Below are 55989 nucleotides of genomic sequence, written 5' to 3' on the forward strand. Positions count from 1 at the left end.
AATCCGCAAGTACATCAAGCGCGAGCGAGGCCATGCACTGCCGGCCGGCGCCGATTTCTGGGACTTCGATTGCCGCTTCGGCAGCAGCGCCGACAACGCCCAGACGATCCACCTGTCGGCCATCACCGCCAGCATCGACCACGTGGTGGCCGAGGGCGGCAAGCAGTTCTACCTCGAGATCCTCGCGCGGCCCGCGACGCGCAAGCCGCGGCCCGCGGGCGAGGCCGCCCCGTCCGACGAGGACGGCGACGACCAGGACAACTGATCAGGCCAGCGCCTGCGCCAGCCGCAGGCCGTGCCGCTGCTCCACTTCCTGGAGCGAACGCGCGATCGACGGGTGCAGCCGCACCCCGTCCCTCGATTGCGCCTCCCGACGCTTCAATCCGCCTTCGCCCGGCAGCCGCACCGGCTTCGCCGGGTCGATGGGCGCATTGCCGCGGCAGCGTTCGGCGACCTCGTCCATCTGCCGCAGGAAGGCCGCCTTGCCGCCGAAGGCATGCAGGTCGTGCAGCGTGACGTGCACGGTCGCGCCCCAGCCCTCGGGCGGGTCGGCGCGGCCATGGCCCGCGAGGCCGCCGGTCAGCGCCTCCACCAGCAGCGCCATGCCGTAGCCCTTGTGGCCATGGCTCAGGCCGCCCACCGGCAGCAGGGTGCCGGGCGGGCTGTCGAACAGCACCTGCGGGTCGTTCGAGGGCCGGCCCTGCGCATCGATCAGCCACTGCTCGGCGAAGGTCTCGCCGGCCGCGCGCTTGCGGTTGCTCATGCCGTTGGTGGTGATCGAGGCCGAGATGTCGACCATCACGCCGCCCTGCGAGAGCCCGAAGCCCAGCGCCAGCGGGTTGGGCGTGAACACCGCCTGCGTGCCGCCGAAGGGCGCGACGCTCGCGGTGTTGGGGTCGGAGCAGGCCAGCAGCATCAGCATGTCCTCCCTCAGCGCGCGCAGCATGTAGACCGCGAGGCAGGCGATGTGGTGGCTGCGGCGGATCACCAGCGAGGCGGTGCCGAGTTCGCGGGCGCGCGGGACCAGCAGGTCGAGGCCCTGTTCCATGAGCCAGGGGCCGGGCAGGCGCCGGGCGTCCCACAGCACGGCGGCGGGGCGGTCCGACAGCACCTCGGGCGCGCCCTCGCGCGCCATGCCGCCCGCCTCGAGCTCCTTCGCATAGCCGGCGAGCAGCGCGAGGCCGTGGGTGTCGTGGCCCAGCAGGTCGCCCTCGACCAGCGTGCGCGCCACGCTCGCGGCCATCGGCGCGGCGAGGCCGCACTTCTGCAGCAGGGCATCGGCATAGGCGACCAGCGCCGGCGCGTTGTAGAGGGGGGCTTCGGACGAGGAGGCGGCTTGGTTCATGCCGCCATTCTGGGTCACTCGGGCTTGATGTTGGCGATGGCCGCGATCTTGCGGAAGCGCGCGATCTCCTCGAGGTGGAAGCGCTGCATCTTCTCGGGCGGATAGGGCATGAGCTCGGCGCCCGACTTGCGCACGAAGGCGCGCGCGTCCTCGGTGGCCAGCGTCTTCTGCAGCGCCTCGGCGAGTTTCGCGGTGACGTCGTCGGGCGTCTGCGAGCGCACGTAGAACGACACCCAGCTGTACTGCACGTACTCGTTGAAGCCCTTCTCGCGGATCGTCGGCACGCTCGGCAGGTCGGGATTGCGCGCCTCGCCCGAGACCGCGAGCGCGCGCAGCTTGCCGCCCTTGATCAGCGGCATCGCTCCGCCGAGGTCGACCAACGCGAAGTCGAGCTGGTTGCCGATCACGTCGGTCATGATCGGCGCCTGTCCCTTGTAGGGCACGTTGGTGAAGTCGCCGCCGGCCACGTTGGCGAGCCAGGCCGCCGCGAGCTGGTAGCCCGCGGAGTAGGTGCCGACGGTGAGCGACTTGCTCTTGCTGGCGGCCAGCAGCGCCTCGATGCTCGCGAACGGCGAATCGTTCGAGACCACCACCACGTTCATGCCGCGCGTCAGGCCCGACACCGGCTTGTAGTCCTTCACCGAGTCGTAGCCCAGGTCCTTGATGGTCAGCGGGTTCACGGCCATCGGCGAGTTGCTCGCCAGCAGCAGCATGTAGCCGTCGGCCGGCGCGTTCTTCACCTGCTGCAGCGCGATGATGCCGTTGGCGCCGGGCTTGTTCTCGACCACCACCGCCTGGCCGAGCTGCGCGGCGAGCTGGTCGCCGAAGTAGCGTGCCGAGTTGTCCGAGCCGCTGCCGGGCGTGAACGGCACCACGATCTTGATCGGCCGCGTCGGAAAGGCCGTGCCCTGCGCGAGGGCCGGTCCCGCCACCGCCGCGCCCGCCGTACCCGCCAATGCCAGCAACAGCCGGCGCCTGCTTGTCTCCATCTTTTTTGCTCCTGAGTTCGTGACTGAACCGGTCGTTCGCCGACCTGCCCGGGCTTCGGGCTGGCCAAATAATAATACATATGTGCTTTTAAAAAACATGTATCTGTTATATCGTTGAAAAAGAACAGCCAGACAGGAGTCCCATGAGCACCGCAGCGAATCCGTCCGACCTCTCGATCCACCGCACCGGCCACACGGCCACGGTGGAGATGTGCCGGCCGCCCCACAACTTCTTCGACCTCGCGCTGATCTCGGCGCTGGCCGAAGCCTTCGAATCGCTGCAGGCCGACCCGGCATGCCGCGCCATCGTGCTGGCGGCGCAGGGGCGCTCCTTCTGCGCGGGCGTCGATTTCTCGTCGCCCACACCCGCCGCCGGCGAGCGGCGCGACCCGGGCGAGCTCTACCGGCAGGCGATCCGGCTGTTCGCCGTGACCAAGCCGGTGATCGCGGCGGTGCAGGGCCCGGCGGTGGGTGGTGGGCTGGGCCTTGCGCTGGTGGCCGATTTCCGCGTCGCCTGCGCCGAGGCGCGCTTCAGCGCCAACTTCGCGCGCCTGGGCTTCCACCCGGGCTTCGCGCTGAGCCACACGCTGCCGCGCCTGGTCGGCGCGCAGCAGGCCGCGCTGCTGCTCTACACCGGCCGCCGCATCGATGGCGCCGAGGCGCTGCGCATCGGCCTGGTCGACGAGCTGGCGCCGCAGGACCAGGTGCGCGAGCGCGCCCAGGCATTGGCCGAGGAGATCGCGATCTCGGCGCCGATCGCGGTCGAATCGACGCGCGCGAGCCTGCGCGCCGGGCTGGTCGAGGCGGTGCGCGCCGCGGTCGAGCGCGAGGCCGGCGAGCAGCGCCAGCACTTCCAGACCCAGGACTTCCGCGAGGGCGTGGCCGCGATGGCGCAGCGCCGCGATCCCGTCTTCGGACGCCACTGAGCGCGGAGCACGCCATGATCGATTTCGCACTCGATGAGGAACTCGCGCTGGTGGCCGAGACGGCCCAGCGTTTCTCCGACGAACAGTTGCTGCCCTCGCAGCGCGCCTTCGAAGCGCAGCGCGCGCTGCCCGAGGCCCTGCGGCGCGAGGCGGCCCAGATCGGCTTCGATCGCATCGACTGGCCCGAGTCCGCGGGCGGTGCCGGCCTCGGCGCGCTCGCGCGGGTGCTGGTGACCGAGCGGCTCGCGGCCGGCTGCCCCGGCGCGGCGCTGGCGCTGCAGCCGATCGGCGCGGTCGCGCAGGCGCTGCGGGCCTTCGGCGGCGAGGCGGCGCTGCAGCGCCATCTGCAGCCGCTGCTGGCGCGGCCCGATGCGCGCGCGGCGCTGGTGTTCGATGCGCGCGGCCAATGGACGAGCGATGGCGATGCGCTGAGCGGCCAGGCGGCCTGGCTGCCGACCGACCGCGTCGACCTGCTGGCGGTGCTGAGCCGCGACGGGCTGCGCCTGGTCACGCAGGGCATCGCGCTCGCCGAACTGCCCGGTGCCGGCCTGCGCGCCGCGGGCGCGAGCGAGTTGCGCGTGGACCGCGCGCCGGTCGAGGCCGCGTGGACCGACCCCGCGGCCGCCGCGCTCGCGCTGGCCCATGCGCGCGTGCAGCTCGCGGCGCTGCTGGTCGGCCAGATGCATGCGGCGGCCGACTATTCGCGCCGCTACGCGCTCGAGCGCGTCGCCTTCGGCAAGCCGATCGCGCACCACCAGGCGCTGGCCTTCCTGATCGTCGACATGCACAGCGCGGTCGATGCCGCGCGCCAGCTGCTGCACGAGGCTGCCTGGCGGCTCGATGCCGGCCGGCCCGCGCGCGAGGCCGCGGCCACGGCGCTGATCGAGGCGATCGAGAACGCGGTCTTCATCGGCGCCAACGCGGTGCAGATCCTCGGCGGCGCGGGCTTCATGCGCGACTACCCGGTCGAGAAGCAGCTGCGCGAGCTGCGCGCGCTGGGCCTGCTGCTCGGCGGCGCCGATGCCGCGCGCGACGACGCGCTGCCGGCCGCGATCGCCGCGCCGATCGACTTTCTTGCCACCACCGACGCAACGACCCAGGGAGCCTGAGATGGATTTTTCGATCAGCGCGGACGACCAGGCCCGCCTGCAGACCCTGCGCCGCCTCGGGCGCGACGAGATGCGGCCCGCGGGCTGGCGCGCCGACCGCGCGGGCGCGCCGCTGCCGGTGGACGACCCCTTCTTCGTGCGCATGCTGGCCGAGGGCTTCGGCCGCACGCGCTGGCGCGCGGCCGACGCGGCACCCGACGGCGCGGACGCGCCCGCGCCCAACAAGGCCGGCTCGGCCGTGGCCCAGGTGCTGTTGGCCGAGGAGGGCGCCTACTGGGACCGCGGCATCGGCGTCGCGCTGCCGGGCCCGGGCCTGGGCGAGCCGCCGATCCTCTCGATGGGCACGCCCGAGCAGAAGCAGCGCTTTCTCTCGCCCTTCGTGAATCCGCGGCGCCCGATCTGGGGCGCCTTCGCGATGACCGAGCCCTCGGGCGGTTCCGACGTGGCCAACATCAAGACCCGCGCGCGGCGCGACGGCGACCACTGGGTGCTCGACGGCGCCAAGTCCTTCTCGGGCAACTCGGGTCGCGCCGAATGGACCGTGGTGTTCGCCACCATCGATCCGGCGCTGGGCCGCGCGGGCCACCGCGCCTTCGTGGTCGAGCGCGGCACGCCGGGCTTCGGCGACTTCCGCATCGAGAAGAAGATGGGCCTGAAGGCCTACGAGTCGACCTCCTTCTTCCTCTCGGGCTGCCGCGTGCCCGCGGCCAACCTGCTCGGCGGCGAGGCCTACTACGAGCAGCGCTCGGGTGGCTTCAAGGGCGCGATGAACACCTTCAACGCGGGCCGTCCGGCCATCGCCGGCATGGCGGTGGGCATCGGCCGCGCCGCGCTCGACGAGGCCGCGGCCTTCATGCAGGCCGAGGGCCTGGCCTCCGACATGCGGCTGCGCGACCGGCTCGAGCGTTCGCGCCGCAAGCTCAAGGCCGCGCTGCTGATGGCGCTGCGCGCGGCCTGGCTGGCCGACCGGCGCCAGCCCAACATGCTCGAGGCCTCGGCCTCGAAGGCGCTCGCGCCGCCGGCCGCCTTCGAGGCCACGAGCTTCGCGATGGAGGTGCTGGGCCTCGCGGGCGGCCGCGGCGACCACCTGATCGAGAAACTGTTCCGCGACGTGAAGGCGCTCGACATCGTCGAGGGCACCGGCCAGATCCAGCGCGTGGTGATGGCGCGGCATCTCGTGGGCCTGCCCAACTGAATCCCTCTTCTTTTTTCCCTATGACCGATACGACTTCCAACGCGCCCTCGGGCCCCCTCAAGGGCATCCGCGTGCTCGACCTCACGGCCGTGGTGCTCGGCCCGCTGGCCACCCAGATGCTGGCCGACTACGGCGCCGACGTGATCAAGGTCGAGCCGCCCGAGGGCGACATGATGCGTGCCAACGGCATCTCGCAGCACCCGGGCATGAGCTCGATCTTCCTGGCCGTGAACCGCAACAAGCGCTCGCTCGCGGTCGACCTCAAGTCGCCCGAGGGCGTGGCCGCGCTGCGCGCGCTGATCCCGCAGGTGGACGTGGTGGTGCACAACATGCGCGTGGCCGCGGTCGAGCGCCTCGGGCTCGGCTACGAGGCGGTGGCGAAGCTCAATCCCAAGGTGGTGTATTGCGCCGCCACCGGCTTCGGCCAGGACGGCCCGCACCGCGACAAGCCGGCCTTCGACGACATCATCCAGGCCGCCTGCGGGCTGGTGGGCGTGGGCTCGGTGGGACGCGAGCAGCCCGACTACACGCCCAGCCTGATCGCCGACAAGACCACCGGCCTCGCGGTCTGCAACGCGGTGCTGGCGGCGCTGCTGCACCGCGAGCGCAGCGGGCAGGGCCAGTACGTCGAAGTGCCGATGCTGGAGACCATGGCGGCCTTCGTGCTGGCCGAGCACATGGGCGGCATGACCTTCCAGGGCTCGGCGGTGAAGGCCGGCTATCCGCGGCTGCTCGAGGGCGGGCGCAAGCCGGCGCGCACGCGCGACGGCTGGATCAGCATGCTGCCCTACACGGAACGCCACTGGCAGGCCTTCTTCGTCGAGGTCGGCCAGCCCGAGCTGGCCGAGCGCTACAGCATCGCCAACCGGCAGGAGCGCAACGCGCAGGTGCGCGCGCTCTACGGCCACCTGCGCGAGCTGTCGCCGCTGAAGACCACGGCCGAGTGGATGGCGCTGTGCGAGAAGCTCGACATCCCGGCCACGCCGATCTATGCGCTCGACGACCTGCCCGCGCATCCGCACCTGAAGGCCGTGGGCCTGTTCGAGGACGCGCAGCATCCGACCGAAGGACCGATCCGCCAGCTGCGGCCGACGGCGCGCTTCTCGGCCACGCCGACCCGCGTGTACCGCCAGGCGCCCACGGTGGGGCAGCACACCAGCGAGATCCTGCGCGAGGCCGGCCTCGGCGAGGAAGCCATCGCGCGGCTCAAGGCCGGCCGTGCGGTGGCCGGCGAGTGAGGGAGCGGGGCATGAACTTCGAACTCGACGACGAGCACCGCATGCTCAAGGACCTGGTCGCGCGCTTCGTGCGCGACGAACTGCTGCCGCTGGAGCCGGCGGTGCTGAAACGCGAAGCCGAGGGCGGGCAGCTGATGCTCATGCCCGAGGAGCACGAGCGGCTCGATGCGCTCTCGCGCGAACTCGGCCTCTGGGGGCTCGATGCGCCGGCCGAACTCGGCGGCTCCGACCTGCCGGTGACGGCGATGGTGGGCGTCAACGAGGAGCTCGGCAAGACCGTCGTGCCCTACGACCTGCCGCCCGATTCGCCGAACCTGCGCATGCTGCTGAAGACGGCCGACGCTGCGCAGACCGAGCGCTACCTCGCGCCCTATGCACGCGGCGAGACGGTCTCGGCGATCGCCATCTCCGAGCCCGGCGCGGGCGCCGATCCGTCGGCGATGGGCACGCGCGCCGAGCGCGACGCGCAGGGCAACTGGGTGCTCAACGGCCGCAAGATCTGGATCAGCCGCGCCGCGCGCGCCGACTGGACCATCGTGATGGCCGTGACCGACAAGGCGCTCGGTTCGCGCGGCGGCATCTCGGCCTTCATCGTCGACAAGGACACGCCGGGCTTCATCGTCGAGCGCCGCATCCCGATGCTCGGCGGCGTGTCGACCTACGAGGTGGTGCTGCAGGACTGCCGCGTCGGCGCCGGCCAGCTGCTGGGCAAGGAAGGGCAGGGCTTCGCGCCGATGCAGGCGCGGCTGTCGAGCCGGCGCGTGCAGATGGCGGCCTGGTGCATCGGCCGCGCCCAGCGCGCGCTCGACATGGTCTGCGAGTACGCGCCGATGCGAAAGACCTTCGGCGCGCTGCTGTCCGACCGCCAGAGCGTGCAGTGGGGCGTGGCCGATGCCGCCACGCGCATCCATGCCTGCCGCCTCATGACCTACGAGGCCGCCGCGCGCATCGACCGCGGCGAGGAGGCGCGTTCGCAGGTCTCGATGATCAAGGTCTACGCCACCGAGATGGCCTGGGACGTGATCGACATGGCGATGCAGGTCTTCGGCGCCATGGGCATGACCAAGGAAATGCCGCTGCAGCAGATGGCCAACGAGACCCGGCTGATGCGCATCTACGAAGGACCCAGCGAGGTGCACCGCTGGGTGGTGGCGCGCGAGCTCTTGGGCTCGCGGCGCTGAAGACAGGAAACCAGGAGACGACCCCATGAGTGATTTCTCTCGCGACCGCCGCCGGCTGCTGCTCGGCACCGGCGCGGCGCTGGCCGGTGCCGCGAGCTTGCCCGGCCTCGCGCAGGCGCAGGCCTTTCCCTCGCACGCCATGCGCTTCATCGTGCCGTTCCCGCCCGGCAGCGGCACCGACATCACGGCGCGCCTGTTCGCCAAGAGCATCGGCGACCTGTCGGGCCAGGCGGTGACGGTGGAGAACAAGCCCGGCGGCAACGGCTTCATCGGCGTGCAGACGGCGCTGAATCCGCCGCACGACGGCCACACGGTGTTCATCGGCAGCAACTCGACGCTGACCACCAATGCCGCCACCTTCCGCAAGCTGCCCTACGACCCGATCGCCGACTTCGCGCCGATCACGCTGCTGTCGCGCGGCGCCTGCCTGGTCATCGTGCCGGCGGCCTCGGCCCACCGTTCGCTGGCCGACCTCGTGGCCGATGCGCGCAAGCGGCCGGGCAAGCTCAACTACGCGAGCGGCTCCATGTCGTACACGCTCTACTCCGAGTGGTTCAACGAGATGGCGAAGATCAAGACGGCCGGCATCAACTACAAGGGCGCGGGCGAGGCCGTCAACGCGGTGCTCACGGGCGAGGTCGATTTCGCGGTGGTCGACGCCACCGGCGCCAACGAGCTCGCGCGCTCGGGTCGCGTGCGGCCGCTGGCCTTCACCGCGCCCAAGCGCTCGATCGTGCTGCCCGAGGTGCCCACCGTCGGGGAGGCCGGCTATCCCGACTACCTCGCGTTCAACTGGGTCGCGGCCGCCGTGAGTTCGAAGGCGCCGCCGGCCGCGCTCGAGCAGCTCGGCGCGCTGTTCGCGAAGGCCGCGCAGACGCCCGAGATCCAGGCCTACTACCGCAAGCAGGGCACCGAACTGATCATGTCCTCGGCGCCCGAACTGCGCCGCTACCAGGCCGAGGAGATCGAGCGCTGGAAGCGGCTGATGGGCATCACCGGCATCGAGTTGCAGTAGCATCGCGCGCGGTCCGGCCCGGGCGGTCGAGCGCGCAACATGCCGGCTGGGACCGCGGAGAACATGAAGTGGAGCAATCGGTCATCAAGACGGCGGGGCGGGTGTTTCAGGTGCTCGAGTACCTGCGGGAGGTGCGGCGGCCGGTGACGGTGCGCGAGATCTCCGAGCGGCTCGGCTACCCGCTGTCGAGCGCGCAGGTGCTGCTCAAGAGCGTCGCCACGCTGGGCTACCTGCGCTACGACTCCTCGCTGCGCGCCTACCTCGCCACGCCGCGCCTGGCCTCGATCGGCGACTGGGTGATGGACTCGATGTTCCAGGGCGGGCAGTTGCTCACCGTGCTCGGCGACATCGCGCGCGAGACCGGCTTCACCGCCATCCTCGCGGTCGAGAACGACATCTACGCGCAGTACGTGCACGTGATCTTCGGCAGCCGCGCGATCCAGTTCAACGTGCAGCCCGGCACGCGCCGGCTGCTGTGCATGTCGGGCACGGGCTGGGCGCTGCTCGCGGCCAGCAGCGACGACCACGTGGCGCGCACCATCCATCGCAGCAATGCGCGCCTCAAGCCCGGCGGGCAGGACGTCGATGCCGACTACGTGAAGGCGCGCGTGCAGGAGACGCGCGAGCGCGGCTATGCGTTCTCGCGCGGCGTGGTCACCGAGGGCATCGGCATCATCGCGCTGGGCTCGGCCTCGAGCGCCTCGGGCGCGCGCTTCGCGGTCGGCGTGGGCGGCCTGGTGGAGCAGCTCGAGCGCGCGGCCGACACCGTGGTGCCGTCGATGCGCGAGCGGCTGCTGGGCACCGCGGCCAGGTCGCCGGCGGCCGGCAGCCCGGCCTGACCGGTCAGGGCCGGACGACCTCGAGCAGGCGGTCGAGCCCGCCTTCGTTGATCGCCACCATCGCCTGCTCGCGCACCTTGGGCTTGGCGTGATAGGCCACCGACAGCCCGGCCTCGCCCATCATCGGCAGGTCGTTGGCGCCGTCGCCCACCGCGATGCATTCCTGCGCCGAGATGCCCATCAGCGAGGCCACCTCGAGCAGGGTGCGGCGCTTCTCGGCGCCGTCGCAGATGTCGCCCCAGTTCTGCATCGCGACCTGGCCCGTGAGCTGGCCGTCGGCTTCGTCGAGCAGGTTCGAGCGCGCGAAGTCGATGCCCAGGCGCTCCTTCACGCGGTTGGCAAAGAAGGTGAAGCCGCCCGAGACCAGCAGCACTTTGAGTCCCGCCGCCTTGCAGGCCGCCACCAGTTCGGCCGCGCCGGGGTTGAGCCTGAGCCGCTCGTCGTAGACCTGCTGCAGCGCGCCGACCGGCACGCCCTTCAGCAGCGCGACGCGGCGGCGCAGGCTCTCCTTGAAGTCCTTGATCTCGCCACGCATCGTGGCCTCGGTGATCGCGGCCACCTCTGCCTTCTTGCCGACGGCATCGGCGATCTCGTCGATGCACTCGATGCTGATCAGCGTCGAGTCCATGTCGAAGGCGATGAGCTTGAAGTCGGCGAGGGCGAGCGGCGGCGTGAAGCGCTGAAGGACGAGGCCGGGGGAGGAGGGAGCAAGGGTCATTCAGTGGTACCAGTTCTCGACGCGCAGGCCGGGCACGCGCGAGAACTCGCTGACGTTGCGGCTGACGACGATCAGGTTGTGCGCCATCGCGATGCCCGCGATGAGCAGGTCATAGGGGCCGATCGGCGTGCCGGCCTGTTGCAAGTGGGCCTTGATCTGTCCGGCCGATTCCGCGCTCGCGCTGTCCAGCGGCAGCACGCGCAGGCGCTGCACCAGCTCATCGAGCAGCGCACGCTGCGGGCCCGGGTTGGCGGATTTGGCGAAACCGAATTCGAGTTCGAACAGGTTGACCGCGCACAGATTCATGTCCGCATCGGGCGTGCCATTCATCCGCACGCGCACGCCGCCCGTGCCGCGAAAGGCGTAGATCAGGGTGTTGGTGTCCAGCAGGTACTTCACAAGGACTCGCGCGGCGTATCGGGGGGCAGGTCCTTGTGCATGTCCTCGGTCAGGGGGAACTCGTCCCAGGCGGCTTTCTGCTTGTCTGCTTCGGCAAAGAAGCTCTGCCAACCGGTCTTCTTGCCGCGCTGACCTTCACGCGCCACCAGCAGGGCGAACCAGCGGCTCAAGGGCAGGTTCGCCGCCGCCGCCGCCGCGCGTGCTGTTTTCTCGGACTCTTCGTCTAGGTAGATCGTGATCTGGGACATGGCGGATCTCCCGAAAAATTACATTGCCAATTATAAGTGCCTGGCACTTATACGACGGCCGCGGGGCTTTCCTTGACCAGCGGCTGCCCCAGGCTGCGCAACACATCGCGCACCATCTGCGCACGCTCCTTCGGCTCCTTGAGCTCGCGCTCGATGCGCAGCTTCTCGTTGCCGGCCAGCTTGATGTGCTTGTTCTTCTGGATCAGGTGGATGATCGCCATCGAATCGACCGGCGGATCCTTCTTGAAGGTGATGTTGATGACGCCCGGCGCCGCATCGACCTTGACCACGCCGTAGGGCCGCGCGAGCACGCGCAGGCGGTGGGTGTCGATCAGGGTCTGGGCCTGCGGCGGCAGCTTGCCGAAGCGGTCGACGATCTCCTCCAGCAGGGTGTCGATCTGGTCGGGGTTCTTCGCGGTGGCGAGCTTCTTGTAGAACGACAGCCGCAGGTGCACGTCGCCGCAGTAGTCGTCGGGCAGCAGGGCGGGGGCGTGCAGGTTGATCTCGGTCGTGACCGACAGCGGCGACAGCAGGTCGGGCTCCTGCCCGGCCTTGAGCGAGCGCACGGCCTCGCTGAGCATCTCGTTGTAGAGCTGAAAGCCGATCTCCATCATGTTGCCGCTCTGGTTCTCGCCGAGCACCTCGCCGGTGCCGCGGATCTCGAGGTCGTGCATCGCGAGGTAGAAGCCCGAGCCCAGCTCCTCCATCTGCTGGATCGCGTCGAGCCGCTGCGCCGCCTGCTTGGTCAGGCCCTCGGTGTCGGGCACCATCAGGTAGGCATAGGCTTGGTGATGCGAGCGGCCGACGCGGCCGCGCAGCTGGTGCAGCTGCGCCAGGCCGAACTTGTCGGCGCGGCTCATCACGATGGTGTTGGCGGTCGGCACGTCGATGCCGGTCTCGATGATGGTCGAGCACAGCAGCAGGTTGTAGCGCTGGGCCACGAAGTCGCGCATCACGCGCTCGAGCTCGCGCTCGGGCATCTGGCCGTGGGCGACGGCGATGCGCGCCTCGGGCAGGATCTCCTCGAGCTTCTGGCGCCGGTTCTCGATGGTCTCGACCTCGTTGTGCAGGAAGTAGACCTGGCCGCCGCGCTTGAGCTCGCGCAGCACCGCCTCGCGGATCACGCCGGTGCCCTCGTTGCGAACGAAGGTCTTGATCGCGAGCCGGCGCTGCGGCGCGGTGGCGATCACGCTGAGGTCGCGCAGGCCCTCGAGCGCCATGCCCAGCGTGCGCGGAATCGGCGTGGCGGTGAGCGTGAGCACGTCGACCTCGGCGCGCAGCGCCTTCATGGCCTCTTTATGGCGCACGCCGAAGCGGTGCTCCTCGTCGATGATCAAGAGCCCGAGGTTCTTGAACTTGACCGACTCCGAGAGCAGCTTGTGGGTGCCGACCACGATGTCGACGGTGCCCTCGGCCAGGCCCTTGGCGGCGGTCGAGACTTCCTTGGCCGAGCGGAAGCGGCTCATCTCGGCCACCTTCACCGGCCACTTGGCGAAGCGGTCGACCAGGGTCTGGTAGTGCTGCTCGGCCAGCAGCGTGGTGGGCGCGAGGAAGGCCACCTGCTTGCCGCCGGTGACGGCGATGAATGCCGCGCGCAGCGCGACCTCGGTCTTGCCGAAACCGACGTCGCCGCAGACCAGGCGGTCCATCGGCTGCGGCGAGATCATGTCCTGCACCACGGCATGGATCGCGGCCTTCTGGTCGGCGGTTTCCTGGAAGCCGAAGTCGTTGGCGAACACCTCGTAGTCGGCCGGCGAATAGCGGAAGGCATGGCCCTCGCGCGCGGCGCGGCGCGCGTAGATGTTGAGCAGCTCGGCGGCCGAGTCGCGCACCTGCTCGGCCGCCTTGCGCTTGGCCTTGTCCCACTGGCCCGAGCCCAGCTTGTGCAGCGGCGCCTCGTCGGCGCTGACGCCGGTGTAGCGGCTCACCAGGTGCAGCTGGCTCACGGGCACGTAGAGCGTGGCCTTGTCGGCGTACTCCAGGTGCAGCATTTCCTGCAGCAGCGGCTTGCCCTCGGCATCGGTGCCCTGGCCCAGGTCCATGTGGATCAGGCCGCGGTAGCGGCCGATGCCGTGCGCGGAGTGCACCACCGGGTCGCCCACGTTGAGCTCCGACAGGTCCTTGATCAGCGCCTCGACGTCGCTGACCTGCTCCTGCTTCTTGTTGCGGCGCCGGCCGGTGCTGCCGGTGGCGAACAGCTCGGTCTCGGTGACGAAGTCGATGCCCTGTTCGCGCCAGGCGAAGCCGGCCGCCAGCGCGGCGGTGGCGATGCCGATCTTCTCGTCGGCCGCGGCCTCGAACTCGGCCAGCGAATCGAAGGCCGGCGGGCTCACGCCGCTGGCGCGCAGGAAGTCGAGCAGGCTCTCGCGCCGGCCGTCGCTCTCCGCGATCATCAGCACGCGGTGCGGCGTGGCGGCGATGTGGGCCTTGAGCCGCACCAGCGGATCGTCGGCGCCGCGCACCACCGAGAAGGCGGGCAGGGCGTCGAACTCGGCGAAGGGCGCGGCGTCGGCGGTCGAGCGGATCGAGAGCTGCGCATGCGGCTTCACGCGTTGGTAGAACTGCTCGGCGTTGAGGAACAGCGCCTCGGGCGGCAGCGCCGGGCGCTCGGGATCGCCGCGCACCAGGCGGTAGCGCTCGCCGGTGTCCTGCCAGAAGTGCTGGAACGCGGGCTCGAGCTCGCCGTGCAGCACGACGGTGGTGTCCTCGCCCAGGTAATCGAACACGGTCGCCGTCTCGTCGAAGAACAGCGGCAGGTAGTACTCGATGCCGGCGGTGGCCACGCCGTTGCCCATGTCCTTGTAGATGCGACTCTTGGTCGGGTCGCCCTCGAGCAGCTCGCGCCAGCGGCCGCGAAAGCGCGCGCGCGCGTCGTCGTCCATCGGGAACTCGCGGCCCGGCAGCAGCCGTACCTCGGGCACCGGATAGAGGCTGCGCTGGGTGTCGGGGTCGAAGGTGCGGATCGAATCGATCTCGTCGTCGAACAGGTCGACGCGGTAGGGCACCGGCGAGCCCATCGGGAACAGGTCGATCAGGCCGCCGCGCACCGCGTACTCGCCCGGACTCACCACCTGCGTGACGTGGGTGTAGCCGGCCAGCGTGAGCTGCGCCTTGAGCTTGGCGTCCTGCAGCTTCTGCCTGGTCTTGAAATGGAAGGTGTAGCCCGCGAGGAAGGACGGCGGCGCCAGCCGGTAGAGCGCGGTGGTGGCGGGCACCAGCACCACGTCGGCTTCCTTCTGGCTGATGCGCCACAGCGTGGCCAGGCGCTCGCTGATCAGGTCCTGGTGCGGCGAGAAGCTGTCGTAGGGCAGCGTCTCCCAGTCGGGAAACAGGGCGCAGCGCAGCTCGGGCGCGAAGAAGGCGATCTCGTCGATCAGGCGCTGGGCATCGTTGGCGTCGGCCGTGAACATGGCCGTGGCGCGGCCGGCGGCCTTTTCGCGCCGCGCGAGCTGGGCCAGCAGCAGCGCGTCGGCCGACAGCGGGGGGCGCGGCAGCGTGAAGCGCTTGCCCGCCGTGAGGTGGGGGAGGTCCATGAAAGGCTTGCTGGAAATGCACAACACCCCGCGCCGGCTGGCGAGGGGTGTGCAATGGGGTCGATTCTAGAATGGCGGCCCTTCTTCTGCTTGTCGGCGCACCGGCCGACCGTCCGCTTCGCCATGTCTTCCTCCCGCCTCTTCGTGCTGATCCCGTGCGCCGGTTCCGGCCACCGTGCCGGCCATGCGCAGTCCCCGCAGCCGAAGCAGTACCGGCGGCTGGCCGGGGCGCCGATGGTGGCGCACACGCTGGAGGCCTTCCGCGCGCTGAACGGGCGCTTCGCCGGTATCGCGCTGGTGGTGGCGCCCGAGGACCGCGACGTGGACGCCGCGCTGCCGCTCTTCCCGCAGCAGGCCGAGCACCTGCTGCGCGTGGGCGGCGTGACGCGCGCGGCCTCGGTGCGCAACGGCCTGCTGGCGCTGCGGCAGAAGGGCGCGGGCGCGCACGACTGGGTGCTGGTGCACGACGCGGCGCGCTGCCTCGTGACGCCGAGCCAGATCGAGGCGCTGGTCGCGGCCTGCGAGCACGATGCCGTCGGCGGCCTGCTGGCGCACCGGCTGGCCGACACGCTCAAGGTGTCGACGGCCGACAGCCGCGTGGCGCAGACCCTGCCGCGCGCCGACAAGTGGCTTGCGCAGACGCCGCAGATGTTCCGCATCGGCATGCTGCTCGATGCGCTCGAGCGCGTCGGCGACGCGGTGACCGACGAGGCTGGCGCGATCGAGGCGGTGGGGCTGGCGCCATTGCTGGTGCCGGGCAGCGCGCAGAACTTCAAGGTCACCTATCCCGAGGACTTCGCGCTGGCCGAGGCGCTGCTGCTGGCGCGCAAGAAGGCGGTCGCATGAGCGCCGCGCCGGGCCGCCCCAAGCAAGCTCGCACCGCAGTGCGAAGCACGAAGGTACTTCAATGAGCGGTGCCTTCAACATCCGCGTCGGCGAGGGCTGGGACGTCCATCAACTGGTGGCGGGGCGCAGGCTGATCCTCGGCGGCGTCGAGGTGCCGCACGTCACGGGCCTGCTCGGCCATTCCGATGCCGACGTGCTGCTGCATGCGATCACCGACGCGCTGCTCGGCGGCGCGGGCCTGGGCGACATCGGCCGGCATTTTCCGGACACCGACGCGCAGTTCCGTGGCGCCGACTCGGCCGTGCTGCTGGCCGAAGCGGCGCGCCGCGTGCGCGCCGAGGGCTGGCAGATCGGCAACGTCGACAGCACCGTGATCGCGCAGGCGCCGAAGCTGGCGCCGCACATCCCGGCCATGCGCGAGCGCATCGCGCAGACGCTGGGCATCGCGGGCGAGCAGGTCAACGTGAAGGCCAAGACGGCCGAGAAGCTGGGCCCGGTGGGCGAGGGCCGCGCGATGGAAGCGCGCGCCGTGGTGCTGCTGCACCGCTGAGCGCGCGGTTCTTTTCTTTCAGATCTTGCGGACCGGCGGCTGTGCGGGCCGCGGCGGCGCCGGCATCGCGCGCGGCATGCGGATGTGCGCCGCGAGGCCGCGTCCCGGCGTGCTGGTGAGCGCGAAGGTGCCGCCCATGCGCTCGATGTTCTTCGCCACGATCGACAGGCCCAGGCCCGCGCCGGCGGCCGAGGTGCGCGCCGCGTCGCCGCGGAAGAAGGGCTTGGTGAGCTGCGCGAGCTGGGCCGGCTCCACGCCGGCGCCGCGGTCGCGCACCTTGATCAGCACCGCGTCGTTGCTCGCCTGTGCCTGGATCACCACGTCGGCGATGCCGGTGGCGGGCGTCTTGCCGTAGCGGCGCGCGTTCTCGACCAGGTTGGAGATCACGCGCGTGAGCTCGACCTCGTCGCCCATCACACGCAGGTCGGGCGGCACGTCGACCGTGATGCTCATCTCCTCGTAGTCCTGCACGGCGTAGGTGCAGGAATCGACCACGTCGCGCAGCAGGATCGGCTTGGGGTCGACATGGTCGGGCCGCGCATAGTCGAGGAACTTGTCGATGATCGCGTCGAGCTGCGCGATGTCGGCCGCCATGTGGTCGCGTGCGTCTTCATCGGCCACGCTCATCTCGGTCTCGAGGCGCAGCCGCGCGAGCGGCGTGCGCAGGTCGTGCGAGATGCCGGCCAGCATGATCGCGCGGTCCTGCTCGATCTTGGCGAGCTGGTCGGCCATGCGGTTGAAGCCGATGTTGACCGCGCGGATCTCGTTGGTGCGCGCGCGCTCGTCGAGCCGGTGCGCCTCGTACTCGCCCTCGCGCACCTGCATGGTGGCGCGCGAGAGCTGCTTGAGCGGCAGGTTGATGAGCCGCGTGATCAGCGCCGCGCCCGCGAGCGACAACGCCATGGCGGTGCTGAGCCAGACCAACCAGGTGCGCCCGCCCACGCGGCTGAAGCGCGTGGGGTCGAGCAACAGCCAGTAGGTGTCGCTCTCGATCGTGAAGCCGATCCACAGGCCGGCCTCGTCGTTGACGCGGCTGGCTACCGTGGTGCCGGCGCCGAGCTGGTCGATCAGCTCCTCGGTCACGCGCTGGTCGAGCGCGCCGCTGGTGTAGGGCTGCACGCGGTCGTTGGGTTCGCGCGGCAGGATGCGCACGCCTTCCTGGTCGGCCAGCGTCTTGATCAGCGACACGCGCGTGATCGCGTCCGAGTACACCAGCGCCGCGCGCGTGAGGTTCACGAGCGAGGCGATCTGGTGCGCGGTCTGGATCGCGCGCGGTTCGTATTCGAGCGAGCGGAAGGTCTGCAGCCAGGCGACGGTGCAGCCGATCAGCAGGAGGGCGAGCAGGAAGAAGGTGCGCCAGAACAGGCTGAAGCCGAGCTTGAGCCCGGGGCGCCGGTCGCGCTGCGCCGCGCCCTCGAGCGGGCTGGGCATCGTGACCTGGGCGCCGTCCTCCTGGGGGACTTCTCTTCCGGTGGGGAGGCCGATGGCCACCGCTGGTGCCGCGTCAGGCCGTGCCGTCCGGCACGAAGACGTAGCCCACGCCCCACACCGTCTGGATGTAGCGCGGCGCCGCGGCGTCGGACTCGACCAGCTTGCGCAGGCGCGAGATCTGCACGTCGAGGCTGCGGTCGAAGGGCTCGAACTCGCGGCCGCGCGCGAGCTGGGCCAGCTTCTCGCGCGACAGCGGCTGGCGCGGATGGCGCACCAGCGCCTTGAGCATCGCGAACTCGCCGGTGGTCAGCGAGAGCTCCTCGCCGTCCTTCTTGAGCGTGCGCGAGCCGAGGTCGAAGGCGAAGGGACCGAAGGTGACGGTCTCGTTCTCGGTCGAGGGCGCGCCGGGCGCCTCGAGCGGCGGGCGGCGGCGCAGCACGGCGTGCACGCGGGCCAGCAGTTCGCGCGGGTTGAAGGGCTTGCCGAGGTAGTCGTCGGCGCCGACCTCGAGGCCGACGATGCGGTCGACGTCCTCGCCCTTGGCGGTGAGCATGATGATCGGCGTGCGGTCGTTGGCGGCACGCAGGCGGCGGCAGATGGACAGGCCGTCCTCGCCGGGCATCATGAGGTCGAGCACGATCAGGTCGACCGTGTCGCGCAACAGGATGCGGTTGAGCGCCTTGCCGTCCTCGGCCACGATTACCTCGAAGCCTTCCTGGGTCAGGTAGCGGCGAAGCAGGTCGCGGATGCGGGCGTCGTCGTCGACGATCACGATCTTGTCGGTGCGAGCGGGAACTTGAGTCATTTCAACAACATCGAATTTGTAACAGCGCCGATTCTGAAGGCGTTGGAAGCCGGTTGAGCCGGATTTGCTTTGACCTTGACACTAAGTTACAAAACTTGCGACCGCTCGCGGTCCAGTCATCCGATGTAAGCGTGGCGGTGGCACAGTGCCTCTGCCCTATGACTTTTGCGCAGAGACTTCATTCATCCGCCGCACCCCTGCTTCTGCTCGCGTGTGCCTGTGTGCCGTCGATCTCGGCGGCCGAATTCCTTCGCGTGGCCGATGGGCGCCGCTACGACCTGCGGTCCGCGGTGGCCGCGCACCGCGCCGCGCAGCGCGACGAGATGCGCCGCGGCGAAGCCATCGCGGGGCGGCGCCTCACGCCGGCCGAGCTCTACGAATTGCGGCAGCAGGTGCGCGGGCAGTGGACCGCGCCGGGCATCTCCGCGCATTCGGCAGAATCGCAGCCGGCCGAGCGCATCGTGCCGGCACCGATGCCGGCCGCGCGGCTCCTGCCCGCGCCGCGCAGCCAGCGACCTTGAGCGCAGTGCGCGAGCCACGGCTCGCGCCGCGAGGGCGGGTGCACCGAGCACCCGTCTTCTTCTCGTACGTCGTCGACGTACCTACAACCTGGGAGAGCCATCTTGAAAAGAACCATCACCTTGATCGCGGCGTGCGCCGCCTGGGCCGGCCTGGCCGGCACGGCCATGGCGCAGAACGCCGTCATGGCGCCGCCGCAGAACGTGCTGCAACTCAGCGCCAACGGAACCGTCGAGGTGCAGCAGGACCTGCTGAGCATGACGCTCGTGACCACGCGCGACGGCACCGATGCCGGCAGCGTGCAGACGCAGCTGAAGGCCGCGCTCGACGCGGCGTTGACCGAGGCGCGCAAGAACGCGCAGGCCGGCCAACTCGACGTGCGCACCGGCAACTTCAGCCTGTCGCCGCGCTACACGCGCGAAGGCAAGATCAACGGCTGGCAGGGCACGGCCGAGCTCGTGCTGGAGGGTCGCGACTTCCCGCGCATCGCCCAGACGGCCGGCCGCATCACGACGCTGACCGTCGGCAACGTGGGCTTCGGCCTGAGCCGCGAGCAGCGCGCCAAGACCGAGGCGGAGGCGCAGACCCTCGCGATCGACGCCTTCAAGCAGAAGGCGACCGAGCTCTCGAAGAACTTCGGCTTCGCGGGCTACACGCTGCGCGAGGTGTCGGTGAACGCGAACGACGGCGGACCGATCCGCCCGCGCATGATGGCGGCCGCGGCCAAGTCCTTCTCGGCCGACGCGCAGGTGCCGATCGAGGCGGGCAAGACCAGCGTGGTGGTCAACGTCTCGGGATCGGTGCAGCTCAAGTAAAAGGGCCGCGGGGCGGGGCGCCTGGCGCGCCTCGCCCATGCATTCTTCTTATTGAGCGGTCCAGCCGCCGTCCATCTGCCAAGCCACGCCGCGCACCTGGTCGGCCGCGGGCGAGCACAGGAACACGGCGAGCCCGCCGAGCTGTTCCACCGTGGTGAACTGCAACGAGGGCTGCTTCTCGCCCAGCAGGTCGTTCTGCGCCTGCGTGGGGCTGATGCCTTCGCGGGCCGCGCGGTCGTCGATCTGCTTTTGCACCAGCTGCGTCAGCACCCAGCCCGGGCAGATCGCGTTGCTCGTGATGCCGGTGGTTGCGGTCTCGAGCGCCACCGACTTCGTGAAGCCGACGATGCCGTGCTTGGCCGCCACGTAGGCCGATTTCTGGGCCGATGCCACCAGGCCGTGGGCCGAGGCGATGTTGATGACGCGGCCCCAGTTGGCTTCGCGCATCGCGGGAATCGCCAGCCGCGTGGTGTGGAAGGCGCTCGTGAGGTTGATTGCGATGATCGCGTCCCAACGTTCGGGCGGGAAGTCCTCGACCTTGGCCACGTGCTGGATGCCGGCGTTGTTGACCAGGATGTCGACGCGCCCGAACCTGGCGGCCGCGAACTTCATCATGTCCTCGATCTGGTCGGGCTTGCTCATGTCGGCGCCGTGGTACTCGGCGCGCACCCCGAGCGCCGCGATCTGCGCCTTGGGCGCCTCGGCGTCGCCGAAGCCGTTGAGCACGATGTCGGCGCCCTGCTGGGCGAGGGACGTGGCGATGGCGAGCCCGATGCCGCTGGTGGACCCCGTGACAAGAGCGGTTTTGCCTTTGAGCATGAAGATGAATCTCCGGATGAATTAGGATGCGACGAGAAGATTATCCGCACCAGAACGGCCCTGTTTCCATGACCGAACCGACGCTTCACCACGTGGCGTGCAACGACACCCACGGCGGCCACCGCATGGCCTATTGGCAGTGGGGCGACGCGGGCAGTCCGCACCTGGTGCTCTGCGTGCACGGTCTGACCCGGCAAGGCCGCGATTTCGATGCGCTGGCCCGTGCGCTCGTGGCGCGCGCCGAAGGCCGGGTGCGGGTGGTCTGCCCCGACGTGGCCGGCCGCGGCGCCAGCGACTGGCTGCGCGATCCGGCGGCCTACCAGGTGCCGCAGTACGCGGGCGACATGGTGGCGCTGCTCGCGCAGCTCCAGCAGCAGCATCCGATCCAGACGCTCGACTGCGTGGGCACCAGCATGGGCGGCCTGATCGGCTTCGTGCTGGCCGGGCACAAGGAACTGCCGCTGCCTGCACCGGTGCGGCGCTTCGTCGTCAACGACGTCGGTCCGACCATCGAGGCGGCGGCGATCCAGCGCATCGCGGCCTACGTGGGGCAGGGCGGCCGCTACGACAGCCTGCAGGAGGCGGCCGACGCGTTGTGGGCGATCTCCACCAGCTTCGGTCCGCACACGCCCGAACAGTGGCTCGAATTGACGCGGCCCATGGTGGTGCCGGCCTCGCAGCGCAGCGCCGATGGCATGGCCAAGGTCGATGCGCCGGCCAGCACGGACGGTCCGTGGATGCTGCACTACGACCCGGCGCTCGCGGTCGGCCTGCGCGCCATCACGCCCGAAGCCGCGGCACAGGGCGGTGCCATCATGTGGGGCCTCTACGACGCGATCACGGCGCGCGTGCTCGTCACGCGCGGCGCCCAGTCCGACCTGCTGTCGCGCGAGACCGCCACCGCGATGACCCAGCGCGGCCCGCGCGCCACGCTGGTCGAGTTCGAAGGCGTCGGTCATGCGCCGACCTTCGTCGATCCCGCGCAGGCCGCGGTGGTCGCGGACTTTCTGTTCGATTGAGGGTGGCGTGAAGCGCGAGTCTTCCAGCCTCCAGGGGATGCCGGCTTCGGACGGCATCGTCGTCGACTATCCGCTGTCGGCGGCCACCGCCGAGCGCTCGCCGGTGATGGAGAACATGCTCGCGCGGGCGCGCGCCTTCGCCGAGCCGCTGATCGCCGACGAACTGCTCGACACCGGCGAGAACGCGCTGGCGCATGCCGACGCGGTGGCCGCCATCGTCAAGAAGATGGGCGGCTCCGAGGCCATGCAGGGCGCGAGCTACCTGGTCTACGCCTGTTCGCACCTCAACCGTCCGCAGGAAGTCATCGCCAAGGTCTTCGGCGACAACTTCGCGGCGCTGGCGGTGGAGACCACCAAGCTCGTGCGCGTGCAGGAACAGGCTCGCGCGGCGGCGCGCGCGCACCAGAACGAAGGTGCCGGCGCGCAGACCGAGAACGTGCGCAAGATGCTGCTGGCGTTCTCGCGCGACCTGCGCGTGGTGATGCTGCGCCTGGCCTCGCGCCTGCAGACGCTGCGCTACGCGGCCGCGAGCAAGAAGCCGGTGCCCGAGGGCGTGGCGCGCGAATCGCTGCAGGTGTTCGCGCCGCTCGCGAACCGGCTCGGCATCTGGCAGGTCAAGTGGGAGATCGAGGACCTCTCGTTCCGTTTCCTCGAGCCCGAAACCTACAAGCTGATCGCGCGCCTGCTCGACGAGAAGCGCATCGAGCGCGAGAGCTACGTCGAGCAGTTGCGCTCGCGGCTGGAGCGCGAGCTGCATGCCGAGGGCATCGGCGCGACCGTGCAGGGGCGGCCGAAGAACATCTACAGCATCGTCAAGAAGATGCGCGGCAAGTCGCTCGATTTCGCGCAGGTGTTCGACATCCTCGCGCTGCGCGTGGTGGTGCCCGACGTGAAGGACTGCTACGCCGCGCTGGCCTGGGTGCATTCGCACTTCCAGCCGATCGACGAGGAGTTCGACGACTACATCGCGCGGCCCAAGCCCAACGGCTACCAGTCGCTGCACACGGTGGTGCGCGCGCTGGTCGACGGCCAGGTCGGCAAGCCGATCGAGATCCAGATCCGTACCGAGGAAATGCACGACCACGCCGAGCACGGCGTGGCGGCGCACTGGGCCTACAAGGAAGCCGGCCACAAGGGCTACGCGGGCGTGTGGGCCAGCGGCGAGTACGACGCCAAGATCGCGGTGCTGCGCCAGCTGCTGGCCTGGGAGCGCGACCTGTCGGGCGGCCTGCAGGGCCAGGGCCTGTTCGACGACCGCATCTACGTGCTGACGCCCGACGCGGCGATCGTCGAGCTGCCGCAGGGCGCAACGCCGGTCGACTTCGCCTACACGGTGCACACCACGCTGGGCCACCGCTGCCGTGGCGCGCGCGTCGACGGCGCGATGGTGCCGCTCAACACGCCGCTGTCGAACGGACAGACGGTGGAAGTCATCGCGGCCAAGGAGGGCGGCCCCTCGCGCGACTGGCTCAATGCGGAGCTCGGCTACCTCGCGAGCCATCGGGCGCGCGCCAAGGTGCGCGCCTGGTTCAATGCGCAGATCACGCACGAGACGGTGGCGCGTGGCCGCGAGGCGGTCGAGAAGCTGCTGCAGCGCGAAGGCCGCACGGCCATGCGGCTCGAGGACCTCGCATCGCAACTGGGTTTCAAGTCGGCGGACCAGCTGTTCGAAGTGGTCGGCAAGGACGAGTTCTCGCTGCGCAACATCGAGACGCTGCTGCGTCCGCCCGAGCCGCCGGCGAATCCCGACGACGGCGTGCAGATCAAGAAGCCGCGCGCCAGCGAGAAGTCGGGCAAGGGCGGCGTGCTGGTGGTCGGCGTGTCCTCGCTCATGACGCAACTCGCGAAGTGCTGCAAGCCGGCGCCGCCCGATGCCATCGCGGGCTTCGTCACGCGCGGCCATGGCGTGAGCGTGCACCGCGTGGACTGCAGCAACTTCCGCACGATGGCCGCGCGCGACGGCGAGCGCGTGATCGACGTGGAGTGGGGCGCGACCAAGGGCGACGCGCCGGTCTACGCGGTCGACGTCGCCGTGGAGGCTGCCGACCGGCAGGGCCTGCTGCGCGACATCTCCGATGTCTTCGCGCGCGAGAAGATGAACGTGATCGGCGTGCAGACGCAGTCGGTCAAGGGCACGGCCTGGATGACCTTCACCGTGGAGATCGCCGATGCGGCGCGTCTCGCGCAGGTACTGGGCGTGGTCACGGCGGTGGCCGGCGTGCGATCCGCGCGACGCCGATGAAAAAGGGGCAGCCGCCCCGAAAACCGCCATTTCTCCTGCTATACTTTCAGCTTCTCGAAACAATCGCAGGCGCGTAGCTCAGCTGGTTAGAGCACCACCTTGACATGGTGGGGGTCGTTGGTTCGAGTCCAATCGCGCCTACCAAATCTCCCTCTGAAGAAGACCAGTCTTCAGGCCCAACGGGAGATTTCGGGGAGATTCCTCTCCCTTGCAATGAAGCTCGAAGCTTCGTCTCCCGTCTCTTTATCCAACCGGTGATTCTGGTGTGGCGTGACGCCGATGCGTCGCCTCCAGGCGACCGGCTTTGCGAGAGGGAAGGAAGATCCTACCCGTGGGTAGAATTATTTCCATCGATCTGTCCGGGCCTCGTCCGGGCGCCATTCCCCGATCGGCCGTCCGCTGGATTGGCGGCCTGACCTTCGGCCGGATTCCCGTGGTGGCAATCGTCCATTTGGATGTCCGCCGCGGGCCACCGCCGGGCCATTTTCTTGTGCTAACTTGGCTGTCGTGCAGAGCCTTTTTTCTTTTCATTTCTCCCTGGGGATCGCTCGATGAACGCGCGATCGATCGCGATGGATCGCGAGCGCGCGCAGGCACGCCTGGCCGCGTTGATGAAGCAGGCGCCGATCGAGTTCGCGCGGGCCGTCTACGGCATCAACGATCGTGCGAGCGGCCGCCTCGACACCATGGCGGCACGCGAGGTCGAGCGCGCGGCGCGGCAGGGCATGCCGGTCACGCAGGAGCGCGCCGAGCAGCGCGCCCGTGCCTACCTGCCGACGGCGGGCCATGAGCACTGCCCGCGTTGCTGGGTCGTCTATGGTCACAAGAGCCCCTTGCGCTTCCGCGAGGAGGCGGCGGAGCGGCCCGAATCGGCCGCCTGCGCGGCTTGCGGCGCGGAATACGCCACCGCCGCCGAGTGAGCGCGCGGCCGGCGGGCGCACGCGGTCAGGGTAAACCTTGTCGCGATGCAGCAAAACCGCTCCCTAGAATCATCCGATGACATGGGCGTCCATGTGAAGGAGTCCGCAGTGCAGAGCAAGAAGTCCGGGGTCAAGCCGGTACAGCGTGTGATCAAGAAGTACCCGAACCGAAGGCTCTACGACACCGAGACGTCCACCTACATCACGCTCACCGAGGTCAAGCAGCTGGTGATCGAGCGCGCCCAGTTCGTGGTGCGCGACGCCAAGACCGGCGACGACCTCACGCGCAGCATCCTGCTGCAGATCATTCTCGAAGAAGAGGCGGGCGGTGCGCCGATGTTCACCGAGCAGGTGCTGGCCAACATCATCCGCTTCTACGGCCAGGCCATGCAGAGCTACATGGCGCCCTACCTCGAGAAGAACATCCAGGCCATGACCGAGGTGCAGGCGCAGCTCGCCGAGAAGGCCGAGGGCCTGACGCCCGAGATGTGGTCGCGCTTCATGAGCATGCAGTCGCCGATGCTGCAGGGCCTGATGGGCAACTACGTGGAGCAATCGAAGAACGTCTTCCTGCAGATGCAGGAGCAGATGCAGAAAAGCACCGAGCAGGTATTGGGCGCCTTTGGCATCAAGCGTCCCTGAAATACCGGTGGCCCCGGATAGCTGGGACAATAGGAGGCTATGAGCGAAGTTGCCTCCCACGAAAAAACAGCCACGATGGCCGCCCCCAAGGTCGGCTTCGTGAGCCTGGGCTGTCCCAAGGCCCTGACCGATTCCGAATTGATCCTCACGCAGCTGAGCGCCGAGGGCTACCAGACCGCCAAGTCCTTCGAGGGCGCCGACCTGGTGATCGTCAATACCTGCGGCTTCATCGACGATGCCGTCCGGGAAAGCCTCGACACCATCGGCGAGGCGCTGGCCGAGAACGGCCGGGTGATCGTCACCGGCTGCCTGGGTGCCAAGACCGGCGACCAGGGCGGCAATCTGGTCAAGCAGATGCACCCCAGCGTGCTGGCCGTCACGGGCCCGCATGCCACGCAGGAGGTGATGGATGCGGTGCATGCCAACCTGCCCAAGCCGCACGATCCCTTCGTCGACCTGGTGCCCAACAGCTTCGGCGTGGCGGGCCTCAAGCTCACGCCGCGCCACTATGCCTATCTGAAGATCAGCGAGGGCTGCAACCATCGCTGCACCTTCTGCATCATTCCCTCGATGCGCGGCGACCTCGTGTCGCGGCCCGTGGGCGACGTGCTGAGCGAGGCGAAGGCGCTGTTCGAGGGTGGCGTGAAGGAACTGCTGGTGATCAGCCAGGACACCTCGGCCTATGGCGTGGACGTCAAGTACCGCACCGGGTTCTGGGACGGCAAGCCGGTCAAGACCCGCATGCTCGAGCTGGTGCGCACGCTCGGCGAGATCGCCGAGCCCTATGGCGCCTGGGTGCGGCTGCACTACGTCTACCCCTACCCGAGCGTGGACGAGGTCATTCCGCTGATGGCCAGCGGCAAGGTGCTGCCTTACCTCGACGTGCCGCTGCAGCACAGCCATCCCGATGTGCTGCGCCGGATGAAGCGTCCTGCCAGCGGTGAGAAGAACCTCGAGCGCATCGCGCGCTGGCGCGAAGTGTGCCCGGAGCTCGTGATCCGCAGCACCTTCATCGCCGGTTTCCCGGGCGAGACGGAAGAGGAGTTCGAGCATCTGCTCGACTTCATCCGCGAAGCGCGCATCGATCGCGCGGGCTGCTTTGCCTACAGCCCGGTCGAGGGCGCCACCGCCAACGACATCCCCGGCATGCTGCCCGAGGCCGAGCGCGAGGCACGCCGCGCGCGCTTCATGGAAGTGGCCGAGGCGGTGTCGATCGCCAAGCTGCAGGAGCGTGTCGGCGCGACGATGCAGGTGCTGGTCGATTCCGCGCCGGCGCTGGGCCGCAAGGGTGGCGTGGGACGCACCTACGCCGACGCGCCCGAGATCGACGGCACCGTGCGGCTGCTGCCGCCCGAGAAGATCAGCAAGACGCTCAAGGTGGGGGAGTTCACGCGCGCGCGCATCGTGGGCGCCGAGGGGCACGACCTGATCGCGCTGCCCGTTTGATGATTCGAACGGACAAGAAAAAAGCCACCGTGAAACGGTGGCTTCATTCGAAGAATCTCAAGAACCTTTTGAAGCTGCTCTTGGATCTGGTGCCCAGAAGAGGACTCGAACCTCCACGATGTTACTCGCTAGTACCTGAAACTAGTGCGTCTACCAATTCCGCCATCTGGGCATTTCAGGAAAGCCTACGAGTATATCAAATCAAAAACGATTTTCTCGCGGGCTCGCAATTTTGTGCGCACGATGATGCGTTCACGACACAGGCATCGATGCGCGGACTGACCGCGCGCGCGCCGACGTCGATGACGACCATGATCGGAGCGGGCAAGAAAAAAGCCACCGGAGACCGGTGGCTTGAATCGAAGGACTCGGTGAGAGTCAATTTAAACTTGGTGCCCAGAAGAGGACTCGAACCTCCACGATGTTACTCGCTAGTACCTGAAACTAGTGCGTCTACCAATTCCGCCATCTGGGCCCGCATACTTGCCGAAGCAGGTACGCTTTGAATTTCAGGAAAGAAGGAGATCATATCAAAAATAATGTCACTTCCAGCGGCTTGCTGGATGAATTCGAAGGCTCGGTTCAGGGCCATCGCGACGGACATGGCTTCGTGCAACGCGACGACGGCGAAGCCGACATCTATCTGCCCCCCAACGAGATGCGCGCGGTCCTGCACAAGGACCGCGTCAAGGCGCGCGTGGTGCGGCTCGACCGCCGCGGGCGACCCGAAGGGCGCGTGGTCGAGATCATCGAGCGCCCCGAACAGCCGATCATCGGCCGCCTGCTGCACGAGGGCGGCATCTGGCTCGTGGCACCGGAGGACAAGCGCTACGGCCAGGACGTGCTGATTCCCAAGGGCGCGACCGGTCCCGCCAAGGTGGGGCAGGTGGTCGTGGTGCAGCTCACCGAGCCGCCCGCGCTCTTCGGCCAGCCCGTGGGACGGGTGAAGGAAGTGCTCGGCGAGATCGACGATCCCGGCATGGAGATCGAGATCGCGGTGCGCAAGTACGGCGTGCCGCACGAGTTCTCCGAAGCGTGCCTGGCGGAAGCCAAGGCGCTGCCCGAGAAGGTGCGTCCGGCCGACAAGAAGGGCCGCGTCGACCTCACCGACGTGCCGCTGGTCACGATCGACGGCGAAGACGCGCGCGACTTCGACGACGCCGTGTACTGCGAGCCCGCGAAGGTCGGCCGCGGCAAGGGCTGGCGCCTCCTGGTTGCGATTGCCGACGTCAGCGCCTATGTGCGTACCGGCTCGGCGATCGACATCGATGCCTACGACCGCGCCACCAGCGTGTACTTCCCGCGCCGCGTGATCCCGATGCTGCCCGAGAAGCTCTCGAACGGCCTGTGCTCGCTGAACCCCGAGGTCGACCGGCTGTGCATGGTCTGCGACATGCTGGTCGCGGCCGATGGTGAGATCTACGCCTACCAGTTCTATCCGGCGGTGATGCACAGCCATGCCCGCTTCACGTACACCGAAGTGGCGGCCATCCTCGGCAACACGCGCGGCCCCGAGGCGGCCAAGCGCAAGGAGCGCGTCAAGGACCTGTTGAACCTCGCCGACGTCTACAAGGCCCTGCTCAAGCAGCGCGGCAAGCGCGGCGCGGTCGACTTCGAGACCACCGAGACGCAGATCATCTGCGACGACGCCGGCCGCATCGAGAAGATCGTGCCGCGCACCCGCAACGAGGCGCACCGGCTGATCGAGGAAGCGATGCTCGCGGCCAACGTCTGCAGCGCCGACTTCATCGCCGAGGGCAAGCACCCGGGCCTGTACCGCGTGCACGAGGGCCCGACGCCCGAGAAGAAGGAAATCCTGCGCGGCTACCTCAAGGCCATGGGCGTGGGCCTGAGCATCACCGACGACCCGGCGCCCGGTGAGTTCCAGGCCATCGCCGAGGCGACCAAGGACCGCCCCGACGCGCAGCAGATCCACACCATGCTGCTGCGCTCGATGCAGCAGGCGATCTACACGCCGATCAACAGCGGCCACTTCGGCCTGGCCTACGAGGCCTACACGCACTTCACGAGCCCGATCCGGCGCTATCCCGACCTGCTGGTGCACCGCGTGATCAAGGCCATCCTCGGCAAGACGCGCTACCAGCTGCCGATGCTGCCGACGCCGGGCGAGGCGCATGCCAAGCTCGCCAAGCGGCTGGCCTCGCGCGTGAAGGCGCCGACCACCAAGCCGCAGAAGGCCACGGTCGCGCCGACCAAGGAAGTGCAGGCCTGGGAGGCCGCCGGGCTGCATTGCAGCGCCAACGAGCGCCGCGCCGACGAGGCCAGCCGCGACGTCGAGGCCTGGCTCAAGTGCAAGTACATGCGCGAGCACCTCGGCGAGGAGTACGGCGGCGTGGTCACCGCGGCCACCACCTTCGGCATCTTCGTCACGCTCGATGCGATGTACGTCGAGGGCCTGGTGCACATCACCGAGCTTGGCGGCGAGTACTTCAAGTTCGACGAGATGCGCCAGGAACTGCGCGGCGAGCGCACCGGCATTCGCTATGCCATCGGCACGCGGGTGCGGGTGCAGGTCAGCCGCGTCGATCTCGACGGCCGCAAGATCGATTTCCGCCTGGTGCGCGAAGGCGAGGAGCTCACCGCGCGCGCCATGAAGGACAAGGGGGCCCCGGCCGGCGGCGTGCCGGTCAAGGCCTCGTCCAAGCGCGGCGCGCGCCAGAAGGCCGAGGCGCCGGCCGGCGGCACCCGCGGCGGACGCGAACAGGTCGCGGGCGGCCCGCAGTCCGCGATGCAGGCCTTCAAATCGGCGGTCAAGAAGGCCGCCAACAAGATGAAGGGGCGCAAGACGCGCCGCGGCTGAATGCCTCCTTCATCCATCGCATCCAATCCATTCGAATCCATGAACACGCCGAGAAGGAGACAACGGGCATGAGTACAGAGAAGAACAAGGGCATCGCGATCGTCACGGGTGCCGGCACCGGCATCGGCCGCGCCGCGGCGCTGGCCCTGCTGGGCGACGGCTGGAGCGTGGCCCTGGCGGGCCGCCGCCTCGAGCCTCTCGAGCAGGTGGCCGAGGAGTCGGGCGCCGGCGCGCGCGCCTTCGCGGTGCCCACCGACGTGGCCAGCGCCGAGTCGGTGCAGGCGCTGTTCGGCGCCACCGTCGAGCGCTTCGGCCGCGTCGACCTGCTGTTCAACAACGCGGGCGTCGGCAACCCGCCCGGTTCCTTCGAGGACTGGACGCCCGAGCAATGGCGCGGCGTGGTCGACATCAACCTCAACGGGATGTTCTTCTGCATCCAGCAGGCCTTCCGCACGATGAAGGCGCAGACGCCGAAGGGTGGCCGCATCATCAACAACGGCTCGATCTCGGCCACCGCGCCGCGGCCGAATTCGGCCGCGTACACGGCGACCAAGCATGCGGTCGAGGGACTGACCAAGACGGCCTCGCTCGACGGGCGCAAGCACGACATCGCCGTGGGCCAGATCGACGTCGGCAATGCCATGACGGAGCTGGCCGCGCGCATGGCCAAGGGCGTGCCGCAGGCCAATGGCGAGCTCGCGGTGGAGCCGCTGATCGACGTGAAGATCGTCGGCCAGTCGGTGCTCTACATGGCGAACCTGCCGCTCGAGGCCAACGTGCTGTTCCACACGGTGATGGCGACGAAGATGCCCTTCGTCGGTCGCGGCTAGAAGCCCGTCAGCGGGGCGACTGGCGCGCGAGCGCGCCGGCCGTCAGCGGCGGCGCGTCGGCCGGCCAGGCGTCGGCCAGGTGGCCGTGGTGCCAGGCCGCTTCCCGGGCGGCGTCGAAGGCGCCGCGGCCCGCCGCCAGGCCCGCGCCGACCATGCCGGCGAGCACATCGCCGGTGCCAGCGCTCGCGAGGCGGGCATTGCCGGTCGGATTGAGGACGGGCACCGTGCCCGCGTCGTCGGCGACGATCGTTCCCGAGCCCTTGAGTACGACCACGGCGCCCGTTTGCGCCGCCAGCCGGCGCGCGGCCGCCAGGCGATCGGCCTGCACCTCGCCGGCCGTACCGCCGAGCAGCCGCGCCGCCTCGAGCGGATGCGGCGTCAGCACCGTGGGCCGGCCGCGCTTCGTGCGCGCCTTCAATTGAGTCCGCAAGCCGTCGTCGCTCGCAAGCGCGTTGAGCGCATCGGCATCGAGCACCAGCGCGCGGGCGGTCGACAGCACGCGCGGCAGCAGCTCGCGCACCGCGGTACCGCCGCCACAGCCGCAGACCACGGCCATTGCCGAGAGATCGAGCGAGCGGGCGTCGCGCAGCATGAGTTCGGGCTGTGCGAGGTCGACCGGTGCCGCGCCCGGATCGAGCAGCCCGACGAAGGTGCGGCCCGCGCCCGCGTGCAGCGCGGCGGACCCGGCCAGCAGTGCCGCGCCGGCCATGCCCGAGGCGCCGCCGATCACGGCCACGTCGCCGTAGCTGCCCTTGTGGGAGGCATGGGTGCGCGGCGCGAGCGACGGGGCGCCCGGCAGGCGCGCCACGGGCGGTTCGCTTGTCGCGCCGCAGCCGAGGTCGTCGAACCAGATCTCGCCGGCCGCGTCGCGGCCCTGGGCCGTGAAGAGGCCGGGCTTCAGGGTCAGCAGGCTCAGGCAGATGCGTCGCGATGCCGCGCTCTGCCCGGGCAACTCGCCAAGCGAGTGCGTGCCGGTGTCGGCATTCAGTCCTGACGGCACGTCGACCGCGAGCACCGGATGCGGCTCGCCATGCATGCGGCGCAGCCAGTCGGCCATCGTGCCTTGGGGCGGCCGGCCGACCCCGATGCCGAGCAAGGCGTCGATCGCGAGTTCGTAGTGCGCGGGCGGCTCCGAGGCGAAGACCACGCCGGCATCGCGAGCCCGCTGCAGCGAGGCCTTCGCGTCCGCGGGCAGTCGGGTCTCGTCGCCCGCGAAGCTGACGATGGCCTCGAACCCGCGCTGCCGCAACTGCGCGGCCGCCTCGAAGCCGTCGCCGCCGTTGTTGCCCGGCCCGCAGGCCACCCAGACCGTGCGGGCGTGCGGCGCGATCGCCATCGCGAGCCGTGCCACCGCCAGTCCGGCGCGCCGCATCAGCGCGTGGGCGGGCAGGGCGGCCGCGCCGGCCTGCTCGATGCGGCGCGTGGCGGCGAGGTCGAACAGGTCGGCGGCGGTGGCGGCGGTGATGCGATGCATCGGGCGATTCTGCCCCTGCCTATGATCGCGCGATGAAACGCCTCGGACTCCTCGGCTGGCTGATCGCGCTGCTGTTCGCGTGGTTCGCGGCCTTCGTCGTCACGGGCATGGTGCTGGACGAGGGCCCGGGCTGGGCGCTGGGATGGCTGGCCGCCGTCTGGGGCGTGTTCCTGCTGGCCGAATCGCTGCGCTGGGTGCCGCTGCGCGACCTGGCCTGGTCCGCGAGCGTGGGCTGGGGCTTCGGGCTGATCCGCTGGCTCGATCCCCTGGTCGACGGTTCCGCGGGCGCGTGGCGTTGGCTGCTGATGGCCGCTGACCTGCTGTGCCTGGCCGTGTGCGTGCTGGTCGGGCCCGCGTTGCTGTCGGGGTTGGCCCGGCGCCTGCGGCCGCCGGAGCCGCCGCCCCTGCCGGTGGAGAAGCCGGCCGCCTATCCGCGCCAGTGGGGCCCGAAGGACGAGGCCTGAGCCTCAGCTTCCGAGCCGCTCGACGCCCAGGCCTTCGAGGTCCACACCCGGGTCCTGCCCGGCGATCAGGTCGGCCACCACGCGCGCGCTGCCGCACGACAGGGCCCAGCCGCTGGAGCCATGGCCCAGGTTGAGCCACACGCCCGGAATGCCGCTCGCGCCGAGCACCGGCGGCCCGTCGGGCAGCATCGGCCGTGCGCCTTTCCACTGCTGCACGCCCGACTGCAAGGTCGCCGCGCCCGGGAACCAGTCCTGCAGCACCTTGTAGAGCGTGAGGATCGCGGGCTGGCTCAGCGTGTCGGCCGAGCCGCCGATCTCGGCGCTGCCGGCCACGCGCACGCGCTGGCCGAGGCGCGAGATCGCGACCTTGTAGCGCTCGTCCATGATCGCGCTGCGCGGCGCATTGAGCGGCTCGCGCACCGGCGCGCTCACCGAGTGCCCGTAGACCGGAGCCATCGGGATCCGCAGGCCGAGCGGGCGCAGCAGCGAGGCCGAGCCGAGCCCGGCGCAGACCACCACCGCATCGAAGCGCAGCGCATCGGAGCCGCTGGCCAGCGACACCGAAGTGGGCGCGGCCCGGCTCAGCGGCGCGATGTCGCAGTTGAAATGGAACTGCGCGCCGAGTGCCTCGGCCTCCCACTTGAGCAGCAGCGCGAACTGGCGGCAATTGGCGACCTCGTCCTCGGGCAGGTAGATCGCGCCGGCCAGCGGCGTGTCGGGATTGAGGGCGGGCTCGATCAGCCGGGCCTCGTCGGCATCGACTTCGCGGAACACGCTGCCCGCCCCGCGCAGCACCTCGAGGCCGGGCTGGACCAGCTTGCGCTCGCGCTTGGAACGCAGCAGCACCAGGTAGCCGTCGCTGCGTTCGTAGCTGAGTTCGCGGGCCTCGCTCACCTCGTGCAGCCGGGTGCGGCTGTAGAAGGCCAGGCGCTGCATGCGCGCTCGGTTCGCGAGGTAGGTTTCGAGCTTGCAGGCCTTCTGCCAGCGCGACATCCAGCCCAGGTCGCGCGAGGACAGCGGCCAGCGCAGCTTGATGGCGCCGTGCGACGACAGCAGCGAGCGCAGCACCTTCAGGCGCATGCCGGGCGCCGCCCAGGGCGTGACGTAGCCGGGCGCCACCACGCCGGCATTGGCGAAGCTGGCCTCCTCGGCGGCGGCGCCCCGGCGTTCGAAAACGGCCACTTCATGGCCGTCGGACGCCAACTCCCAGGCGGTGGTGACACCGATGATGCCGGCGCCCACGATCGCGATTTTCATTGAGATTCAGAATAAAAAAGAGAGCTGACGCCCATCTGACGAGGGCCTGCAGCTATTGTTTTTGAAGCAGCAGTGCCGTCTCGTCGTGCGGTGCAGCATGCCAGAGCATTGGCCTCGCAGGGCGTTTCCCGGGTGCGGGACGGGGCATCGAGCGTGCGTGTCCGCCGCGCGGTTCGCGACGGATGACGGGACGAAGGGGCTTCAGGGGCTGGCAAGGCGGGCGGGGCAGGGGGGTGTCTGAGGCGCGTGCTATACTCTTTGGGTTTCGCTCACGCGGTACTTTGCCTGTAAGGGACGAGCGCCACGCAGAGGAAACACATTCGCAAACCAGCCCAATCAAGGTGTTGCGACTTCGCTGATGCAGCGTGGCCGGCCAGGCCGGTTTGCAGCGTCCGGCGGAGTGCAAAAACGGGCTGGATTTTAGACCCAACCTTCGGAGTAATTTCAATGTCCGTCACCATGCGCGAAATGCTGGAAGCCGGTGTCCATTTCGGCCACCAAACCCGCTTCTGGAACCCCAAGATGGCCCCGTTCATCTTCGGTCATCGCAACAAGATCCACATCATCAACCTGGAAAAGTCGCTTCCGATGTTCCAGGATGCGGCCAAGTACGCCAAGCAGCTGACGGCCAACCGCGGCACGATCCTGATGGTCGGCACGAAGCGCCAGGCGCGCGAAATCGTCGCCACCGAAGCCCGCCGCGCCGGCGTGCCCTTCGTCGACACCCGCTGGCTCGGCGGCATGCTGACCAACTTCAAGACCGTCAAGACCTCGATCAAGCGTCTGAAGGACATGAAGGCCCAGCAGGAAGCCGGCCTCGACAGCCTGAGCAAGAAAGAGCAGCTCACCTTCACCCGTGAAATCGAGAAGCTCGAAAAGGACATCGGCGGCATCCAGGACATGACCGCGCTGCCCGACGCCATCTTCGTGATCGACGTGGGCTTCCACAAGATCGCCGTGGCCGAAGCCAAGAAGCTCGGCATTCCACTGATCGGCGTGGTGGACTCCAACCACTCGCCCGAAGGCATCGACTACGTGATCCCCGGCAACGACGACTCGTCGAAGGCCGTCACGCTGTACGCCCGTGGCATCGCCGACGCGATCATCGAAGGCCGCAACAGCGCGACCAGCGACGTGGTCAAGGCCATCGCCGAAGGTAGCGACGAATTCGTCGAAGTCGAAGAAAGCGCTTCGGCCTGAGCTGCGCGTCCCCGCGCCTGAAGAAGGGGCTTCGTTGCCCCTTTTTTTTAATCTGATTTTCTGAATACGGAGAGAAACAATGGTTGCAATCACCGCAAGCATGGTCGGCGAACTGCGCGCCAAGACCGACGCGCCGATGATGGAGTGCAAGAAGGCTCTGACCGAGGCCGACGGCAACATGGAAAAGGCCGAAGAGCTGCTGCGCATCAAGCTCGGCAACAAGGCCGGCAAGGCATCGAGCCGCATCACCGCCGAAGGCGTGGTGGCTGCCTATGTCGACGACGCCGCCGGCGCGATGATCGAGATCAACTGCGAAACCGACTTCGTCACCAAGAACGACAGCTTCCTGGCCCTGGCCAATGCCGCCGCCAAGTTGGTCGCTCAGAACAACCCGGCCGATATCGCCGCGCTGGGCGCGCTGGCCTACGAGCAGGACGGTTTCGGCCCCACGCTCGAAGACGTGCGCAAGGGCCTGGTCGGCAAGATCGGCGAGAACATGAGCTTCCGCCGCTTCAAGCGCTTCGCCGGCAACGGCAAGCTGGCTTCGTACCTGCACGGCACGCGCATCGGCGTGATGGTCGAGTTCGAGGGTGACGACACCGCCGCCAAGGACGTCGCGATGCACATCGCCGCCATGAAGCCCGTGTCGGTCGCCGCCTCGGACGTGCCGGCCGAGCTGATCGAGAAGGAACGCGCCGTGGCAGCGGGCAAGGCGGAAGAAGACCGCAAGACCGCCGAAGCCGAAGGCAAGAAGCCGCAACCCGCCGACATCGTTGCCAAGCGCATCGAGGGCGGCGTGCAGAAGTTCCTCAAGGAAGTCTCGCTGCACAACCAGCCCTTCGTGAAGAACGACAAGCAGACCGTCGAACAGATGCTCAAGGCCGTCAACACCACCGTCAAGGGCTTCACCCTGTATGTGGTCGGCGAAGGCATCGAGAAGAAGGTCGACGACTTCGCCGCCGAAGTCGCGGCCCAGGTCGCCGCCGCCAAGGCCGCTGCCTGAGACCGTTCCCGCCAGAAGGCGACAGCGTGCCGGTGCATGCTGTCGCCTTTTCACCGCCAAGCCCTACACTCGCCCCCGCTCACTCTCAAAGGAAATTGCCCATGTCTGATCCCCGCCCAGCCCACAAGCGAATCTTGTTGAAGCTGTCGGGAGAGGCACTGATGGGCGACGATGCCTTCGGCATCAACCGCGCCACCATCGTGCGCATGGTCGCGGAAGTGGCCGAGGTCGTGAACATGGGTGTCGAGGTGGCGGTCGTGATCGGCGGCGGCAACATCTTCCGCGGCGTCGCGGGTGGCTCGGTCGGCATGGACCGCGCCACGGCCGACTACATGGGCATGCTGGCCACGGTGATGAACTCGCTGGCGCTGGCCGATGCCATGAACAAGCAGGGGCTGGTGGCGCGCGTGATGTCCGCCATCGCCATCGAGCAGGTGGTCGAGCCCTACGTGCGGCCCAAGGCGCTGCAGTACCTCGAGGAAGGCAAGGTCGTGGTGTTCGCTGCCGGCACCGGCAACCCCTTCTTCACCACCGACACCGCCGCCGCGCTGCGCGGCGCCGAGATCGGCGCCGAGCTGGTGCTCAAGGCGACCAAGGTCGACGGCGTCTACAGCGCCGACCCGAAGACCCATCCCGACGCGACGCGCTACGCCAGCCTGACCTTCGACCAGGCCATCGCGCAGAATCTCGGCATCATGGACGCGGCGGCCTTCGCGCTGTGCCGCGACCAGAAGCTGCCGATCAAGGTGTTCTCGATCTTCAAGAACGGCGCGCTCAAGCGCGTCGTCATGGGCGAGGACGAGGGCACGCTGGTGCATGCCTAGGAGTATTTGAGAATGACCATTGCCGATATCCGCAGCACGACCGACGCGAAGATGAACCAGTCGATCGCTGCCTTCCAGAACAACCTCACCAAGATCCGCACCGGCCGCGCCAATGCCGCGCTGCTCGACTCGATCCATGTCGAGTACTACGGCTCGCAGGTGCCGCTGAGCCAGGTGGCCAACGTGTCGGTGCTCGACTCGCGCACGCTGAGCGTGCAACCCTGGGAAAAGGGCATGGGCGCCAAGATCGAGAAGGCCATCCGCGAAAGCGACCTGGGTCTCAACCCGGCCTCGATGGGCGAGCTGATCCGCGTGCCGCTGCCGGCGATGAGCGAAGAGCGCCGCCGCGAGATGACCAAGCTGGTGCGCAACGAAGGCGAGAGCGCCAAGATCGCGACGCGCAACCTGCGCCGCGACGCCAACGAGGCGGTCAAGAAGCTGGTCAAGGAAAAGCTGGCCTCGGAAGACGACCAGAAGCGCGCCGAAGCCGAGATCCAGAAAGTGACCGACCGCCATATCGCGGAAATCGATCGCCTGATCACGGCCAAGGAAGCGGAGATCATGGCCGTTTGAGGCTGCCCATGGCCGCCTCCAAGCCGCAGACCATTCCGCACCACATCGCCATCGTCATGGATGGCAATGGCCGCTGGGCCACGCGGCGCTTCCTGCCCCGCGTGGCGGGGCACAAGCAGGGCGTGGAGTCGCTGCGGCGCTGCGTCAAGGCCTGCGTCGATCGCGGCGTGCGGGTGCTCACCGTGTTCGCCTTCTCCTCGGAGAACTGGAACCGTCCGCCCGAGGAAGTCTCGGGCCTCATGGACCTGATGGTCGGCGCGCTTGCGCGCGAGGTGCCCAAGCTCGGCCGCGACGGCGTGCAGCTGCGCTTCGTCGGCGAGCGCGGCGGCCTGTCGCCGAAGATGGTGAAGGGGCTGGTCGACGCCGAGAACGCCACGGCGGCCAACGACTGCCTGGTGCTCAACGTGTGCTTCAACTACGGCGGCCGCTGGGACATCGCCCAGGCCGCCGCCAAGCTGGCCGCGCGCGGCGAGCCGCTGACCGAACTCAACCTCGACCGCGCGATGGCGCTGGCCCACGTGCCCGACCCCGACCTGTTCATCCGCACCGGCGGCGAGCAGCGGCTGTCGAACTTCCTGCTCTGGCAGAGCGCCTACGCCGAGCTGTTCTTCAGCGACAAGCTCTGGCCCGAATTCGACGAGGCCGCGCTCGACGAGGGCATCGCCGCATTCCAGAACCGCGAGCGCCGCTTCGGCAAGACCTCGGCGCAGGTCACGACCGACGCCCGATCGCGCCAGACCGCCTGATCCCCTCTTTTCCGGACGACCCCGCTGCATGCTCAAGCAACGCATCCTCACGGCGATCGTCCTGTTGGCGATCCTGCTGCCGGCGCTTTTCTATCCTTCCTACGTCCCCTTCGGCTGCGTGATGCTGGTGCTGATCGGCGCCGCGGCCTGGGAGTGGGGGCGTCTCAACGGCTACGGCCAGCGCGTGTCCGTGTTCCTGGGCCTCGAGATGGTGGCGCTGTGCGCGTTCTCGTGGTGGCTCGGGCTGCTGGCCCAGCCGCTGCTGCCGCTGTGGATCGTCGCCAGCGCCGCCTGGGTGCTCGGTGGCGCGGCGCTGCTGCGTGCCGCCGTTCCGGGCTGGCCCAAGGTGCCGCGCGGCATCAGGCTGGTGGGCGGGCTGCTCGCGCTGTGGGTGGCCTGGCTGGCCGCGGTGCAGGCGCGCCTGATCGGCATCAACTTCCTGCTGTCGATCCTGGTGCTGGTCTGGGTCGCCGACGTCTTCGCCTATTTCGCCGGCCGCGCCTTCGGTCTCAAGTTCACGCGCCGCAAGCTCGCGCCCGCCATCAGTCCCGGCAAGAGCTGGGAAGGCGTCTGGGGCGGCATGGCGGGCGTGGTGGTGCTGGCACTGGTCTGGGTCTGGGCCGATGCCTCGGCGCAGGCCACGGTGGCCAGCCTCTACAGCCGGCTGGCGACGCGCGGCTGGTGGCTGCTGCTGCTCGGCGTGGTCTTCATGGCGGCGATGAGCGTGGTCGGCGACCTGGTCGAATCGCTGATCAAGCGCAGCGCGGGCGCCAAGGACAGCAGCCGGCTGCTGCCCGGCCATGGCGGGGTGCTCGATCGGGTGGATGCCCTTTTGCCCACGCTGCCCATTGCAATGATGCTGGCTTTTCTGTGAACACTTTCCCCAGACAACGCGTGACGGTGCTCGGCTCGACCGGGTCGGTCGGCGCCAACACGCTCGACGTCATCGCGCGTCATCCCGAGCGCTTCGAGGTCTTCGCGCTCTCGGCCGCCACCAAGGTCGACGAGATGCTCGCGCAGTGCGCGCGCTTCTCCCCACGCTTCGCGGTCATGGCGAGCGAAGCCCATGCGGCCGCGCTGGCCGAAAAGCTGCAGCAGAACCATCTGCCCACCCGGGTTCTGTCTGGTGCGGGCGCTATCGAAGAGATAGCATCGCACGACGAGGTCGATGCCGTCATGGCCGCCATCGTCGGCGCCGCCGGCCTGGGTCCCTGCCTGGCGGCCGCGCGCGCCGGCAAGCGCCTGCTGCTGGCCAACAAGGAGGCGCTGGTGGTCGGCGGCGACCTGTTCATGCGCACGGTGCGCGAGGGCGGGGCGACGCTGCTGCCAATCGACAGCGAGCACTCGGCCATCTTCCAGTCGCTGCCCGAGGACCCGTCCACCTGGGCGCGGCGCATCGACAAGATCATCCTCACCGCATCGGGCGGTCCGTTCCGCACCCGCGCGCCCGACACCCTGGGCTCCGTCACGCCCGAGCAGGCCTGCGCCCATCCCAACTGGGTGATGGGGCCCAAGATCTCGGTCGATTCGGCCACCATGATGAACAAGGCCCTCGAAGTGATCGAGGCGCGGCACCTGTTCGGCGTGGCGCCCGAGCAGATCGAGGTGGTCATCCATCCGCAGAGCGTGGTCCATTCGATGGTGCAGTTCACCGACGCCTCGGTGCTGGCCCAGCTCGGCACGCCCGACATGCGGGTGCCGATCGCCGTCGGCCTGGCCTGGCCCGAGCGCATCGAGAGCGGGGCCACGCGGCTGGACTTCCGCCAGCTGGCCGACCTGAGCTTCGCCGCGCCCGACGCGGCGCTCTTCCCGGGCCTGGACCTGGCCTGGCAGGCGCTGCGCGCGGCGCCGGGCACCACGGCCGTGCTCAATGCCGCCAACGAGGTCGCGGTCGAGGCCTTCCTGGCGCGCCGGCTGCGCTTCGACCGCATTCATGCGGTCAACATGGAAACTTTGGAGGCGGTTGCGCCCTCCAAGCCGGCGTCGCTGGCCGATCTGCTGGCCATCGACGCCAGCGCCCGCGCCGCCGCGAATGCCGCGGCGCTGCGCCTTTCCGCCTGACGCCCACCCGCGTCGCCGATTCCCAGAAGCAAGGTTCCGGATGCTCACCCTCGTCGCGTTCATCGTCGCGCTCGGCCTGCTGATCACCGTGCACGAGTTCGGGCACTACCGGGTCGCGGTGGCCTGCGGCGTCAAGGTCAAGCGCTTCGGCGTGGCCACGCTGCCCTTCGGCAGCCCGGACAGCCCCTCGCTGCTCGGCCGTTTCCTCTGGCGCATCAGCAAGCCCGTCTACACCTGGAAGCCGCGGCGCCAGCATCCGGGGCAGGACACCGAGTTCGCCGTCGGCCTGTTCCCGTTCGGCGGCTACGTCCAGATGCTCGACGAGCGCGAGGCGCCGGTGGCGCCCGAGGAGCGCCACCGCGCCTTCAACACCCAGCCGCTGCGCTCGCGCGCGGCCATCGTCGCGGCCGGCCCGATCGCGAACCTGCTGATGGCGGTGGCCCTCTACACGGCCGTGAACTGGATCGGCGTGCAGGAGCCGGTGGCGACCCTGGCGCGGCCGGTGGCGGCCTCGCTGGCCGAGCAGGCCGGGCTGCGCGGCGGCGAGCACATCGCCCGTGCCGGCTTCGAGGGCGACGATCTGAGCGAGGTCCAGTCCTTCGAGGACCTGCGCTGGCGCATGACCCGCGGCGCGCTCGACGGCCACGACCTGACGCTCGAGGTGGCGGGGCAGGGCGGCCAGCCGGCCCGCACGCTGGTGCTGCCGCTGAGCCGCATCGAGGCCAAGGATGCCGATGCCCAGATGTTCCGCAAGATCGGCGTGCTCGCGCCCATGACCCGCCCCGAGATCGGCGAGGTGATGGCCGGCGGCGCCGGCGAGCGCTCGGGCCTGCGCCGCGGCGACCTGGTGCGCGCCATCGGCGACACCGCCATCGTCGATGGCCAGCAGCTGCGCGAGGCGATCCGTGCCTCGGTCAAGGACGGCAAGGCGCAGGCGCAGCCGTGGCGGATCGAGCGCGAAGGCCGTGCCCAGACCCTCGAGGTCGTGCCCGAGGTGCGCGACGAGGGCGGCCTGAAGGTCGGCCGCATCGGCGCCTACGTGGGCGCGCCGCCCGAGATGGTGACCGTGCGGCAGGGGCCGGTCGACGGCGTCTGGCGCGGCGTGGTCCGTACCTGGGAGGTCTCGGCACTGACCGTGCGCATGATGGCCAAGATGGTCATCGGCCAGGCCTCGATCAAGAATCTCAGCGGCCCGATCACCATCGCCGACTACGCCGGCAAGTCCGCCAGCCTGGGGCTCACGCAGTACCTGGTGTTCCTCGCACTCATCAGCGTGAGCCTGGGCGTGCTCAATCTGCTCCCGCTGCCGGTCCTCGATGGGGGGCACCTGATGTATTATCTTTGGGAGGGCCTGACCGGTAAAAGCGTCTCCGACGTCTGGATGGACTGGCTTCAGCGCGGTGGCGTTGCCCTGCTCCTGGTCATGATGTCGATTGCCTTGTTCAACGACACATCGCGGCTCTTTGGTTAACTATCTTGCCGGCCCTTTCCGCGCCGGATCAATTCACAGATGAACAAAAACTTCAGTCGCTTTCGCCTGCGTAGCGTTGCCGCACTGGTGGCCAGCACGTTGGCGGCCACGGCAGCCTGGGCCGTCGAGCCTTTCACCGTGCGCGACATCCGCGTGGAAGGCCTGCAACGCGTGGAGCCCGGAACGATCTTCGCGTCGTTGCCGCTGCGCGTGGGCGACACCTACAGCGACGACCGCGGTTCCGCCGCGATCCGCGCGTTGTTCGATCTGGGGTTGTTCAAGGACGTGCGCATCGACGTCAACGGCAATGTGCTGGTGGTGATCGTCGAGGAGCGCCCGACCATCGCCGACGTGGACTTCGTCGGCACCAAGGAATTCGACAAGGCCGCGCTGCAGAAGGCGCTGCGCGAAGTCGGCCTGACCGAAGGCCGGCCCTACGACAAGGCCCTGGCCGACCGCGCCGAGCAGGAGCTCAAGCGCCAGTACGTGAGCCGCAGCCTCTACAACGCACAGGTCGTGACCACCGTCACGCCGATCGAGCGCAACCGCGTGAACCTGACCTTCACGGTCACCGAGGGCGACTCGGCGCGCATCCGCGAAGTGCACATCGTCGGCAACAAGGACTTCAGCGAGAGCACGCTGCTCGACCTGTTCGACCAGGACAGCGGCGGCTGGCTCAGCTGGTACACCAAGTCGAACCAGTACTCGCGCGCCAAGCTCAATGCCGACCTCGAGACGCTGAAGAGCTACTACATCACGCGCGGCTACCTCGAATTCCGCGTCGACTCGACCCAGGTCGCGATCTCGCCGGACCGCCAGGACCTGTCGGTCACGGTCAACATCACCGAAGGCGAGAAGTTCGTGGTCGCGGGCGTCAAGCTCGACGGCAACTTCCTCGGCCGCGACGACGAGTTCAAGACGCTGGTCACGATCAAGCCGGGCGAACCCTACAACGGCGAGCAGGTCAATGCGACCACCAAGGCCTTCACCGACTACTTCGGCACCTTCGGCTACGCCTTCGCGCGCGTGCAGGCCAAGCCCGAGATCGACCGGGTCAACAACCGCGTGACGCTGGTGCTGCAGGGCGAGCCCTCGCGCCGCGTCTACGTGCGCCGCGTGAACGTCGGTGGCAACACCCGCACGCGCGACGAAGTGATCCGCCGCGAATTCCGCCAGTACGAGGCTTCCTGGTACGACGGCGACAAGATCAAGCTCTCGCGCGACCGCGTGGACCGCCTGGGCTACTTCACCGAAGTGAACGTCGAGACGCAGGAACTGCCGGGCTCGCCCGACCAAGTCGACCTGCTGATCACCGTGGCCGAGAAGCCCACCGGTTCGCTGCAGCTGGGCGCCGGCTACTCGAGCGCGGAGCGCGTCTCGCTGACTTTCGGCATCCAGCAGGAAAACGTGTTCGGCTCGGGCAACTACCTGGGCCTGCAGGTCAACACCAGCAAGTCGAACCGCACGATCTCGGTGACCACCACCGACCCGTACTTCACCAAGGACGGCATCTCGCGCACGATCAGCGTCTATCACAACACGACCCGCCCCTACAACACGGCGGTCGACGGCGATTACCAACTGGTCAACCAGGGCGCCTCGATCCGCTTCGGCGTGCCGTTCAGCGAACTCGACACCGTGTTCTTCGGCATCGGTGTGGAGCGCTACGCCTTCAAGTCCAAGAACACCTACGCGTTCCTGACCCCGAACGCCTACCGCAGCTACTTCGGCTGCACGACGCGTCCGGTCCCGAGTCTCGTGCCGGGCATCACCTTCGACGTGATCGACGGTTGCGCGAACGACAGCGTCTGGGGCATCCCGCTGACCGTGGGCTGGGCGCGCGACGACCGCGACAGCGCCCTGGTCCCGACCAAGGGCCGCCTGCAGCGCGCCAACCTCGAGATCGGCGTCGGCGGCGACATGCGGTACATCAAGACCAACTACCAGTACCAGCAGTTCTTCCCGATCAACAAGCAGTACACCTTCGCGATCAACTCCGAAGTCGGCTACGGCAAGGCGTTCGGCGGCAAGGTCTACCCGATCTTCAAGAACTTCTACGCCGGCGGCCTGGGCTCGGTGCGCGGTTTCGAACAGAACTCGCTCGGTCCGCGCGACGTGCCGCTGCTCGGCCAGACCGAAGGCGCGGCGCTCGGCGGTACCAAGAAGGCGATCTTCAACGCCGAGCTCAGCACGCCGTTCCCCGGCGCCGGCAACGACCGCACGCTGCGCCTGTACGGCTTCTTCGACGCCGGCAACGTCTTCGGCTCGCGCTCAGCCGGCCTCACCGACGAGCAGTGGAAGGCCTCGAAGAAGATCCGTGCCTCGGTCGGCCTCGGCATCAGCTGGATCTCGCCGCTCGGCCCGCTGCGCATCGCCTACGCGGTGCCGGTGCGCCAGCAGAAGGAAGTGCAGGACCCGAACACGGGTCTCATCCTGATCCCGAAGGATAGAATCCAGCGCCTGCAATTCCAGATCGGAACCTCTTTCTAATGACGCATTTGATTCGCGCCGCGGCAGGCGCGTTGCTGATTCCCGCGATGGCATGGGTCGCGGCGCCTGCCTGGGCGCAGGCGCAGGAAACATTTCGTATCGGCTTCGTCAATCCCGACCGCGTGCTGCGCGAAGCGCAGCCCGCGAAGGCGGCGCAGGCCAAGCTCGAGGCCGAGTTCCTCAAGCGCGAGAAGGACCTGACGGCGCAGGGCGATGCCCTCAAGGCCGCCTCCGAGAAGTTCGAGCGCGAGGCCGCCACGCTGCCCGAAAGCCAGCGCAACGCGCGCCAGCGCACGCTGATCGAGCAGGATCGAGACTTCCAGCGCCGTCGCCGCGAGTTCCAGGAAGACCTCAACGCCCGCAAGAACGAAGAGCTGCAACAGGTCTACGACCGTGCGAACCGCGTGGTCAAGCAGGTTGCCGAAGCCGAGAAGTACGACGCCATCCTGCAGGAAGCGATCTACATCAACCCGAAGCACGACATCACCGACAAGGTGATCAAGGCGCTCAACGCCTCGCTGAGCACGCCGTCGCCCGCTTCCTCGCCCACGGGCGGCAAGTAACGCCGCGTACCGGCGTGGCGCTGCAGCTAGGAGCCATCGTTGACGCCCTCGGGGGCGAGCTTCATGGCGATGCGACGCTGTCCATCGAGCGGCTGTCCCCGCTCCAGAATGCACAGCCCGATGCGCTCAGCTTCCTGAGCCATCCCAAATACCAGCAGGAACTCGCGGCCTCCAGGGCCGCGTGCGTGATCGTGTCGCCCGCGATGAGCGAGGCCGCGGCCGCGCGCGGGGCCTACATCGTCGCGGCGGATCCCTACCTCTATTTCGCGCGGCTCACGCAGCTGTGGAAGGCGAGCCATGCGCGGCCCGAGGCCGAGCGCATCCATCCCTCGGCCGTGGTCCATCCCGAAGCGCAGGTCGACCCCACGGCCCGCATCGGCGCGCTGTGCGTGGTCGAGCGCGGCGCGCGCATCGGCGCCGGCACGGTGCTGAAGTCGCGCGTCACCGTGAGCGAGGACTGCACGATCGGCGAGCGCTGCCTGCTGCATCCGGGCGTGGTCATCGGCGCCGACGGCTTCGGCCTCGCGCCGAGCAAGGAAGGCTGGGTCAAGATCGAGCAGCTCGGCGCGGTGCGCGTCGGCAACGACGTCGAGATCGGCGCCAACACCTGCATCGACCGCGGCGCGCTCGACGACACCGTGCTCGAGGACGGCGTGAAGCTCGACAACCTGATCCAGATCGGCCACAACGTGCGCATCGGCCGCAACACCGCGATGGCGGGCTGCGTCGGCGTGGCCGGCAGCGCGACCATCGGCGCCAACTGCACCTTCGGGGGCGGCGCCATCGTGCTGGGCCACCTGAGCGTGGCCGACAACGTCCACGTGTCCGCCGCCACCGTGGTGACACGCTCCATCCGCAAGGCCGGCCAGTACACCGGCATGTTCCCCATCGATGACAATGCGACCTGGGAAAAGAACGCTGCAACGCTCAAGCAGTTGCACAGCCTGCGCGAACGACTGAAGGCGCTGGAGAAGGCTCCCCCCCAACCATGACGACGATGCAGGAACAGAAGACCACCATGACGACGACGCTCGACATCCATCAAATCCTCAAGCTGCTGCCGCACCGCTATCCTTTTCTGCTGGTCGACCGCGTGCTGGACATGGAGAAGGGCAAGCGCATCACGGCGCTCAAGAACGTGACCATGAACGAGCCGTTCTTCAACGGCCACTTCCCGCACCGCCCGGTGATGCCCGGCGTGCTGATGCTCGAAGCCATGGCGCAGGCCGCGGCGCTGCTGTCGTTCCGTTCGCTCGACATCGTGCCCGACGACAACACCGTCTATTACTTCGCCGCGATCGACGGCGCGCGTTTCAAGCGGCCCGTGGAGCCGGGCGACCAGCTCACGTTGGAGGTCGAGATCGAGCGCATGAAGGCCGGCATCTCGAAGTTCAAGGGTCGGGCGCTGGTGGGCAGCGAGCTGGCCTGCGAGGCCTCGCTGATGTGCGCGATGCGCCAGATCAACGCCTGACGATCGGCGCATGACGCAGGTTCATCCGACGGCCATCGTCGATCCCAAGGCCGAACTCGATCCGTCGGTCGCGGTCGGTCCCTATACCGTGATCGGTCCGCATGTGCGTATCGGTGCGGGAACGGTCATCGGCTCGCATTGCGTGATCGAGGGTCACACGACCCTCGGCCGCGACAATCGCATCTTCCAGTTCTCCTCGCTGGGTGCGGTACCGCAGGACAAGAAGCACGCGGGCGAACCGACCGAGCTCACGATCGGCGACCGCAACACGGTGCGCGAGTTCTGCACCTTCAATGTCGGCACTGTGCAGGATGCGGGCGTCACCCGTATCGGCGACGACAACTGGATCATGGCCTACGTGCACATCGCGCACGACTGCCAGCTCGGCAACCAGATCACCATGGCCAACAACACCACGCTGGCCGGCCATGTGCATATCGGCGACTGGGTCACCGTCGGCGGGCTGGTGGGCATCCTCCAGCGGATGCGCATCGGCGCGCACGCGATGATCGGCTTCGGCACCCATGTCGCGATGGACGTGCCACCCTACATGGTGGTCGACGGCACCCCGCTCGCGGTGCGCGGCGTGAACCTGGTCGGCCTGCGCCGGCGCGATTTCTCGGCTGGGCGCATCGCGGCCATCCGCGACATGCACAAGCTGCTGTACCGCCAGGGCAAGACGCTCGAGGAGGCGCGCGCCGGCATCGCCGCGCTGGCTGCCGAAACGCCCGATGCCGCGGCCGACGTGGCGTTGATGGACGGCTTCCTCGCCACTTCCACGCGCGGCATCGCGCGCTGAGCGTCTAGCGATGACATCCAACGGGCAGCGACGCTTCGCGCTGGTCGCCGGCGAAGCATCCGGCGATCTGCTGGCCGGGTTGTTGCTCGACGGCCTCACCGCGCGCTGGCCCGATCTGCAGACCGCCGGCATCGGCGGCCCGCGCATGCTGGCGCACGGTTTCGAAAGCTGGTGGCCGCAGGAAAAGCTCGCGGTGCGCGGCTACATCGAAGTGTTGCGCCACTACGCCGAGATCGCGGGCATCCGGCGCCAGCTCAAGGCGCGGCTGCTGCGCGAATGGCCCGAGCTCTTCATCGGCGTCGACGCGCCCGATTTCAACCTCGACCTCGAGGCCGGCCTGCGCGGTCGCGGCATGAAGACGGTGCACTTCGTCTGCCCGTCGATCTGGGCCTGGCGGCCCGAGCGCATCGAGAAGATCCGCGCCGCGGCCGACCACGTGCTGTGCATCTTCCCGTTCGAGCCCGAGCTGCTGGCCTCGCAGGGCGTGCAGGCGAGCTACGTCGGGCATCCGCTGGCCAACGTGATTCCCATGACGGTCGACCGCGCGGCGGTGCGCGCCTCGCTGGGCCTCGCGCCCGACGCGCAGGTGGTGGCGCTGCTGCCGGGCAGCCGGCGCTCCGAGGTCCGCTACCTGGCGGCCCGATTCTTCGAAGCCGCCGCGCTGATGCGCAAGGCGCGGCCCGCGCTGCGCTTCGTGGCGCCGATCCTGCCGGGCCTGCGCGCCGAGGTCGAGGCGCTGCTGAAGGCCAGCGGCCTGGGCGACGCGGTGACGCTGCTCGACGGCCAGTCGCATGCCGCGCTGTCCGCCTGCGACGTCACGCTGATCGCCAGCGGCACCGCCACGCTCGAGGCGGCGCTGTTCAAGCGGCCGATGGTCATCGCCTACAACATGAACAGCCTCTCGTGGCGGATGATGCAGCGCAAGCAGCTCCAGCCGTGGGTCGGGCTGCCCAACATCCTGTGCCGCGACTTCGTGGTGCCCGAATTGCTGCAGGAAGCCGCGTCGCCCGAGGCGCTGGCCCAGGCCACGCTCGAATGGCTCGACGCGCCCGAGCGGGTGCTCGCGCTCGAGGCGCGTTTTGCCGAACTCCACGTGCAACTGCAGCGCGATACGCCGACACTGTGCGCCGATGCGATCCAGAAAGTTCTTGAAGGCTGAGCAGGCGCCCCTGGCCTGGGACGCGCCCGGCCTGCTGGCGGGCGTGGACGAAGCGGGACGCGGTCCGCTGGCCGGGCCGGTGGTGGCCGCGGCCGTGATCCTCGACGACGAGCGCCCGATCCGCGGCCTGGCCGACTCCAAGACCCTGACCGCGCTGCAGCGCGAGCGCCTGCACGACCAGATCATGGCCAAGGCGCTGTGCTGCTCGATCGCGCAGGCCAGCGTGGAGGAGATCGACACCCACAATATCCTGCAGGCGACCATGCTGGCGATGCGCCGCGCGGTCGAGGGCCTGCGCCTGAAGCCGGCCAAGGTGCTGGTGGACGGCAACCGGCTGCCCCAGCTCGACGTGCTGGCCGAAGCCATCGTCAAGGGCGATGCGCGAGTGAAGGCGATCTCGGCCGCGTCGATCCTGGCCAAGGTGCACCGCGACCGGCTCTGCGAGCAGCTGCACCAGGAGTTTCCGCACTACGGCTTCGCGGGCCACAAGGGCTACGGCACGCCCGAGCATCTCGAGGCCTTGCTGCAGCACGGCGCCTGCGTGCACCACCGGCGCTCGTTCAGCCCGGTGGCGGCCGCGCTGGCGCGCATGGCGCCTGCCGTGCCGGTCGTCCAGGTCGAATCGCCGCTGCCCGCTGTGTCGGTGCAGACCCAGGTCGTGGCGATCGAACTTCGTCCGGCGCCTTGATCCGATGACCACGCCCGCCGGCCCGAGCCGCATCAGCTCGCGCGACAACCCATTGCTCAAGGACCTGCGCAAGCTGGCGCAGGACCCGGGCGCCTACCGCAAGCTGGGCCGCATCTGGCTCGAGGGTGACCACCTGTGCCGCGCCGCGCTGGCGCGTGGCGTGACGCCGTCGGTGGCCGTGTTCTCGCTGTCGTTCTGGCCGCAGGCGCCCGCCGAATGGTCGCGCGATGCCGCCAAGACCGTGGTCGTCGACGACGAACTGCTGAAGGCGGCGAGCGGGCTGGAATCGCCGGCGCCGATGGGCTTCCTGCTCGAGCTGCCCGAGCGGCCCGCGGTGCTGCCCGAGGCGCCCACCGTGGTCCTCGACCGGTTGCAGGACGCCGGCAATGTCGGCTCGGTGCTGCGCAGCGCCGCCGCCTTCGGCTTCCAGCAGGTGATCGCGCTCAAGGGCACGGCGGCGCTCTGGTCGCCCAAGGTGCTGCGCGCGGGCATGGGCGCCCATTTCGGCCTGCGGCTGATCGAGGGTGTCGATGCCGAGGCGCTCGCGGCACTGGCGGTGCCGCTGGTCGCCACCAGCTCGCACCGCGGCGACTGGCTGCACGCGGCGAAGCTGCCGCATCCCTGCGCCTGGCTGCTGGGCCACGAAGGGCAGGGCGTGTCGGCCGCGCTCGAAGCGCTGGCCACGCACCACATCCGCATCGCGCAGCCCGGCGGCGAGGAATCGCTCAACGTGGCCGCGGCCGCCGCCATCTGCCTGCATGCCAGTGGCGCGTCGGCCCTCAAAGGATAAGAAACATTCTCAGTTGCCCGCCGGGTTCATGCCATTGACGCATGGCTGGTGTACGCGCTAACGAATCTTCATGCCCCGCGAGGCGAGAGGCCGCGGCCGCCGGGCTACAATCGGGGGCTTACTCGCAAATCAGCGTCGCCCGGCCGCATTCCACGCCATCTTCCCCTTAAGCAGCAGTCCCAAGGCTTCGAAGCCCGGGACGCCGGGCGACCGTAACCATCCGGAGAACCCAGTGCTTTTGTCTCTCAAGGGAAGTTTCCCGCCCGCCATCCTGGCGCTCGCAGACGGCACGGTCTTTCAAGGCAACTCGATCGGAGCCACCGGCTCCACCGTCGGCGAAGTGGTGTTCAACACCGCGATGACCGGCTACCAGGAAATCCTCACCGACCCGAGCTACTGCCAGCAGATCGTGACGCTCACGTATCCGCACATCGGCAACTACGGCGTCAATCCCGAGGACATCGAGGCCGACAAGATCCATGCCGCGGGCCTCATCATCCGTGACCTGCCGCAGATCGCCTCCAACTTCCGCCATACCGCGACGCTGTCGCAGTACCTGGTGGAGGGCAAGACCGTCGCCATCGCCAACATCGACACCCGCAAGCTGACCCGCCACCTGCGCACGCATGGCGCGCAGAACGGCTGCATCCTGGGACTGGCCGAAGGGGAAGCGGTCACCCAGGCGCTGATCGACAAGGCGATCGCCGCCGCCAAGGCCGCGCCGAGCATGGCCGGCCTCGACCTGGCGAAGGTCGTGTCGGTCAAGCAGACCTACGAGTGGACCGAGACCGAGTGGAAGCTGGGGTCGGGCTATGGCGTGCAGATCACGCCGCGCTTCCACGTCGTGGCCTTCGACTACGGCGTCAAGAAGAACATCCTGCGCATGATCGCCCAGCGCGGCGCGCGCATCACCGTGGTGCCGGCCCAGACGCCCGCGGCCGACGTGCTCAAGCTCAAGCCCGACGGCATCTTCCTGGCCAACGGCCCCGGCGACCCGGAGCCCTGCGACTACGCGATCAGCGCCGTCAAGGAACTGATCGAGACCGGCATCCCGACCTTCGGCATCTGCCTGGGCCACCAGATCATGGCGCTGGCCTCGGGCGCGAAGACCTTCAAGATGAAGTTCGGCCACCACGGCGCCAACCATCCGGTCAAGGACCTCGACAGCGGCCGCGTCAGCATCACGAGCCAGAACCACGGCTTCGCGGTCGACGAGAAGTCGCTGCCGGCGAACCTGCGTCCCACCCACGTGAGCCTGTTCGACAACACTCTGCAGGGCCTGGCGCGCACCGACAAGCCCGCGTTCTGCTTCCAGGGCCACCCCGAAGCCTCGCCCGGCCCGCACGACATCGGCTACCTGTTCGATCGCTTCACGGCACTCATGGAAAAGAACAAGACGGAAAAGACGGAGAAAGAGAATGCCTAAGCGCACAGACCTCAAATCGATCCTCATCATCGGCGCCGGCCCGATCATCATCGGCCAGGCCTGCGAGTTCGACTACTCCGGCGTGCAGGCCTGCAAGGCGCTGCGCGAGGAGGGCTACAAGGTCATCCTGATCAACAGCAATCCCGCGACGATCATGACCGACCCGGCCACGGCCGACGTCACCTACATCGAGCCGATCACCTGGCAGACGGTCGAGAAGATCATCGCCAAGGAGCGTCCCGACGCGATCCTGCCGACCATGGGAGGCCAGACCGCGCTGAACTGCGCGCTCGACCTCTGGCGCAACGGCGTGTTCGACAAGTACCAGGGCGCGGCCACCGGCAAGCCGGTCGAGCTGATCGGCGCCACGCCCGAGGCCATCGACAAGGCCGAGGACCGCCTGAAGTTCAAGGATGCGATGACCAAGATCGGCCTGGGCTCGGCGCGCTCGGGCATCGCGCACTCGATGGACGAGGCCTGGGCGGTGCAGAAGAGCGTGGGCTTCCCGACCGTGATCCGCCCGAGCTTCACGCTCGGCGGCACCGGCGGCGGCATCGCCTACAACTCGGAGGAGTTCGAGACCATCTGCAAGCGCGGCCTCGAGGCCTCGCCGACCAACGAGCTGCTGATCGAGGAGTCGCTGCTCGGCTGGAAGGAATACGAGATGGAGGTCGTGCGCGACAAGGCGGACAACTGCATCATCGTCTGCTCGATCGAGAACCTCGACCCGATGGGTGTGCACACCGGCGACTCGATCACCGTGGCGCCCGCGCAGACGCTGTCGGACAAGGAATACCAGATCCTGCGCAACGCCTCGCTGGCCGTGCTGCGCGAGATCGGCGTCGACACCGGCGGCTCGAACGTGCAGTTCTCGATCAACCCGAAGGACGGCCGCATGGTCGTGATCGAGATGAACCCGCGCGTGTCGCGTTCGTCGGCGCTGGCCTCCAAGGCCACCGGCTTCCCGATCGCCAAGGTCGCGGCCAAGCTGGCCGTGGGCTACACGCTCGACGAGCTGCGCAACGAGATCACCGGCGGCGCCACGCCGGCCTCGTTCGAGCCCTCGATCGACTACGTGGTCACCAAGATTCCGCGCTTCGCGTTCGAGAAGTTCCCGCAGGCCGATTCGCGCCTCACCACCCAGATGAAGTCGGTGGGCGAGGTGATGGCCATGGGCCGTACCTTCCAGGAATCGTTCCAGAAGGCGCTGCGCGGCCTCGAGGTCGGCGTCGACGGCATGAACGAGAAGACGCAGGACCGCGAAGTGCTCGAGAAGGAGCTCGGCGAGCCCGGCCCCGAGCGCATCTGGTACGTGGGCGATGCCTTCGCCCAGGGCCTGAGCGTGGACGAGGTGTTCGCGCTGACCAAGATCGACCCGTGGTTCCTGGTGCAGATCGAGGAGATCGTGAAGATCGAGCTCGAGCTCGAGACCAAGTCGCTGGCCGACATCGACCGCGACACGCTGCTGGCGCTGAAGAAGAAGGGCTTCTCCGATCGTCGCCTGGCCAAGCAGCTGCGCACCACCGACACCGCGATCCGCGAGAAGCGCCGCGAGCTCGGCGTTCGCCCGGTCTACAAGCGCGTGGACACCTGCGCGGCCGAGTTCTCGACCGACACCGCCTACATGTACTCGACCTATGAGGACGAGTGCGAGGCCGACCCCTCGGACAAGAAGAAGATCATGGTGCTCGGCGGCGGTCCCAACCGCATCGGCCAGGGCATCGAGTTCGACTACTGCTGCGTGCATGCCGCGCTCGCGATGCGGGAGGACGGCTACGAGACCATCATGGTCAACTGCAATCCCGAAACCGTGTCGACCGACTACGACACCTCGGACCGCCTGTACTTCGAGCCGCTGACGCTCGAGGACGTGCTCGAGATCGTCGACAAGGAAAAGCCGGTCGGCGTGATCGTGCAGTACGGCGGCCAGACGCCGCTGAAGCTCGCGCTCGACCTCGAGGCCAACGGCGTGCCGATCATCGGCACCTCGCCCGACATGATCGACGCGGCCGAAGACCGCGAGCGCTTCCAGAAGCTGCTGCACGAACTGCAGCTGCTGCAGCCGCCGAACGCCACCGCGCGCACCGAAGCCGAGGCCCTCGAGAAGGCCGCGGCACTCGGCTATCCGCTGGTGGTGCGCCCGAGCTACGTGCTCGGCGGCCGCGCGATGGAGATCGTGCACGAGCAGCGCGACCTCGAGCGCTACATGCGCGAGGCGGTCAAGGTCAGCAACGATTCGCCGGTGCTGCTCGACCGCTTCCTCAACGACGCCGTCGAATGCGACGTCGACTGCCTGCGCGACGCCGAGGGCCAGACCCTGATCGGCGGCGTGATGGAGCACATCGAGCAGGCGGGCGTGCACTCGGGCGACTCCGCCTGCTCGCTGCCGCCCTACAGCCTGTCGGCCGAGACCGTGGCCGAGCTCAAGCGCCAGAGCGCCGCGATGGCCAAGGCGCTGAACGTGGTCGGCCTGATGAACGTGCAGTTCGCGATCCAGCAGAAGGATGGCAAGGACACGATCTACGTGCTCGAGGTCAATCCGCGCGCCTCGCGCACCGTGCCCTACGTCAGCAAGGCCACCGGCATCCAGCTCGCGAAGGTGGCGGCCCGCTGCATGGCGGGCCAGTCGCTCGCGTCGCAGGGCGTGACGAAGGAAGTGACGCCGCCGTACTTCAGCGTGAAGGAAGCCGTGTTCCCGTTCGTCAAGTTCCCGGGCGTGGACACCATCCTCGGCCCCGAGATGAAGTCGACCGGCGAAGTGATGGGCGTGGGCAAGACCTTCGGCGAGGCCTTCGTGAAGTCGCAGCTCGGCGCCGGCACGCACCTGCCGAAGTCGGGCAAGGCCTTCATCTCGGTGAAGAACAACGACAAGACGCGCGCGGTCGAGGTCGCGCGTGGCCTGGCGCAGCTGGGCTTCGTGCTGATCGCGACCAAGGGCACGGCCGCGGCCATCAACGCCGCGGGCATCGAGTGCGCGACGGTGAACAAGGTGACCGAAGGCCGCCCGCACATCGTGGACATGATCAAGAACAACGAGATCGCGCTGGTCATCAACACGGTCGAGGAGCGCCGCAACGCGATCACCGACTCGCGCCAGATCCGCACCTCGGCGCTGCTGGCGCGCGTGACCACCTTCACCACGATCTTCGGCGCCGAAGCCGCGGTCGAGGGCATGCGCTACATGGACGACCTCGACGTGATCTCGGTGCAGGAGATGCACGCGCAGCTGGCCGCGGCCTGAGCCTCGCGATGGAAACGCAGCTCGTCGAACTGGCGCTGGACGACTGGAGCGCGGCCACGCCCAACGAGGCGTGGATCGCCGCGCTCGAGGCCGGCAAGGTGCTGTACTTCCCGCGGCTGGGCTTCGAGCTGCAGCCGCAGGAACGCGCGCTGCTCACGCCCGCGCTGCTGTCGCCCGACGTGCGCAACATCAGCCTCGACGCCAACGGCAGGCTCAAGGGCGCCGTGGGCGACGAGGCGGTGCAGCAACTCGCGGTCGGCATGGTCGGGCGTTTTCGCGCGCAGGCGCAGCAGCTCATCCATGGGCTGCTGCCGCACTACGTGCCCGCGCTGCGGCTCGCGCCCACCAGCTACCGCCCGGCGCAGGTCGAGACGCGCGTGCAGTCGTGGCGTGCCGACGACCGGCGGCTGCACGTCGACGCCTTTCCCTCGCGGCCCAACTACGGCGAGCGCATCCTGCGCGTGTTCACCAACGTCAATCCCGATGGCGCGCCGCGCGTTTGGCGCGTGGGCGAGCCCTTCGAGGACATCGCGCGCCGCTTCCTGCCGCGCGCCAAGCCCTATGCGCGCTGGCAGGCCAGGCTGCTGCAGGCGCTGCACGTGACCAAGTCCTTCCGCAGCGAGTACGACCACCTGATGCTGCAGCTGCACGACGGCATGAAGTCGGACCTCGACTACCAGAAGACCTCGCCGCAGGAGAACGCCGAGTTCCCGCCCGGCTCGGTCTGGGTGTGCTTCTCCGACCAGACCTCGCACGCGGTGATGGCCGGGCAGTACATGCTCGAACAGACCCTGCACCTGGACGCGGCGAAGCAATACAATCCCGCTTCGAGCCCGCTCGCCATCCTGAGCCGGCTGACCGGACGACCTCTCGTTTGAGAGCCTTCCCCCATCGACCGCCGAACGGCAGCGTTCGGCGGTTTCGCTTTATGGAGAACGATATATGGCGACAACCATCCCCATCACCAAGCGCGGCGCGGAGAAGCTGCGCGACGAACTGCGCCGCCTCAAGACGGTGGAGCGGCCCGCGATCATCAATGCGATCGCCGAGGCACGGGCCCAGGGCGACATCAGCGAAAACGCCGAGTACGAAGTCGCCAAGGACCGCCAGGGCTTCATCGAGGGCCGCATCATCGAGATCGAGGGCAAGCTGTCGGCCGCGCAGGTGATCGACCCGACCGAGCTCGATGCCGGCGGCAAGGTGGTGTTCGCCTCCACCGTCGAACTCGAGGAAGAGGACAGCGGCGATCCGGTCAAGTACCAGATCGTGGGCGAGGACGAGGCCGATCTGAAGCAGGGCCTGATCAACGTGTCGAGCCCGATCGCGCGCGCGCTGATCGGCAAGGAAGAGGGCGACAGCGTCGAGGTGCAGACGCCCGGCGGCCTCAAGCGCTACGAGATCGTGGCGGTCAGCTACCTCTGAACGGCGCTGCGATGAAGGACCGTGTCGCGCTGATGCTGGCCGCCCTCTGGTGGGGCAGCCTCACGACCATCGGCTTTCTCGTCGTGCCGATGCTGTTCGCGCGGCTCGGCAATCCCTCGGTGGCGGGCAACTTCGCGGCGCAATTGTTCGAGGCCCAGAGCTGGATCGCGCTGCTGTGCGGGCTCATCCTGCTGATCCATTTCCGCGCCAAGGCCGACGACGGCATGACGCCGCCGGTGCTGACGGCCCTGTTCCTGGTGCTGGCCGCCATGCTGCTCGCGCTGCTGCAGCAGTACGCCGTGGCGCCGCGCATCGTGGCGCGCGAGAACCTCAAGCTCTGGCACTCGGTGGGCAGCGGGATGTACCTGGTGCAGTGGCTGTGTGCCAGCGTGCTGCTCTGGCGCATGAGCGGCGGCCAGCGGCCGCG

52 protein-coding genes and 3 tRNA genes (2 of these 55 only partly in view) are annotated in these 55989 nt (G+C 68.8%); 42 read left to right on the forward strand and 13 right to left on the reverse strand.

The features are described from left to right. Nucleotides 1-265, forward strand: the 3' portion of a protein-coding gene (locus tag KV106_RS13060) for a DUF6172 family protein (protein ID WP_057591630.1). It extends 71 nt beyond the left edge of the window; the window shows 265 of its 336 coding nt (coding positions 72-336); the start codon falls outside the window, past its left edge; it ends in the stop codon at nucleotides 263-265. Here KV106_RS13060 and KV106_RS13065 read toward each other — a convergent pair whose 3' ends face one another. Further along, entirely contained in the window at nucleotides 266-1345 is a 1080-nt protein-coding gene (locus tag KV106_RS13065; RefSeq protein ID WP_261210663.1) for an Ldh family oxidoreductase, read from the reverse strand. A 14-nt stretch (nucleotides 1346-1359) separates the two neighbouring features. Further along, nucleotides 1360-2334: a tripartite tricarboxylate transporter substrate binding protein gene (locus KV106_RS13070; RefSeq protein ID WP_261210664.1), complete on the reverse strand. Its 975-nt coding sequence runs from the start codon at nucleotides 2332-2334 to the stop codon at nucleotides 1360-1362. Between the two features lie 143 nt (nucleotides 2335-2477). Between KV106_RS13070 and KV106_RS13075 the strand changes: the two genes are divergently transcribed. The 7 genes from KV106_RS13075 to KV106_RS13105 all read left to right on the forward strand — a co-directional run bounded on the left by KV106_RS13075 (nucleotide 2478) and on the right by KV106_RS13105 (nucleotide 9837). Beyond that, nucleotides 2478-3260, forward strand: a complete 783-nt coding sequence (locus KV106_RS13075) for an enoyl-CoA hydratase/isomerase family protein (protein WP_261210665.1) — start codon at nucleotides 2478-2480, stop codon at nucleotides 3258-3260. Between the two features lie 14 nt (nucleotides 3261-3274). Further along, on the forward strand, nucleotides 3275-4369 hold the full coding sequence (locus KV106_RS13080) for an acyl-CoA dehydrogenase family protein (protein WP_261210666.1): 1095 nt from the start codon (nucleotides 3275-3277) through the stop codon (nucleotides 4367-4369). 1 nt (nucleotide 4370) lies between these two features. Further along, complete coding sequence (locus KV106_RS13085; protein ID WP_261210667.1) at nucleotides 4371-5564, forward strand: acyl-CoA dehydrogenase family protein; 1194 nt, start codon at nucleotides 4371-4373, stop codon at nucleotides 5562-5564. Between the two features lie 20 nt (nucleotides 5565-5584). Continuing rightward, nucleotides 5585-6802: a CaiB/BaiF CoA transferase family protein gene (locus tag KV106_RS13090; protein ID WP_057591636.1), complete on the forward strand. Its 1218-nt coding sequence runs from the start codon at nucleotides 5585-5587 to the stop codon at nucleotides 6800-6802. An 11-nt stretch (nucleotides 6803-6813) separates the two neighbouring features. Then, nucleotides 6814-7983: an acyl-CoA dehydrogenase family protein gene (locus KV106_RS13095; RefSeq protein ID WP_261210668.1), complete on the forward strand. Its 1170-nt coding sequence runs from the start codon at nucleotides 6814-6816 to the stop codon at nucleotides 7981-7983. A gap of 25 nt (nucleotides 7984-8008) precedes the next feature. Next, on the forward strand, nucleotides 8009-8998 hold the full coding sequence (locus KV106_RS13100) for a Bug family tripartite tricarboxylate transporter substrate binding protein (protein WP_208510872.1): 990 nt from the start codon (nucleotides 8009-8011) through the stop codon (nucleotides 8996-8998). A gap of 68 nt (nucleotides 8999-9066) precedes the next feature. Further along, nucleotides 9067-9837, forward strand: coding sequence for an IclR family transcriptional regulator (locus KV106_RS13105; protein WP_057591639.1), 771 nt, complete (start codon nucleotides 9067-9069; stop codon nucleotides 9835-9837). A gap of 4 nt (nucleotides 9838-9841) precedes the next feature. On the opposite strand, the gene serB is transcribed toward KV106_RS13105, so the two are convergent. The 4 genes from serB to mfd are packed head-to-tail and all read right to left on the reverse strand — an operon-like array spanning nucleotide 9842 to nucleotide 14735. Continuing rightward, nucleotides 9842-10555, reverse strand: a complete 714-nt coding sequence (serB, locus tag KV106_RS13110) for a phosphoserine phosphatase SerB (RefSeq protein ID WP_261210669.1) — start codon at nucleotides 10553-10555, stop codon at nucleotides 9842-9844. Continuing rightward, the gene (locus KV106_RS13115) at nucleotides 10556-10954 is read right to left on the reverse strand and encodes a type II toxin-antitoxin system VapC family toxin (protein WP_261210670.1); all 399 of its coding nucleotides are present in this window, start codon (nucleotides 10952-10954) and stop codon (nucleotides 10556-10558) included. It lies immediately after the preceding gene. Further along, on the reverse strand, nucleotides 10951-11202 hold the full coding sequence (locus KV106_RS13120) for a CopG family transcriptional regulator (RefSeq protein WP_143129128.1): 252 nt from the start codon (nucleotides 11200-11202) through the stop codon (nucleotides 10951-10953). The genes KV106_RS13115 and KV106_RS13120 overlap by 4 nt, the downstream gene beginning before the upstream one ends. 47 nt (nucleotides 11203-11249) lie before the next feature. Beyond that, nucleotides 11250-14735, reverse strand: a complete 3486-nt coding sequence (mfd, locus tag KV106_RS13125; RefSeq protein WP_261210671.1) for a transcription-repair coupling factor — start codon at nucleotides 14733-14735, stop codon at nucleotides 11250-11252. A gap of 123 nt (nucleotides 14736-14858) precedes the next feature. Here mfd and ispD point away from each other — a divergent pair, with 123 nt between their 5' ends. Then, nucleotides 14859-15581: a 2-C-methyl-D-erythritol 4-phosphate cytidylyltransferase gene (gene ispD, locus KV106_RS13130; RefSeq protein ID WP_261210672.1), complete on the forward strand. Its 723-nt coding sequence runs from the start codon at nucleotides 14859-14861 to the stop codon at nucleotides 15579-15581. 61 nt (nucleotides 15582-15642) lie between these two features. After that, nucleotides 15643-16131, forward strand: a complete 489-nt coding sequence (gene ispF / locus KV106_RS13135; RefSeq protein ID WP_261210673.1) for a 2-C-methyl-D-erythritol 2,4-cyclodiphosphate synthase — start codon at nucleotides 15643-15645, stop codon at nucleotides 16129-16131. 18 nt (nucleotides 16132-16149) lie between these two features. Here the strand turns inward: ispF and KV106_RS13140 are convergent, their stop codons facing one another. Further along, a complete protein-coding gene (locus tag KV106_RS13140; protein ID WP_057591646.1) occupies nucleotides 16150-17562 on the reverse strand; it encodes a sensor histidine kinase in 1413 nt (470 codons plus the stop codon). A 73-nt stretch (nucleotides 17563-17635) separates the two neighbouring features. Beyond that, complete coding sequence (ompR, locus tag KV106_RS13145; protein WP_057591647.1) at nucleotides 17636-18367, reverse strand: osmolarity response regulator transcription factor OmpR; 732 nt, start codon at nucleotides 18365-18367, stop codon at nucleotides 17636-17638. A 221-nt stretch (nucleotides 18368-18588) separates the two neighbouring features. On the opposite strand from ompR, the gene KV106_RS13150 reads away from it, so the two are divergent. Next, nucleotides 18589-18888, forward strand: coding sequence for a hypothetical protein (locus KV106_RS13150; protein ID WP_261210674.1), 300 nt, complete (start codon nucleotides 18589-18591; stop codon nucleotides 18886-18888). A gap of 102 nt (nucleotides 18889-18990) precedes the next feature. Further along, nucleotides 18991-19701 (forward strand): SIMPL domain-containing protein, encoded by a 711-nt coding sequence (locus tag KV106_RS13155; protein ID WP_172705481.1) that lies wholly within the window; start codon nucleotides 18991-18993, stop codon nucleotides 19699-19701. Nucleotides 19702-19749: 48 nt separating this feature from the next. Here KV106_RS13155 and KV106_RS13160 read toward each other — a convergent pair whose 3' ends face one another. Continuing rightward, entirely contained in the window at nucleotides 19750-20520 is a 771-nt protein-coding gene (locus tag KV106_RS13160; protein ID WP_261210675.1) for a 3-hydroxybutyrate dehydrogenase, read from the reverse strand. A 68-nt stretch (nucleotides 20521-20588) separates the two neighbouring features. Between KV106_RS13160 and KV106_RS13165 the strand changes: the two genes are divergently transcribed. The 6 genes from KV106_RS13165 (at nucleotide 20589) to rimO (ending at nucleotide 26789) form a co-directional block, all read left to right on the forward strand. Beyond that, the gene (locus KV106_RS13165; RefSeq protein WP_261210676.1) at nucleotides 20589-21539 is read left to right on the forward strand and encodes an alpha/beta fold hydrolase; all 951 of its coding nucleotides are present in this window, start codon (nucleotides 20589-20591) and stop codon (nucleotides 21537-21539) included. 37 nt (nucleotides 21540-21576) lie between these two features. Next, nucleotides 21577-23781: a RelA/SpoT family protein gene (locus tag KV106_RS13170; protein ID WP_057591685.1), complete on the forward strand. Its 2205-nt coding sequence runs from the start codon at nucleotides 21577-21579 to the stop codon at nucleotides 23779-23781. A 67-nt stretch (nucleotides 23782-23848) separates the two neighbouring features. Next, a tRNA-Val gene (locus KV106_RS13175) sits at nucleotides 23849-23925 on the forward strand. Between the two features lie 407 nt (nucleotides 23926-24332). After that, nucleotides 24333-24701 (forward strand): hypothetical protein, encoded by a 369-nt coding sequence (locus KV106_RS13180; protein ID WP_172705593.1) that lies wholly within the window; start codon nucleotides 24333-24335, stop codon nucleotides 24699-24701. 81 nt (nucleotides 24702-24782) lie between these two features. Continuing rightward, on the forward strand, nucleotides 24783-25343 hold the full coding sequence (phaR, locus tag KV106_RS13185) for a polyhydroxyalkanoate synthesis repressor PhaR (RefSeq protein ID WP_057591651.1): 561 nt from the start codon (nucleotides 24783-24785) through the stop codon (nucleotides 25341-25343). A gap of 39 nt (nucleotides 25344-25382) precedes the next feature. Continuing rightward, nucleotides 25383-26789: a 30S ribosomal protein S12 methylthiotransferase RimO gene (gene rimO, locus KV106_RS13190; RefSeq protein WP_261210677.1), complete on the forward strand. Its 1407-nt coding sequence runs from the start codon at nucleotides 25383-25385 to the stop codon at nucleotides 26787-26789. An 87-nt stretch (nucleotides 26790-26876) separates the two neighbouring features. On the opposite strand, the gene KV106_RS13195 is transcribed toward rimO, so the two are convergent. Beyond that, nucleotides 26877-26961 (reverse strand) — tRNA-Leu (locus KV106_RS13195). Nucleotides 26962-27179: 218 nt separating this feature from the next. Next, nucleotides 27180-27264, reverse strand: a tRNA-Leu gene (locus tag KV106_RS13200). Nucleotides 27265-27345: 81 nt separating this feature from the next. Between KV106_RS13200 and rnr the strand changes: the two genes are divergently transcribed. Together rnr and KV106_RS13210 are read left to right on the forward strand one after the other, a co-directional pair. After that, nucleotides 27346-29610 carry a ribonuclease R gene (gene rnr, locus KV106_RS13205; RefSeq protein WP_409976516.1) on the forward strand — a complete coding sequence of 755 codons (2265 nt, stop codon included), beginning with the start codon at nucleotides 27346-27348 and terminating at the stop codon, nucleotides 29608-29610. Between the two features lie 68 nt (nucleotides 29611-29678). Next, the gene (locus KV106_RS13210) at nucleotides 29679-30440 is read left to right on the forward strand and encodes an SDR family oxidoreductase (RefSeq protein WP_093342279.1); all 762 of its coding nucleotides are present in this window, start codon (nucleotides 29679-29681) and stop codon (nucleotides 30438-30440) included. Nucleotides 30441-30447: 7 nt separating this feature from the next. On the opposite strand, the gene KV106_RS13215 is transcribed toward KV106_RS13210, so the two are convergent. Continuing rightward, nucleotides 30448-31914 carry an NAD(P)H-hydrate dehydratase gene (locus KV106_RS13215; protein WP_261210678.1) on the reverse strand — a complete coding sequence of 489 codons (1467 nt, stop codon included), beginning with the start codon at nucleotides 31912-31914 and terminating at the stop codon, nucleotides 30448-30450. A gap of 32 nt (nucleotides 31915-31946) precedes the next feature. Between KV106_RS13215 and KV106_RS13220 the strand changes: the two genes are divergently transcribed. After that, nucleotides 31947-32378 carry a hypothetical protein gene (locus KV106_RS13220; RefSeq protein ID WP_261210679.1) on the forward strand — a complete coding sequence of 144 codons (432 nt, stop codon included), beginning with the start codon at nucleotides 31947-31949 and terminating at the stop codon, nucleotides 32376-32378. 3 nt (nucleotides 32379-32381) lie between these two features. On the opposite strand, the gene KV106_RS13225 is transcribed toward KV106_RS13220, so the two are convergent. After that, complete coding sequence (locus KV106_RS13225; protein ID WP_261210680.1) at nucleotides 32382-33635, reverse strand: D-amino acid dehydrogenase; 1254 nt, start codon at nucleotides 33633-33635, stop codon at nucleotides 32382-32384. A gap of 447 nt (nucleotides 33636-34082) precedes the next feature. Here KV106_RS13225 and rpsB point away from each other — a divergent pair, with 447 nt between their 5' ends. The 21 genes from rpsB to KV106_RS13330 all read left to right on the forward strand — a co-directional run. Continuing rightward, nucleotides 34083-34835 (forward strand): 30S ribosomal protein S2, encoded by a 753-nt coding sequence (gene rpsB, locus KV106_RS13230; protein ID WP_203201206.1) that lies wholly within the window; start codon nucleotides 34083-34085, stop codon nucleotides 34833-34835. A gap of 79 nt (nucleotides 34836-34914) precedes the next feature. Further along, the gene (tsf, locus tag KV106_RS13235) at nucleotides 34915-35838 is read left to right on the forward strand and encodes a translation elongation factor Ts (protein ID WP_057591658.1); all 924 of its coding nucleotides are present in this window, start codon (nucleotides 34915-34917) and stop codon (nucleotides 35836-35838) included. Between the two features lie 101 nt (nucleotides 35839-35939). Continuing rightward, on the forward strand, nucleotides 35940-36662 hold the full coding sequence (gene pyrH, locus KV106_RS13240; RefSeq protein WP_057591659.1) for a UMP kinase: 723 nt from the start codon (nucleotides 35940-35942) through the stop codon (nucleotides 36660-36662). A gap of 12 nt (nucleotides 36663-36674) precedes the next feature. Next, nucleotides 36675-37235, forward strand: a complete 561-nt coding sequence (gene frr, locus KV106_RS13245) for a ribosome recycling factor (protein ID WP_057591660.1) — start codon at nucleotides 36675-36677, stop codon at nucleotides 37233-37235. A gap of 8 nt (nucleotides 37236-37243) precedes the next feature. Beyond that, entirely contained in the window at nucleotides 37244-37981 is a 738-nt protein-coding gene (uppS, locus tag KV106_RS13250) for a polyprenyl diphosphate synthase (protein ID WP_261210681.1), read from the forward strand. Nucleotides 37982-38009: 28 nt separating this feature from the next. Then, complete coding sequence (locus KV106_RS13255; protein WP_261210682.1) at nucleotides 38010-38855, forward strand: phosphatidate cytidylyltransferase; 846 nt, start codon at nucleotides 38010-38012, stop codon at nucleotides 38853-38855. Continuing rightward, complete coding sequence (ispC, locus tag KV106_RS13260; RefSeq protein ID WP_261210683.1) at nucleotides 38852-40042, forward strand: 1-deoxy-D-xylulose-5-phosphate reductoisomerase; 1191 nt, start codon at nucleotides 38852-38854, stop codon at nucleotides 40040-40042. Before KV106_RS13255 ends, ispC begins: the two co-directional genes overlap by 4 nt. 40 nt (nucleotides 40043-40082) lie before the next feature. After that, on the forward strand, nucleotides 40083-41513 hold the full coding sequence (gene rseP / locus KV106_RS13265) for an RIP metalloprotease RseP (protein ID WP_057591664.1): 1431 nt from the start codon (nucleotides 40083-40085) through the stop codon (nucleotides 41511-41513). Between the two features lie 39 nt (nucleotides 41514-41552). Further along, the gene (gene bamA / locus KV106_RS13270) at nucleotides 41553-44003 is read left to right on the forward strand and encodes an outer membrane protein assembly factor BamA (protein WP_261210684.1); all 2451 of its coding nucleotides are present in this window, start codon (nucleotides 41553-41555) and stop codon (nucleotides 44001-44003) included. Then, entirely contained in the window at nucleotides 44003-44566 is a 564-nt protein-coding gene (locus KV106_RS13275; RefSeq protein WP_057591666.1) for an OmpH/Skp family outer membrane protein, read from the forward strand. The genes bamA and KV106_RS13275 overlap by 1 nt, the downstream gene beginning before the upstream one ends. Nucleotides 44567-44580: 14 nt before the next feature. Beyond that, nucleotides 44581-45558, forward strand: a complete 978-nt coding sequence (lpxD, locus tag KV106_RS13280) for a UDP-3-O-(3-hydroxymyristoyl)glucosamine N-acyltransferase (protein WP_261210685.1) — start codon at nucleotides 44581-44583, stop codon at nucleotides 45556-45558. Next, complete coding sequence (gene fabZ, locus KV106_RS13285; RefSeq protein ID WP_172705594.1) at nucleotides 45555-46037, forward strand: 3-hydroxyacyl-ACP dehydratase FabZ; 483 nt, start codon at nucleotides 45555-45557, stop codon at nucleotides 46035-46037. The genes lpxD and fabZ overlap by 4 nt, the downstream gene beginning before the upstream one ends. Nucleotides 46038-46047: 10 nt before the next feature. Further along, entirely contained in the window at nucleotides 46048-46836 is a 789-nt protein-coding gene (gene lpxA / locus KV106_RS13290) for an acyl-ACP--UDP-N-acetylglucosamine O-acyltransferase (protein ID WP_057591668.1), read from the forward strand. Between the two features lie 10 nt (nucleotides 46837-46846). After that, the gene (gene lpxB / locus KV106_RS13295; RefSeq protein ID WP_261210686.1) at nucleotides 46847-47995 is read left to right on the forward strand and encodes a lipid-A-disaccharide synthase; all 1149 of its coding nucleotides are present in this window, start codon (nucleotides 46847-46849) and stop codon (nucleotides 47993-47995) included. Further along, the gene (gene rnhB / locus KV106_RS13300; protein ID WP_261210687.1) at nucleotides 47967-48683 is read left to right on the forward strand and encodes a ribonuclease HII; all 717 of its coding nucleotides are present in this window, start codon (nucleotides 47967-47969) and stop codon (nucleotides 48681-48683) included. The genes lpxB and rnhB overlap by 29 nt, the downstream gene beginning before the upstream one ends. A 4-nt stretch (nucleotides 48684-48687) precedes the next feature. Beyond that, a complete protein-coding gene (locus KV106_RS13305) occupies nucleotides 48688-49473 on the forward strand; it encodes a TrmH family RNA methyltransferase (RefSeq protein ID WP_057591669.1) in 786 nt (261 codons plus the stop codon). A 232-nt stretch (nucleotides 49474-49705) separates the two neighbouring features. Beyond that, complete coding sequence (gene carA, locus KV106_RS13310) at nucleotides 49706-50899, forward strand: glutamine-hydrolyzing carbamoyl-phosphate synthase small subunit (protein ID WP_057591670.1); 1194 nt, start codon at nucleotides 49706-49708, stop codon at nucleotides 50897-50899. Further along, complete coding sequence (gene carB / locus KV106_RS13315; RefSeq protein WP_261210688.1) at nucleotides 50892-54140, forward strand: carbamoyl-phosphate synthase large subunit; 3249 nt, start codon at nucleotides 50892-50894, stop codon at nucleotides 54138-54140. Before carA ends, carB begins: the two co-directional genes overlap by 8 nt. Before the next feature lie 8 nt (nucleotides 54141-54148). After that, a complete protein-coding gene (locus KV106_RS13320) occupies nucleotides 54149-55018 on the forward strand; it encodes a Kdo hydroxylase family protein (RefSeq protein ID WP_261210689.1) in 870 nt (289 codons plus the stop codon). A gap of 64 nt (nucleotides 55019-55082) precedes the next feature. After that, nucleotides 55083-55562 carry a transcription elongation factor GreA gene (greA, locus tag KV106_RS13325; RefSeq protein ID WP_057591673.1) on the forward strand — a complete coding sequence of 160 codons (480 nt, stop codon included), beginning with the start codon at nucleotides 55083-55085 and terminating at the stop codon, nucleotides 55560-55562. Nucleotides 55563-55573: 11 nt separating this feature from the next. Continuing rightward, on the forward strand, nucleotides 55574-55989 hold the 5' portion of the coding sequence (locus KV106_RS13330; protein WP_057591674.1) for a DUF4149 domain-containing protein. 4 nt of this gene lie beyond the right edge of the window; only the first 416 of its 420 coding nucleotides appear in the window; the start codon lies at nucleotides 55574-55576; the stop codon falls past the right edge of the window.

The organism is Variovorax endophyticus (genome assembly GCF_025376855.1).
In the GTDB taxonomy this organism is placed as follows: Bacteria; Pseudomonadota; Gammaproteobacteria; order Burkholderiales; family Burkholderiaceae_C; genus Variovorax.

Coding starts and splice junctions, on each gene's coding strand:
- KV106_RS13065 (WP_261210663.1), bottom strand. CDS start 1,345: ATGAACCAAGCCGCCTCCTCGTCCGAAGCCCCCCTCTACAACGCGCCG.
- KV106_RS13070 (WP_261210664.1), bottom strand. CDS start 2,334: ATGGAGACAAGCAGGCGCCGGCTGTTGCTGGCATTGGCGGGTACGGCG.
- KV106_RS13075 (WP_261210665.1), top strand. CDS start 2,478: ATGAGCACCGCAGCGAATCCGTCCGACCTCTCGATCCACCGCACCGGC.
- KV106_RS13080 (WP_261210666.1), top strand. CDS start 3,275: ATGATCGATTTCGCACTCGATGAGGAACTCGCGCTGGTGGCCGAGACG.
- KV106_RS13085 (WP_261210667.1), top strand. CDS start 4,371: ATGGATTTTTCGATCAGCGCGGACGACCAGGCCCGCCTGCAGACCCTG.
- KV106_RS13090 (WP_057591636.1), top strand. CDS start 5,585: ATGACCGATACGACTTCCAACGCGCCCTCGGGCCCCCTCAAGGGCATC.
- KV106_RS13095 (WP_261210668.1), top strand. CDS start 6,814: ATGAACTTCGAACTCGACGACGAGCACCGCATGCTCAAGGACCTGGTC.
- KV106_RS13100 (WP_208510872.1), top strand. CDS start 8,009: ATGAGTGATTTCTCTCGCGACCGCCGCCGGCTGCTGCTCGGCACCGGC.
- serB (WP_261210669.1), bottom strand. CDS start 10,555: ATGACCCTTGCTCCCTCCTCCCCCGGCCTCGTCCTTCAGCGCTTCACG.
- KV106_RS13120 (WP_143129128.1), bottom strand. CDS start 11,202: ATGTCCCAGATCACGATCTACCTAGACGAAGAGTCCGAGAAAACAGCA.
- mfd (WP_261210671.1), bottom strand. CDS start 14,735: ATGGACCTCCCCCACCTCACGGCGGGCAAGCGCTTCACGCTGCCGCGC.
- ispD (WP_261210672.1), top strand. CDS start 14,859: ATGTCTTCCTCCCGCCTCTTCGTGCTGATCCCGTGCGCCGGTTCCGGC.
- ispF (WP_261210673.1), top strand. CDS start 15,643: ATGAGCGGTGCCTTCAACATCCGCGTCGGCGAGGGCTGGGACGTCCAT.
- KV106_RS13140 (WP_057591646.1), bottom strand. CDS start 17,562: ATGCCCAGCCCGCTCGAGGGCGCGGCGCAGCGCGACCGGCGCCCCGGG.
- ompR (WP_057591647.1), bottom strand. CDS start 18,367: ATGACTCAAGTTCCCGCTCGCACCGACAAGATCGTGATCGTCGACGAC.
- KV106_RS13160 (WP_261210675.1), bottom strand. CDS start 20,520: ATGCTCAAAGGCAAAACCGCTCTTGTCACGGGGTCCACCAGCGGCATC.
- KV106_RS13165 (WP_261210676.1), top strand. CDS start 20,589: ATGACCGAACCGACGCTTCACCACGTGGCGTGCAACGACACCCACGGC.
- KV106_RS13170 (WP_057591685.1), top strand. CDS start 21,577: ATGCCGGCTTCGGACGGCATCGTCGTCGACTATCCGCTGTCGGCGGCC.
- KV106_RS13180 (WP_172705593.1), top strand. CDS start 24,333: ATGAACGCGCGATCGATCGCGATGGATCGCGAGCGCGCGCAGGCACGC.
- phaR (WP_057591651.1), top strand. CDS start 24,783: ATGGGCGTCCATGTGAAGGAGTCCGCAGTGCAGAGCAAGAAGTCCGGG.
- rimO (WP_261210677.1), top strand. CDS start 25,383: ATGAGCGAAGTTGCCTCCCACGAAAAAACAGCCACGATGGCCGCCCCC.
- KV106_RS13210 (WP_093342279.1), top strand. CDS start 29,679: ATGAGTACAGAGAAGAACAAGGGCATCGCGATCGTCACGGGTGCCGGC.
- KV106_RS13215 (WP_261210678.1), bottom strand. CDS start 31,914: ATGCATCGCATCACCGCCGCCACCGCCGCCGACCTGTTCGACCTCGCC.
- KV106_RS13220 (WP_261210679.1), top strand. CDS start 31,947: ATGAAACGCCTCGGACTCCTCGGCTGGCTGATCGCGCTGCTGTTCGCG.
- KV106_RS13225 (WP_261210680.1), bottom strand. CDS start 33,635: ATGAAAATCGCGATCGTGGGCGCCGGCATCATCGGTGTCACCACCGCC.
- rpsB (WP_203201206.1), top strand. CDS start 34,083: ATGTCCGTCACCATGCGCGAAATGCTGGAAGCCGGTGTCCATTTCGGC.
- tsf (WP_057591658.1), top strand. CDS start 34,915: ATGGTTGCAATCACCGCAAGCATGGTCGGCGAACTGCGCGCCAAGACC.
- pyrH (WP_057591659.1), top strand. CDS start 35,940: ATGTCTGATCCCCGCCCAGCCCACAAGCGAATCTTGTTGAAGCTGTCG.
- frr (WP_057591660.1), top strand. CDS start 36,675: ATGACCATTGCCGATATCCGCAGCACGACCGACGCGAAGATGAACCAG.
- uppS (WP_261210681.1), top strand. CDS start 37,244: ATGGCCGCCTCCAAGCCGCAGACCATTCCGCACCACATCGCCATCGTC.
- KV106_RS13255 (WP_261210682.1), top strand. CDS start 38,010: ATGCTCAAGCAACGCATCCTCACGGCGATCGTCCTGTTGGCGATCCTG.
- rseP (WP_057591664.1), top strand. CDS start 40,083: ATGCTCACCCTCGTCGCGTTCATCGTCGCGCTCGGCCTGCTGATCACC.
- bamA (WP_261210684.1), top strand. CDS start 41,553: ATGAACAAAAACTTCAGTCGCTTTCGCCTGCGTAGCGTTGCCGCACTG.
- KV106_RS13275 (WP_057591666.1), top strand. CDS start 44,003: ATGACGCATTTGATTCGCGCCGCGGCAGGCGCGTTGCTGATTCCCGCG.
- fabZ (WP_172705594.1), top strand. CDS start 45,555: ATGACGACGATGCAGGAACAGAAGACCACCATGACGACGACGCTCGAC.
- lpxA (WP_057591668.1), top strand. CDS start 46,048: ATGACGCAGGTTCATCCGACGGCCATCGTCGATCCCAAGGCCGAACTC.
- lpxB (WP_261210686.1), top strand. CDS start 46,847: ATGACATCCAACGGGCAGCGACGCTTCGCGCTGGTCGCCGGCGAAGCA.
- rnhB (WP_261210687.1), top strand. CDS start 47,967: ATGCGATCCAGAAAGTTCTTGAAGGCTGAGCAGGCGCCCCTGGCCTGG.
- KV106_RS13305 (WP_057591669.1), top strand. CDS start 48,688: ATGACCACGCCCGCCGGCCCGAGCCGCATCAGCTCGCGCGACAACCCA.
- carB (WP_261210688.1), top strand. CDS start 50,892: ATGCCTAAGCGCACAGACCTCAAATCGATCCTCATCATCGGCGCCGGC.
- KV106_RS13320 (WP_261210689.1), top strand. CDS start 54,149: ATGGAAACGCAGCTCGTCGAACTGGCGCTGGACGACTGGAGCGCGGCC.
- greA (WP_057591673.1), top strand. CDS start 55,083: ATGGCGACAACCATCCCCATCACCAAGCGCGGCGCGGAGAAGCTGCGC.